Origin of the sequence: Streptosporangium sp. NPDC000396 (assembly GCF_042898655.1) — a bacterium.
GTDB lineage: Bacteria > Actinomycetota > Actinomycetes > Streptosporangiales > Streptosporangiaceae > Streptosporangium.
Map to the genome: position 1 here is coordinate 299,656 of NZ_JBIAZA010000005.1, position 57,206 is coordinate 356,861.

50 protein-coding genes (2 of these 50 only partly in view) are annotated in these 57,206 nt (G+C 69.5%); 25 read left to right on the forward strand and 25 right to left on the reverse strand.

Annotation, left to right across the window (positions count from 1 at the left end):
- Together ACFY2X_RS10780 and ACFY2X_RS10785 are read left to right on the forward strand one after the other, a co-directional pair.
- Positions 1-50, forward strand: partial view of a hypothetical protein gene (locus ACFY2X_RS10780; protein WP_389935601.1) — the 3' portion only. Its footprint begins 199 nt before the window's first position; the window shows 50 of its 249 coding nt (coding positions 200-249); its start codon lies off the left edge, out of view; the stop codon is at positions 48-50.
- Positions 51-418: 368 nt separating this feature from the next.
- Positions 419-1,207: a hypothetical protein gene (locus ACFY2X_RS10785; RefSeq protein ID WP_389935604.1), complete on the forward strand. Its 789-nt coding sequence runs from the start codon at positions 419-421 to the stop codon at positions 1,205-1,207.
- Between the two features lie 41 nt (positions 1,208-1,248).
- Here the strand turns inward: ACFY2X_RS10785 and ACFY2X_RS10790 are convergent, their stop codons facing one another.
- Entirely contained in the window at positions 1,249-2,439 is a 1,191-nt protein-coding gene (locus ACFY2X_RS10790) for an RNA-guided endonuclease InsQ/TnpB family protein (protein WP_389935606.1), read from the reverse strand.
- Positions 2,440-2,638: 199 nt separating this feature from the next.
- On the opposite strand from ACFY2X_RS10790, the gene ACFY2X_RS10795 reads away from it, so the two are divergent.
- Entirely contained in the window at positions 2,639-3,223 is a 585-nt protein-coding gene (locus tag ACFY2X_RS10795; protein WP_389935609.1) for an AAA family ATPase, read from the forward strand.
- Positions 3,224-3,472: 249 nt separating this feature from the next.
- Here ACFY2X_RS10795 and ACFY2X_RS10800 read toward each other — a convergent pair whose 3' ends face one another.
- The gene (locus tag ACFY2X_RS10800; RefSeq protein ID WP_389935612.1) at positions 3,473-5,248 is read right to left on the reverse strand and encodes a trypsin-like peptidase domain-containing protein; all 1,776 of its coding nucleotides are present in this window, start codon (positions 5,246-5,248) and stop codon (positions 3,473-3,475) included.
- A gap of 117 nt (positions 5,249-5,365) precedes the next feature.
- Here ACFY2X_RS10800 and ACFY2X_RS10805 point away from each other — a divergent pair, with 117 nt between their 5' ends.
- A complete protein-coding gene (locus tag ACFY2X_RS10805; RefSeq protein WP_389935615.1) occupies positions 5,366-6,139 on the forward strand; it encodes an SDR family oxidoreductase in 774 nt (257 codons plus the stop codon).
- 155 nt (positions 6,140-6,294) lie between these two features.
- Entirely contained in the window at positions 6,295-6,549 is a 255-nt protein-coding gene (locus ACFY2X_RS10810) for a hypothetical protein (RefSeq protein ID WP_389935618.1), read from the forward strand.
- Positions 6,550-6,753: 204 nt separating this feature from the next.
- On the opposite strand, the gene ACFY2X_RS10815 is transcribed toward ACFY2X_RS10810, so the two are convergent.
- The 4 genes from ACFY2X_RS10815 to ACFY2X_RS10830 form a co-directional block, all read right to left on the reverse strand.
- Entirely contained in the window at positions 6,754-7,224 is a 471-nt protein-coding gene (locus tag ACFY2X_RS10815) for an SSI family serine proteinase inhibitor (protein WP_389935621.1), read from the reverse strand.
- A gap of 393 nt (positions 7,225-7,617) precedes the next feature.
- Positions 7,618-8,367: an ABC transporter ATP-binding protein gene (locus ACFY2X_RS10820; RefSeq protein ID WP_389935624.1), complete on the reverse strand. Its 750-nt coding sequence runs from the start codon at positions 8,365-8,367 to the stop codon at positions 7,618-7,620.
- Positions 8,367-11,222: an ATP-binding cassette domain-containing protein gene (locus ACFY2X_RS10825; RefSeq protein WP_389935627.1), complete on the reverse strand. Its 2,856-nt coding sequence runs from the start codon at positions 11,220-11,222 to the stop codon at positions 8,367-8,369. Before ACFY2X_RS10825 ends, ACFY2X_RS10820 begins: the two co-directional genes overlap by 1 nt.
- Before the next feature lie 277 nt (positions 11,223-11,499).
- Positions 11,500-12,750, reverse strand: a complete 1,251-nt coding sequence (locus tag ACFY2X_RS10830; protein WP_389935630.1) for an ABC transporter substrate-binding protein — start codon at positions 12,748-12,750, stop codon at positions 11,500-11,502.
- A gap of 281 nt (positions 12,751-13,031) precedes the next feature.
- Between ACFY2X_RS10830 and ACFY2X_RS10835 the strand changes: the two genes are divergently transcribed.
- Positions 13,032-14,135, forward strand: a complete 1,104-nt coding sequence (locus ACFY2X_RS10835) for an alcohol dehydrogenase catalytic domain-containing protein (RefSeq protein ID WP_389935633.1) — start codon at positions 13,032-13,034, stop codon at positions 14,133-14,135.
- Between the two features lie 145 nt (positions 14,136-14,280).
- On the opposite strand, the gene ACFY2X_RS10840 is transcribed toward ACFY2X_RS10835, so the two are convergent.
- Complete coding sequence (locus ACFY2X_RS10840; RefSeq protein ID WP_389935636.1) at positions 14,281-16,518, reverse strand: MMPL family transporter; 2,238 nt, start codon at positions 16,516-16,518, stop codon at positions 14,281-14,283.
- A 129-nt stretch (positions 16,519-16,647) separates the two neighbouring features.
- Here ACFY2X_RS10840 and ACFY2X_RS10845 point away from each other — a divergent pair, with 129 nt between their 5' ends.
- The gene (locus tag ACFY2X_RS10845; RefSeq protein ID WP_389935639.1) at positions 16,648-17,196 is read left to right on the forward strand and encodes a TetR/AcrR family transcriptional regulator; all 549 of its coding nucleotides are present in this window, start codon (positions 16,648-16,650) and stop codon (positions 17,194-17,196) included.
- Here the strand turns inward: ACFY2X_RS10845 and ACFY2X_RS10850 are convergent.
- The 3 genes from ACFY2X_RS10850 to ACFY2X_RS10860 all read right to left on the reverse strand — a co-directional run bounded on the left by ACFY2X_RS10850 (position 17,188) and on the right by ACFY2X_RS10860 (position 21,542).
- A complete protein-coding gene (locus tag ACFY2X_RS10850) occupies positions 17,188-19,128 on the reverse strand; it encodes a protein kinase (RefSeq protein ID WP_389935642.1) in 1,941 nt (646 codons plus the stop codon). The genes ACFY2X_RS10845 and ACFY2X_RS10850 overlap by 9 nt on opposite strands.
- 108 nt (positions 19,129-19,236) lie before the next feature.
- Positions 19,237-20,691: a serine/threonine-protein kinase gene (locus ACFY2X_RS10855; RefSeq protein ID WP_389935645.1), complete on the reverse strand. Its 1,455-nt coding sequence runs from the start codon at positions 20,689-20,691 to the stop codon at positions 19,237-19,239.
- A gap of 26 nt (positions 20,692-20,717) precedes the next feature.
- Positions 20,718-21,542, reverse strand: coding sequence for an LLM class F420-dependent oxidoreductase (locus ACFY2X_RS10860; RefSeq protein WP_389935648.1), 825 nt, complete (start codon positions 21,540-21,542; stop codon positions 20,718-20,720).
- Positions 21,543-21,713: 171 nt separating this feature from the next.
- On the opposite strand from ACFY2X_RS10860, the gene ACFY2X_RS10865 reads away from it, so the two are divergent.
- Complete coding sequence (locus ACFY2X_RS10865) at positions 21,714-22,520, forward strand: alpha/beta fold hydrolase (protein ID WP_389935652.1); 807 nt, start codon at positions 21,714-21,716, stop codon at positions 22,518-22,520.
- A gap of 44 nt (positions 22,521-22,564) precedes the next feature.
- On the opposite strand, the gene ACFY2X_RS10870 is transcribed toward ACFY2X_RS10865, so the two are convergent.
- Positions 22,565-23,665: an RNA-guided endonuclease InsQ/TnpB family protein gene (locus ACFY2X_RS10870; protein WP_389935655.1), complete on the reverse strand. Its 1,101-nt coding sequence runs from the start codon at positions 23,663-23,665 to the stop codon at positions 22,565-22,567.
- 104 nt (positions 23,666-23,769) lie between these two features.
- Between ACFY2X_RS10870 and ACFY2X_RS10875 the strand changes: the two genes are divergently transcribed.
- A complete protein-coding gene (locus tag ACFY2X_RS10875) occupies positions 23,770-25,020 on the forward strand; it encodes an LLM class flavin-dependent oxidoreductase (RefSeq protein WP_389935659.1) in 1,251 nt (416 codons plus the stop codon).
- Between the two features lie 198 nt (positions 25,021-25,218).
- Positions 25,219-26,100: a TIGR03619 family F420-dependent LLM class oxidoreductase gene (locus ACFY2X_RS10880; protein WP_389935662.1), complete on the forward strand. Its 882-nt coding sequence runs from the start codon at positions 25,219-25,221 to the stop codon at positions 26,098-26,100.
- 34 nt (positions 26,101-26,134) lie between these two features.
- Here ACFY2X_RS10880 and ACFY2X_RS10885 read toward each other — a convergent pair whose 3' ends face one another.
- Positions 26,135-26,680 (reverse strand): TetR/AcrR family transcriptional regulator, encoded by a 546-nt coding sequence (locus ACFY2X_RS10885; protein ID WP_389935665.1) that lies wholly within the window; start codon positions 26,678-26,680, stop codon positions 26,135-26,137.
- Between the two features lie 62 nt (positions 26,681-26,742).
- On the opposite strand from ACFY2X_RS10885, the gene ACFY2X_RS10890 reads away from it, so the two are divergent.
- From ACFY2X_RS10890 to ACFY2X_RS10920, 7 genes are all read left to right on the forward strand, one after another.
- On the forward strand, positions 26,743-27,162 hold the full coding sequence (locus tag ACFY2X_RS10890) for an SRPBCC family protein (protein WP_389935668.1): 420 nt from the start codon (positions 26,743-26,745) through the stop codon (positions 27,160-27,162).
- Positions 27,146-27,688 (forward strand): hypothetical protein, encoded by a 543-nt coding sequence (locus ACFY2X_RS10895; RefSeq protein ID WP_389935671.1) that lies wholly within the window; start codon positions 27,146-27,148, stop codon positions 27,686-27,688. The genes ACFY2X_RS10890 and ACFY2X_RS10895 overlap by 17 nt, the downstream gene beginning before the upstream one ends.
- Before the next feature lie 9 nt (positions 27,689-27,697).
- On the forward strand, positions 27,698-28,507 hold the full coding sequence (locus tag ACFY2X_RS10900; protein ID WP_389935674.1) for a HipA family kinase: 810 nt from the start codon (positions 27,698-27,700) through the stop codon (positions 28,505-28,507).
- A 56-nt stretch (positions 28,508-28,563) separates the two neighbouring features.
- A complete protein-coding gene (locus ACFY2X_RS10905; protein ID WP_389935800.1) occupies positions 28,564-28,881 on the forward strand; it encodes a DUF3037 domain-containing protein in 318 nt (105 codons plus the stop codon).
- Between the two features lie 92 nt (positions 28,882-28,973).
- The gene (locus ACFY2X_RS10910; RefSeq protein ID WP_389935677.1) at positions 28,974-29,591 is read left to right on the forward strand and encodes a type 1 glutamine amidotransferase family protein; all 618 of its coding nucleotides are present in this window, start codon (positions 28,974-28,976) and stop codon (positions 29,589-29,591) included.
- On the forward strand, positions 29,588-30,031 hold the full coding sequence (locus tag ACFY2X_RS10915; RefSeq protein ID WP_389935680.1) for a MarR family winged helix-turn-helix transcriptional regulator: 444 nt from the start codon (positions 29,588-29,590) through the stop codon (positions 30,029-30,031). Before ACFY2X_RS10910 ends, ACFY2X_RS10915 begins: the two co-directional genes overlap by 4 nt.
- 158 nt (positions 30,032-30,189) lie before the next feature.
- The gene (locus ACFY2X_RS10920) at positions 30,190-31,503 is read left to right on the forward strand and encodes an SMI1/KNR4 family protein (RefSeq protein ID WP_389935683.1); all 1,314 of its coding nucleotides are present in this window, start codon (positions 30,190-30,192) and stop codon (positions 31,501-31,503) included.
- A gap of 74 nt (positions 31,504-31,577) precedes the next feature.
- Here the strand turns inward: ACFY2X_RS10920 and ACFY2X_RS10925 are convergent, their stop codons facing one another.
- The 4 genes from ACFY2X_RS10925 to dxr all read right to left on the reverse strand — a co-directional run bounded on the left by ACFY2X_RS10925 (position 31,578) and on the right by dxr (position 36,772).
- The gene (locus ACFY2X_RS10925; protein WP_389935802.1) at positions 31,578-32,420 is read right to left on the reverse strand and encodes a GNAT family N-acetyltransferase; all 843 of its coding nucleotides are present in this window, start codon (positions 32,418-32,420) and stop codon (positions 31,578-31,580) included.
- Positions 32,421-32,493: 73 nt separating this feature from the next.
- Positions 32,494-34,122 carry an alpha/beta hydrolase gene (locus tag ACFY2X_RS10930; RefSeq protein ID WP_389935686.1) on the reverse strand — a complete coding sequence of 543 codons (1,629 nt, stop codon included), beginning with the start codon at positions 34,120-34,122 and terminating at the stop codon, positions 32,494-32,496.
- A 261-nt stretch (positions 34,123-34,383) separates the two neighbouring features.
- Positions 34,384-35,553, reverse strand: a complete 1,170-nt coding sequence (ispG, locus tag ACFY2X_RS10935) for a flavodoxin-dependent (E)-4-hydroxy-3-methylbut-2-enyl-diphosphate synthase (protein WP_389935689.1) — start codon at positions 35,551-35,553, stop codon at positions 34,384-34,386.
- A 34-nt stretch (positions 35,554-35,587) separates the two neighbouring features.
- Positions 35,588-36,772 (reverse strand): 1-deoxy-D-xylulose-5-phosphate reductoisomerase, encoded by a 1,185-nt coding sequence (gene dxr, locus ACFY2X_RS10940; RefSeq protein ID WP_389935692.1) that lies wholly within the window; start codon positions 36,770-36,772, stop codon positions 35,588-35,590.
- Between the two features lie 372 nt (positions 36,773-37,144).
- Here dxr and ACFY2X_RS10945 point away from each other — a divergent pair, with 372 nt between their 5' ends.
- The 3 genes from ACFY2X_RS10945 to ACFY2X_RS10955 all read left to right on the forward strand — a co-directional run bounded on the left by ACFY2X_RS10945 (position 37,145) and on the right by ACFY2X_RS10955 (position 39,149).
- Positions 37,145-38,275: a trypsin-like serine protease gene (locus ACFY2X_RS10945; RefSeq protein WP_389935695.1), complete on the forward strand. Its 1,131-nt coding sequence runs from the start codon at positions 37,145-37,147 to the stop codon at positions 38,273-38,275.
- Between the two features lie 32 nt (positions 38,276-38,307).
- A complete protein-coding gene (locus ACFY2X_RS10950) occupies positions 38,308-38,601 on the forward strand; it encodes a hypothetical protein (RefSeq protein ID WP_389935698.1) in 294 nt (97 codons plus the stop codon).
- Positions 38,602-38,678: 77 nt separating this feature from the next.
- Positions 38,679-39,149, forward strand: coding sequence for a GNAT family N-acetyltransferase (locus ACFY2X_RS10955; protein ID WP_389935700.1), 471 nt, complete (start codon positions 38,679-38,681; stop codon positions 39,147-39,149).
- Between the two features lie 89 nt (positions 39,150-39,238).
- Here the strand turns inward: ACFY2X_RS10955 and ACFY2X_RS10960 are convergent, their stop codons facing one another.
- Positions 39,239-40,666, reverse strand: coding sequence for an aldehyde dehydrogenase family protein (locus ACFY2X_RS10960; RefSeq protein WP_389935703.1), 1,428 nt, complete (start codon positions 40,664-40,666; stop codon positions 39,239-39,241).
- Positions 40,667-40,883: 217 nt separating this feature from the next.
- Here ACFY2X_RS10960 and ACFY2X_RS10965 point away from each other — a divergent pair, with 217 nt between their 5' ends.
- The gene (locus tag ACFY2X_RS10965; protein WP_389935706.1) at positions 40,884-41,510 is read left to right on the forward strand and encodes a TetR/AcrR family transcriptional regulator; all 627 of its coding nucleotides are present in this window, start codon (positions 40,884-40,886) and stop codon (positions 41,508-41,510) included.
- A 16-nt stretch (positions 41,511-41,526) separates the two neighbouring features.
- Here the strand turns inward: ACFY2X_RS10965 and ACFY2X_RS10970 are convergent, their stop codons facing one another.
- The gene (locus ACFY2X_RS10970; protein WP_389935708.1) at positions 41,527-42,990 is read right to left on the reverse strand and encodes a PucR family transcriptional regulator; all 1,464 of its coding nucleotides are present in this window, start codon (positions 42,988-42,990) and stop codon (positions 41,527-41,529) included.
- Positions 42,991-43,081: 91 nt separating this feature from the next.
- Between ACFY2X_RS10970 and gabT the strand changes: the two genes are divergently transcribed.
- Together gabT and ACFY2X_RS10980 are read left to right on the forward strand one after the other, a co-directional pair.
- Positions 43,082-44,434 (forward strand): 4-aminobutyrate--2-oxoglutarate transaminase, encoded by a 1,353-nt coding sequence (gene gabT, locus ACFY2X_RS10975; RefSeq protein ID WP_389935711.1) that lies wholly within the window; start codon positions 43,082-43,084, stop codon positions 44,432-44,434.
- A gap of 209 nt (positions 44,435-44,643) precedes the next feature.
- Positions 44,644-44,859: a hypothetical protein gene (locus ACFY2X_RS10980; protein ID WP_389935714.1), complete on the forward strand. Its 216-nt coding sequence runs from the start codon at positions 44,644-44,646 to the stop codon at positions 44,857-44,859.
- A 307-nt stretch (positions 44,860-45,166) separates the two neighbouring features.
- Here ACFY2X_RS10980 and ACFY2X_RS10985 read toward each other — a convergent pair whose 3' ends face one another.
- The 5 genes from ACFY2X_RS10985 to ACFY2X_RS11005 all read right to left on the reverse strand — a co-directional run bounded on the left by ACFY2X_RS10985 (position 45,167) and on the right by ACFY2X_RS11005 (position 52,443).
- Entirely contained in the window at positions 45,167-46,873 is a 1,707-nt protein-coding gene (locus tag ACFY2X_RS10985; protein ID WP_389935716.1) for an ABC transporter family substrate-binding protein, read from the reverse strand.
- Between the two features lie 21 nt (positions 46,874-46,894).
- Entirely contained in the window at positions 46,895-48,973 is a 2,079-nt protein-coding gene (locus tag ACFY2X_RS10990) for a dipeptide ABC transporter ATP-binding protein (RefSeq protein WP_389935805.1), read from the reverse strand.
- A 14-nt stretch (positions 48,974-48,987) separates the two neighbouring features.
- On the reverse strand, positions 48,988-49,827 hold the full coding sequence (locus tag ACFY2X_RS10995) for an ABC transporter permease (protein WP_389935719.1): 840 nt from the start codon (positions 49,825-49,827) through the stop codon (positions 48,988-48,990).
- On the reverse strand, positions 49,828-50,805 hold the full coding sequence (locus tag ACFY2X_RS11000) for an ABC transporter permease (protein WP_389935722.1): 978 nt from the start codon (positions 50,803-50,805) through the stop codon (positions 49,828-49,830).
- A 411-nt stretch (positions 50,806-51,216) separates the two neighbouring features.
- Positions 51,217-52,443 (reverse strand): saccharopine dehydrogenase family protein, encoded by a 1,227-nt coding sequence (locus ACFY2X_RS11005; protein ID WP_389935725.1) that lies wholly within the window; start codon positions 52,441-52,443, stop codon positions 51,217-51,219.
- Positions 52,444-52,697: 254 nt separating this feature from the next.
- On the opposite strand from ACFY2X_RS11005, the gene ACFY2X_RS11010 reads away from it, so the two are divergent.
- Together ACFY2X_RS11010 and ACFY2X_RS11015 are read left to right on the forward strand one after the other, a co-directional pair.
- Complete coding sequence (locus tag ACFY2X_RS11010) at positions 52,698-53,588, forward strand: SDR family NAD(P)-dependent oxidoreductase (protein WP_389935728.1); 891 nt, start codon at positions 52,698-52,700, stop codon at positions 53,586-53,588.
- Positions 53,589-53,590: 2 nt separating this feature from the next.
- Positions 53,591-54,229 (forward strand): TetR/AcrR family transcriptional regulator, encoded by a 639-nt coding sequence (locus tag ACFY2X_RS11015; RefSeq protein WP_389935731.1) that lies wholly within the window; start codon positions 53,591-53,593, stop codon positions 54,227-54,229.
- A 197-nt stretch (positions 54,230-54,426) separates the two neighbouring features.
- Here the strand turns inward: ACFY2X_RS11015 and ACFY2X_RS11020 are convergent, their stop codons facing one another.
- Both ACFY2X_RS11020 and ACFY2X_RS11025 read right to left on the reverse strand, forming a co-directional pair.
- Positions 54,427-55,665, reverse strand: a complete 1,239-nt coding sequence (locus ACFY2X_RS11020) for an extracellular solute-binding protein (RefSeq protein WP_389935734.1) — start codon at positions 55,663-55,665, stop codon at positions 54,427-54,429.
- A gap of 170 nt (positions 55,666-55,835) precedes the next feature.
- Positions 55,836-57,206, reverse strand: partial view of a CoA-acylating methylmalonate-semialdehyde dehydrogenase gene (locus ACFY2X_RS11025; RefSeq protein WP_389935737.1) — the 3' portion only. It continues 135 nt past the right edge of the window; only the last 1,371 of its 1,506 coding nucleotides appear in the window; the start codon falls outside the window, past its right edge; its stop codon occupies positions 55,836-55,838.

Sequence of the window (57,206 nt, forward strand, 5' to 3'; positions counted from 1 at the left end):
GTGAGGCTCGGGTGATCTGGACGGCGTTGCTGTCCGGTAGAGCCCGGTAGAACGGGCGTGGCGGCGTGGGTTTTGGAGGGACGGCGTCGCCACGCCTGCCGAGGTGCCAGGGGTCAACCGGGTGCCTCCTGGCCCGCTCCTCCCCCGCCCCGACGACTGCCGATCTCGCGGCCCAATCGAGGAGTCAGCTCTGTCTCGGCGTGTCCCCCGCACGCCATGTCCACCGTTGATCCCACCCAACGTGCACGGACGGAGTTGACGCCGATCGAGGGACGCGAACGTTTCCGGCAACCGGGGCGGGGGAGAAACCGGCGGATCCTGTTGAAGACCCGAAGCCGGGCAGGGTTTGGGTCAGGTTCCGCCGGAGGTCGTCTCCATCGTCGCTCTCCTGGCACCGAGCAGTATTGTTCGGAGTCGAATGCCACTGCCACAGGCCGGACCGGACCTCACCTCGGCCGTCTTGGCAACCTTCGGGATCACGGCACTGATCTCCCGCAGGGCCGGGACCGTCATGCTCGACCGGTTGCCGCCTGGCACCGTGGTGGCCCCGGGACTGGGCGCGACCTGCTTTGCCACTGCGGCGGTAGCGGTGATCTTCCTTTCTCTCCGGAGCCAGGAGCGGAACGTCGTCCAGGACAGTAGGAGACGCTGGCGGCTCCCTGCGGTCCTACTGCGGTTGACGCTGGCTAACACTGCCTTCGCCGCTGGCTATCTCGCGGTGGTGATGTTCATGCCGCTGGTGCTCCTGCAACGGGGCGCACAGGCACGGCTGCCCGGGCTCACTCTCACCGGTGCGGCCACGCTGGCCCCGCTGGCCTTATGGGCGACGCGACGGATGCTGACCCCGCGTCCTCACCACATCGTGCTGGTAGCCGGAACCGTCCTGCTTGCCGTTCTCACCCTGACGATGGCCAGCGTGGACAACCTCCCGCTCACCGTAAGCGCCTATCTCGCCTGGATCGCCGTGAACGGCGTGCTGCTGGGCCGCTGGCAGGCACTCGTGGCCGATCGCGCACCCGAGACCAAACGGCCCCGCTGGTTCGCCTTCCACAGATCGTCATGGGAAGTCGCCCAACCCTCCGTCCCCGGCTTGGCCACACTGGTGGGCAGCGCCGCTGGAACCATCGGACCGGTGGCGTTCCTCATCGCGGGCGTGGCCTTTCTGACCGTGCCCTTCATCCTGAAGGCCCGTGTGATCAGTTGTTGACATCCTCCCCCGCCTGAAGAGCGGAGGATTCCAACCCGCCCCTACCCCGAAAGGAGGACGCGTTGAGGTTCGCGGTGCACCGGCCCGGCAACCCCAGGCCCTTCCCGCGCAGACACGGCATGCCCCGCCGCGTGGTAGATGTTCCTGGCCGCGTTCACATCCGCGTTGGCGGCGTATCCGCAGGACCGGCACCGAAAGTCGGCTTGGCTCTGACGCGACTTCCGATCCACGATCCCGCACGCCGAACACCGCTGGCTCGTGTACGCGGAGTTGACTCTCACGACCCGTCCGGGGGCCTTGTCCTCCAGGCGGGCCACCAGCGCACCCCAGGCGGAGGCGAGGACGCCCCGGTTCAGCCCGGCCTTGGCCGCGACGTTCTTTCCGGGCGCCTCGGCGGTGCCCTTGGCCGAGCGGGTCATGTTCCGGATCTTCAGGTCCTCCACCGCGATCACGTCGAACCGTCTGGCCAGATCGGTGCCGGTCTTCTCCACCCAGTCCTTGCGCCGATCCTTCTCACGGGCCTTCAACCGGGCGATCGCGGCCTTGACCGTGGCGCGCCGAGTGGAGCCGCGCCGGGCGCGGGCGAGCTTGCGCTGCAACCGAACCAGCCGCCGTTGCTCGGTGGCGTTCAGACCGGGGACGGTCAGCGGGTCCCCGGTGGACAGCGCCGCCAACACCGCCACCCCGCGATCCACCCCGACGCGTCGCCCGTTGCCCGGTGCGGGAATCGGTGCGGGCACGGCGGCGAAGGCGATGTGCCGGCGCCCGGCCGCGTCCCGGGTGATCCGGTAGGACTTCACCCCGTCGGGGACGGGCCGCGACCAGCGGAAGGACACCCAGCCGACCTTGGGCACCTTGACCTGGCCGACATGGCGCGAGACGCGGCGCACGTCGCCGGGCTTGACCGCGACGATCCGAAACCCCTCGTGGCGGCCGCGCTTGCGCCAGGTGGGCCGGCCGTGGGTGCCGGCGAAGAAGTTGCTCATGGCCTGGGCGAAGTCCCGCAGCGCCTGCTGCTGGACCGTCTGCGAGCCCGCGGCAAGCCAGGCGAACGCCGCGCGGGCCTGGGTGAGCTGCCGGGACTGTTCGGTGTAGCCGGGTGCCGGTTGTCGCCCCGGTTTCCAGTGTGTGTGCTGCTCGATGGCCAGGTTCCAGACGTAGCGCGCGTGGGCGCAGTGGCCGGCCAGGACCGCCTGCTGGGCGGGGGTGGGCGTCAGCCGGTACCGGGGCACGAGGCGGAATCTAACCGATCCCACCGACAGAAACCGTGCGGCCTTGTGCCGCGTTTCCTCTCCCGCCCGAAGGCGGGAGTCTTCACCCTTCAAGAGATCAGATGAACTCGGCAAGCACAGCGCTTCCATCTGCTCCCGGAATTGTTTAATTCCGATTATCCTGGCCCGTCCGCTTCCGCACTGTTCTGTGAGGTGCCGCTTGGCCGCCCCGGTGTCCGTCGAGACTCTCCACTATCCGGCCGGGTCGCTGGTGATACTCACCGGGCTGCCCGGCGCGGGCAAGAGCACCCTTCTTGACCGGCTGTATCGGCTGCGGGGTGACGAGACCGAGCCCGTGACGATCGGCTCGGTACAGGTGATCGACTCACGGCAGTCCCGCAACCGATGGGCTCACCGTCTCGCCTCGGCGCCGAAGCAGATCCGCACCCCGATCGTGCACGCCACCCACGTATGGCGCATCGCCCGGGCGGTGGCCCGCGGCCACTCCGTCGTCGCCCACAACCGGGGGGCCTGGCCTCACATGCTGTACGGCTTCGCCTGGCTCGCCCGCCGCTCGAGCGGCGGGTTCCACATCATCATGCTCGACGTGGATCCTCAAACCGCCCGGGCGGGCCAGCACGCCCGCGGCAGGGTCGTAGCCGACGCCACCTTCGCCCGCCATTGCCGCCGCTGGCGCATGCTCGTCACCCACGCCCGCACCGGGGTCCTTCCTCCGGCCTCCGGTGTCACCGTGCTGAGCCGAGCCTCCGCGGATCTCCTTCAAGCCATCCACTTCGACAGGTGATCCAGCACTACAGCAGCACCTGGTCTGCTTCTCTAAGGTATTGCCGGTCGTGGTTTTCACCGCCGTAAGGCGGCCTCGTGCCTCGGCTTGCCGGTTGTGACTCGTGAAGGGTCAGTGCCAGGCTCCCTTCCATCCCGCCCCACCTCGACCTCGCAGAGCTTCTTCTTCAAGAGACCTCAGCCGACGTGTACCTGGGGGCGGCGGGCGTTGACTCGGTCTACGACCTTGCCTGCGTGCCGACTTTCAGCGTTACTCGGCCGGGCGCTGCCTCATGTTGCGGCGCAGTTCCTCCAGCTCCGCCTCAAGACCAGCGATGCGCGTGTTGGCCCCGGGGCCGGGCTTGTGCTGTGGCGGCGTGCCGTACGGCGGCTGCGGGCGGACCGCCCGGGTGTCCTCGGGGGCGGCCGGGAGCGGATAGGGCGGCCGCTGCTGGTGGTGCTGGTGCGGCGCGTGCTGCTGGGGCACGCCGTACGGCTGGGCGTGCTGACCGTGCTGGGCGGCGGGCTGGCCGTACTGCCCCGGCGGCAGGTGGGCGGGCTGCGAGCCGTACCGTCCCTGCCCCGACGGCAGGTGACCGGGCTGCGAGCCGTACGGCACCGGCGGGAAGGAGTGCGCCGGGGCCGCCGAACGGCGCTTGCCCCTGAACACCGCGACCAGCGTGCCGACCACGAACAGGGCGATCAGTCCGCCGCCGCCCCACAGGATCCACGGCAGGATCGGCGAGGAGCTCTCGTCCTTGCCCGCGGTGATGGCCTGCTGGGAGTCGGTGATGTACTTGGCGACGTACGGGTGGTTCGGCTGTAGCGCCTGGACCTCACGGAACTTGGGCAGCGCGTCGGAGTAGTGGTTCGCGAAGAACAGGTCGAGCGCCTCGTTGTAGTTCTTCGTCGTCGCCGATTCGGCCGGTTTGATGTTCTTCTCGTTCAGCTTCTCCCTGACGATGCTGACCGGAAGCACGAAGCTCTCGCCCTCGGTGGAACCGCCGTCCTGCTGGATCAGGCCTCCGACCAGGATGCCGATGACGTTGCCGTCCTTGCTGAACACCGGGCCGCCCGAGTTCCCGGGGTAGGACGGGGCCTGGGTCTGGATGTACGGCACGCCCTCGGGTGTCTGGCGGCTGGCGTTGTAGGGCCCCTCGGTGAAGGCCGGGTCGAGCTTGGACTCGATGTTGAAGATCGAGGTCTGCGTCACCGTGCCGGGGAAGCCGCTGATGTAGAGCGTGTCTCCCACGCGCACGTCGGAGTCCTGGCCCAGCGGCACGGTCGGCAGGTTGTTCTGGCCGTTGGCCTTGAGGATCGCGACGTCCTTGCCCGGGTAGACCGTGCCCTTGGCGACCAGTTCGATGGGCACCGCCTTGGCGGTCTTGTCCACGCCGCCGCCCGGCAGGCTCTGCAGCAGCGAGAGCGAGCTCTTGACGTTGCGGATCTTGAGGTTGTCCGCGTTCCAGACCTGGAAGATCTTGGCGGCAGTCCGGAGGATCTCCGTGTCGGAGGCGATGTCACCGAGTTCGGCCACCAGGTCGGTGGCGTCCTTCTCGTTGATCTTCTCAAGCGCCTGGGTCGCGAAGGTCTGCGCCAGCTCGTCCTCTTCCTGGCCGACGCAGTGGGCCGCGGTCACCATGTAGCCGTCCGGCGTGACCCACCAGCCCGTGCACAGTCCGCCCGCGGTCGCCTCCACGACGCGCTCCGGCGCGCTGGGAGAGAAGTAGCGTCCCGGATCCTTGGCCATCTGCTGGACGACCCACCGGTAGATGCTGTTCTCGTCGGCGGAGATCTTGCCCGACTGGACGGCGGCGACCCCTTGCTGGGTCAGGCCCTTGATCGCCTCCAGGTTCGCCACCGGGGTCGGCACGGCCACGTCGGCCGTGTAGGACACCGAGGTCAGCTGGACGGCCGGATGCGTCCTGGCCGCCAGCCATGTTCCCACCGGAACGTCAAGGTCTTTCGGCTTCGCCATGGCGGTGCCAGGCAGCGCCAGCACACCGGCCAGGACGAGCCCGGCCACGGCGCTGAGTCTTCCCCACATCTGCTTGCTCTCCCCAAAACTCGCTTCCCGGGGGTGAGCATGGTTCAGCCGACTTGAGGAGGACTTGGAAGCGACTGGGAGCATAACAAGCTAGCGATCGCTTGGTATCGTTGCCTCGTGCTGCATCAGAAGATCGTCGTCATCACAGGTGCGGGTCCGGGCCTGGGCCGTACGCTGACCCGTCTGATGTCCGGCGAGGGCGCCACCGTCGTGGTCGCGGCCAGGACCGCCGCCACCGTCGAGAAGATCGCCGCCGAGGTCCCCGGCGCCCTCGCGATCCCGGCCGACGTGACCAGGACCGAGGAGGTGGAGGCCTTGGCCGCCACGGTCACCGGCCGGTTCGGCCGGGTGGACGTGCTGGTCAACGCGGCCTTCCCGGGAACCCATCGGAAGAACGTGCTCGACATGTCCGCCGGCGACCTGGCCGCCTGGCGCGAGGCCGTCGACATCGGTTCGTACGGCACGCTCCTCGCCTGCCGCTTCTTCGCCCCGCACATGGTCGCGCAGGGCTCGGGCGCGATCGTGAACGTGACCTCGATGTCGTCCAGGAGGGGCTACGCGGGCCGCAGCGACTTCGCCGTCGGCAAGGCGGGCGCGCACCTGCTCTCGCACTGCCTGGCCGACGAGCTCGGCCCGTACGGCGTGCGGGTCAACTGCGTGGCGCCCGGCTGGATCGCCGGCGAGGCCCTCGACGACTGGATGCGCACCCGGGCCGATGCCGAGGGCGTCACCTACGAGGACATCGTGGCTCGCGACGTGAGCGCGATGGCCCTGCGCCGGATCGCCACCGAGGAGGACGTCGCCCGGGCGATCATCTTCCTCGCCTCCGACCAGGCCAAGGCCATCACCGGCGCCACCCTCGACGTCAACGCCGGACAGCTGTTCACCTGAAGCTCATCCCCCCGGCGGGCCGGACGGGATCGACGGCGGCACGAGGCGCGGCTGTTCACGGAGGAGGGGACGAGAAGAAATCCTCTGGTCATTTTGTAATCACTGAATTACTCTTGGTCACGAAATCCTGCTTCCCCCTAGGTAGGAGCGTGCCCGTGGACAGCTCGGACGGCCGGGTTCTGATCGTCATCGTGATCGCGACAGTCCTGTTCGCCGTCGGGCGGCGTTTCCAGCGGGCGGTGGACGCCTGGCTGGGGTGGGGCAAGGCGATACAGACGGTGGCGGAGGCGGCGGCGAAGGTCCCGGGCGCGAAGTCGGCGGCATGGGCGGCGGTCCGAAACATAATCGTGGTCAGCCTGGGGACGCTGATCCTGGTCGCCGTCCTCGCGAACGCGATCCGGCACGGCTGAGGCCCCGAAGACGGGAACGGCCTGCCCGATCCAGGACACACGACACCGTCGGCCCGCCGGCGATCAGATCACTGGTCACCGGCGGACCGACGGGCATCACAAGACCGTTCGATCTTCTTCTCCCGCCGGCTCAGCGGACTCCCTGGGGCGTCAACCAGGCGGGATCAAACAGGGCAAATAGCCCAGAGATCTGCGGGCCACACCCTAGAAGGCGAAGACCGAGCCGGTCGCGTTGCTCATCAGGCAGGCGTTGCCGAAGGTCCGCTCGAACCGGATGGCCCGACCGTTCCAGAGACCGGTCGCGGTCGCCGTGACGGGGTCGTACTGCTGAGTGCACGCCACCCCCGACAGAGGCCTGATCAGGGCGGGGTCACCCTGCGCCAGGGCCAGCTCGGCGCAGGCCTCGGTCGCGCGGGGGTGCGTGCCGTACGCCGGGTCACAGGTGAGCTGGACACTCTGCTGCGCGGACAGTGCACCCCCTGCCCTCGTGACGGTCAGCACGAGCTGCTTGCCCGTGGACTGCGCGATCGGACCCGGGTAGACCCACTGCGAAGACGGATAAACCGAGTAGAACCACGACGAGAGGGGGTAGTTGTGGTGATAGTAGTGATAGTGGCCATGACCCCACGGCGGGCCCGGGTAGGGTCGCGGCGGGTTGGGGTGCGGCAACGGCATCGGCCGGGGCGGAACCGGTCTGAACGTAGCCAGATCGGCCCCACTGGGCAGAGGATCGGTGGCCGCGGCAGCCGTGCCTCCGAGAAGGAAGAGTCCGGCGGTGGTTAGACACAAGAGACGTCGCATGGAAATCCCCCAATGAATGTGGGTTGTCCGATTTAGCCGAAAAGGAAAATTCCGGCTTTTAGGGGGATGATGTATGCCCTGAACTGCGAAAATGCTACATCGGCTCATGGCAGGATGCCTTACAGCGACTCGCCATGAAACACCGTCAATTTGCTGGTTATATCCGCAGGAACGGCGCCCCGGCAGGCTGGGGTGACAAGCCTCCGATGCGGCGTCTTTGTGAAGTTCCCTTCCTGGGCCGGTGGAGAATCCGCCCCGTCCTCACGCTCAGCCGAGATAGGCGGCGCGGACGACGGGGTCGTCGCGGATCTCGGCGGGAGTGCCCACGGCGATGACCTTGCCGAGGTCGAGGACGACCATCCGGTCGCAGACGTCCATCACGAAGCCCATGTCGTGTTCGACGAGCAGGATCGTCGTGTCCAGCGCCCTGACGATCTCCCCGAGCCGGGCGGTCTGGTCGGCGTCGAGGCCCGAGGTGGGCTCGTCGAGCAGGAGCAGCGAAGGATCGTCGGCGAGGGCCCGGGCCAGCTCGACGAGGCGGCGTCCGCCGACGGGCAGCGCCGCCGCGTAGGCGTCGCGCAGCTCGGTCAGCCCGCACAACTCCAGCACCTCGTCCACGCGTTGCCTTCGTTCCAGCTCCAGGTTCCGGCGCGCTCGCCAGCCGGTCAGGTCGGCCAGGAGGCCTCCGCCCCCACCCCGCCACTCGATCGCGGCCAGCACGTTGTCCGCCACGGTCAGCCGGCCGAACACCTGGGTCCGCTGGAAGGTACGGCGCAGCCCGTCGCGTGCCCGCCGTACCGCCGCGACGCCCGTGACGTCGCGGCCCGCGACCGAGACGGAACCCGAGGTCGGCCGGCGAAGCCCGGAGATCACGTCGAACAGCGTGGTCTTGCCCGCGCCGTTGGGCCCGATCACCGCGCAGACCTGCCCCCGCGGCACCTCGAACGAGACGTCGGCGAGCGCGTGGACGCCGCCGAAGGACACCGACACGGCCTCGACGGCCAACGCCGTACTCATCAGGAGACCCCCAGGTAGGCGACGGTGAGCCTGGCTTGGTCCACCTCTGCCCGAGGGCCGGTCCAGACGACCTGGCCCAGGCGCATGAAGGCGACCGTGTCGGCGAGTTCCAGGGCCGAGGTGGCCTTCTCCTCCACCAGGAGCAGTGCGACGCCGCGCTCCCGGAGTTCGGCGAAGACGTCGAAGACCTGCTCCACGACGAGCGGCGCCAGGCCGAGCGACGGCTCGTCGGCGATCAGCACCCGGGGTGGCCTTATCAGCGCGGGAGCGAGGGTGAGCAGTTGCTGCTCGCCGCCCGACAGCGCCCCGGCCGCTATGCCGGCGCGCCGGGCGAGCTGGGGCAGCCGTTCGTAGACGGGACCGGGGTCGGCGAGCCAGGTCCGCAGGTTCTCGTCCACGGTCAGGCCTGGGAACACCCCGCGTCCCTCCGGGGCGAGCAGCACGCCCTCCCTGGCACGACGATGTGCGGGCCAGGAGGTGACGTCCACCCCGTCCAGGAGCACCCGCCCGGCCGTCACCAGCAGGTCCCCGGCGGCGACCGCGCAGGTCGTGGACTTGCCCGCACCGTTCGCCCCGAGCAGTGCCACCACCTCGCCTGGCCGTACGGCCAGGTCCACACCTCGCAGCACCGTGACGTCGCCGTACCCGGCGACCACGTTCTCCAGCCGGAACAGGGCGTCCGGTACGGCGCGGGCCGCCCGCGGGCGAGGATCCTCCAGGGTCCCGGTCTCCCCCGAACGAAGATCCGGCACGGCCCCGCCCCCTCCAGACCGAGGATCCAGCACGCTTCCGGCCTTCCCGGAGCGAAGGTCCGGCATGATCCCGGTCTTCTCCGGGCGAAGATCCGGCGCGGTCCCGGTCTCCTCCGGGCGAGGGCCGCCTCCGGCCACCGGGGGCTCGACGCCCTTCGCCTCGTGCTGGACGGCGGCCGCGTGCTCGCGTCGCAGCCTGCGCCTGCGGCGGCGGTAGCGGCTCTCGGCCATCTGGGCGAGCACTCCGTCGGGGTGCTTGGCCAGAATCATGCCGCCCGCGCCGAACAGGATCGCGCCGACGTGGGCGGAGACGTGCCACCCGGCCAGCAGCTCGGGAAAGATCGCGGCGATCAGCCCGCCGAGCACGGCACCGCCGATTCGCCGGACACCCTGCAAGACCACTGCGGCGAGCCAGACGAAACCGGCGAAGGCCGGCAGATCGGTGGCGGTGATCGAGCCCTTGGAGGTGGCGAACAGCACGCCGCCCAGCCCGGCGATTCCGGAGGCCAGCGCGAACAGCATGATCTTGGTGCGGGGGGCCGAGATGCCCGAGGTGGTCGCGGCGGCGGGAGCGGAGCGGACGGCCAGGATGGCCCGGCCGGAGGCCGAGCGTTCCAGGTTCCGCACCAGCAGGCCGACCAGCGCGATCAGGACCAGCAGCAGCACGACCCGGACCCGGGGATCGGTGGTGTCGGTGAGGCCCAGGCCGATCGCGGGCAGCGGCCAGCCGATCGTGCCGTTGCTGAACCCGTCGATCTGGAACAGCACCTGGTCGGCGAGGAGTGCCAGAGCCAGTGTGGCCAGGGTCAGGATCCGCCCGCCCAGCCGCAGCGCGGGCAGCGCGACGAGCATGCCCACCGCGGTCGCCCCCAGGACACCGAGCAGGACCGCCACCGGGAACGGCCATCCAGAGGAGAACGCCCAGCCGCAGGTGAGGGCGGCCATCGAGGCGAAGGACGCCTGTGCCAGGTTGACCATGCCGCCGATGCCGGTGACGACCACGAACGAACAGAAGATCAACGCGAGCACCAGCCCCTGAGCCACCACGCTCACGTAGAAGTCGTCGGCGGGCCTGGTGAGGGTCCAGGCGAGCAGGATCGCCAGGCCGAGCGCCCAGGGCAGGCGGCGCCTCCACGGCGGCAGGTCGCCCAGATAGTCGGGCGGCGGCGCGTCCTCGGCGGCGGATCCGGCGACCCGGTCCCTGGACCGGTTCAGCAGGACCAGCCCCACGAACAGCAGGATCACCGGCACCGCCGTGCGCAGCCCGGTGACGTCCTCGGCGAAGTCGGCGTATCCGGCGACCAGGTTCTGCACCACGCCGAGCCCGAGACCCGCCGCGAACGTCCACGGGATCGACCGCAGCCTGCCGAACACCGCGGCCGTCGCCGAGACGAACAGCATCACGGTGAACGCCGTGGAGTCCAGGCCCAGGGTCGAGACCGCCAGCACCCCGGCGAGCCCGGCGAGCGCCGAGCCGAGCATCCACGCCATGGCGGAAGAGGCGTCGGCGTCGATCCCGCGCAGGGTGGCCAGCCTGCGGCGGTCCACCGACGCGCGCATCCGCAGGCCGTACGGCGTGTGCCGCATGAAGGCCCACAGCCCGGCGGCGGCCAGGAGCGCGAAGGCGAAGGTGATGAGCTGGTCGGAGTCGAGATGGATGCCGCCGAGGGAGAAACCGACCGCCGGATAGGGGCCGAGGCCGTGCGGCATCGCGGTGACGTCGGCGCGCGGCAGCCCCAGCGGGTCGGCGATCAGGTCCACGATCCACAGTCCGAGCGCGGGCAGCGCGATGGTCAGGCCGATGGTCCCGACGATCTGCGCGGTCTCCCCCGCCTGCGCCAGGCCCCGGAACATGGCCCTGTGCAGCACGTATCCGAGCAGTGGGGAGAACAGCGCCACCGCGGCCAGTCCGGCCAGCCAGGCGGGTAGCCCGAGCCCGATGTCGAGCTCGAAGAAGACCAGCGCGGACAGGAAGCCGACGGCGCCGTGCGCGAAGTTGAACACGCCCGTCGCCGAGTAGGACAGGGTCAGTCCCGAGGCCATGACCGCGAAGACGGCACCGGTGACGAGGCCGCTGACGATATAACCGACAAGCTCCGACATATGGGCCTTCACCCCGAGATTTCGCGCCTGATTTCTGCTTTTCCTGGCGAGGGCCGGTGTCTCCCCCGCCGGGACCCGCCGGGACCGGTCTCCGCCTTCGGTGAGGGCCGGCGTCTTCCCCGGCAGGGCCGGTCTCCGCCTTCGGTGAGGGCCGGCGTCCCCGCCTTCCGCGCGGTAAGGGCCGACCTGGGCGCCGGGATGCCCGTCGGGCACCCCGGCCACCCATGCCCCGCCGCCCGCGTGACCCGCCAGACTCGCGAGCGGCAAGTCCGGACCGCTATTTCAGCGGCACGTTGTCGAAGCACTTCATGTTCTTGGCGACCTTGAAGGCGCCGCCCTCCAGCCTGACCAGGGCGCCGCAGCCGTTGGGCTCGGTGTGGTTCTTGGGATACTGGATCCTGCCGAACCCGGGATTCTCGTAGGTGAACGAGCCGTTGGCGGCGGCCAGGAACTTCTCCCGGGTCAGGTCCTTGCCCGTCTGCTCCAGGACCTTGAGAAAGATGTCGGCGGCCCAGTAGCCGATGGCCACGTGCTGGGTCAGCGCGGTGCCCGGGGCGGTCTTCTCCACGTCCGCCTTGAGCTGGGCGATCTGCGGGGCGTCGGACTCGAAGGGCTCGAACATCGGGGCCGCGATCACGCCTTCGAGCGCCTGCGCGGTGGCCGGGTCCTTGAGGATGGCCGCGTCGTAGCTGGTCGCGTCCGACAGCAGGCCCTTGTAGCCGGCCTTCTTCAGCGCGCTGTACAGGCCGGTGTTGAACTTGGTCCCGGCGATGATCGAGACCACCAGGTCCGGAGCCTTGCCCCCGTTCGAGGTCATGATCTTGTTGACGTAGGGCAGCCAGTCCGGCGGCGGGGCGGCGGCGGGCAGCCCCGAGTTGAAGCCTGCCAGCTTGAAGCCGGCGGCCTGGAAAGACTGGGAGATGGTCTTGCCGCCATATTTGCTGCCGCTGGAGTCGGTCGTCTGGATGTAGACGGACTTGCCCGCCGACCCGCCGATCAGCTCGGCCATCTGGTTGCCCCACCAGGTCTGCGAGCCCGCGCCCGGTTGGGGGGCCAGGCAGCCGTTGTAGCCGAACCCGGTCTTCGTGCCGCACCACTGCGGACCCGTCGCCCAGCCGAACCATGGCACGCCCTGCTGCTCCAGGAAGGTCGCGCCACCGAAGTTCGGCGCGTGCACCGGCACCAGCGCGAAGACCCTGTCCTTCTGGACCAGCTTCTTGGCCGCCGCGTCGCCCTTGGCGGCGTCCTGGTTGTCGTCCTCGGCCCCGACGAACTCGATCTTCCGGCCGTGCACGCCGCCTGCCTCGTTCGCCCGCTGGAAGCGGGCTCTGGCCCCGATCTCGGCGTCCTTGGTCGAATAGCCGCTCGCACTGGTCTTGGTGAGGATGCCGCCGACCCTGATCGTGGTGTCGGTCACCCCGGCCACCGCACCGGAGCCACCGCCGGTGGCCTTCTGCTCGGCCGCACATCCGGCGGCGAGCGCCGCCGCGGCCACCAGTCCGATGAGTCGCACTGCCTGCCGTCTCATGGGTCACCCCTCACCGTGACTTACGGCTCGCGCCGAACCTTGATTTGGCCTAGCGCTCGCTTGGTTTGGTCAGCGTAGTTTTGGCACTTCGAGAGTGTCAATGGAGCGCCGCCAAGCGCCGCCCAAGCGCCGCCCAAGCGCCGCCCCGGCGTCGCACGGACGCCGCACGGACGCCGCGCGGGCATCGCCCGCCATTGCATACCAAGCAACTGCTTGCTTATGATCGTGATCCCGGGTTAGCGTGCGGAGCGCATGGAGTCTTCGGCGACGGGAGCAGACCGATGTTGACGCGTGCGGCCGTACTCACCGAGTTCAGCGCGCCACTGGAGGTCCGGGAGGTCGAGATCGCCGACCCCGGGCCGGGCGAGGTCCGCGTCAAGATCAAGGCATCCGGGGTGTGCGGCTCGGACATCAAGGCACTCGACGGCAAGAGCCCCGTCGTACGGCAACTGCCCTTCATTCTCGGCCACGAGAGCGCGGGGATCGTGGAGAGCGTCGGCACGGGCGTGACCGGCGTCCGGCCGGGCGACCACGTGATCATCGCGATGAACGGCGCCTGCGGGCGCTGCCGCAACTGCGGCGGCGGCCGGTTCCACCTGTGCAGCGGCCCCTCCCGGACCGCCGCGATCATGGGCACGATGCGCGACGGCACCACTCGGACCAAGGTGGACGGCGTCGACGCCAGAACGATGATCGGCATCGGCTCGTTCGCCGAGTACGCCGTGGTCAACGAGCCGATGTGCGTGAAAATCGCAAAGGACGCGCCGTTCGACACCATGTGCCTTCTGGCCTGCGGGGTCATCACCGGGGTCGGCGCGGTGCTGAACGTGGCAAGGGTGACGCCCGGCTCCAGCGTGCTGGTGGTCGGTTGCGGCGGCGTGGGGCTGAACGTGATCCAGGGCGCCGCGCTGGCCGGAGCCACGACCATCATCGCCGCCGACGTGGCCGAGCCGAAGCTGAAGCTGGCCGAGGAGTTCGGCGCCACCCACACGATCCTCTCCGCCGACCTGCCCGCGCAGGTGGGCGAGATCGTCCGGGGAGGCGTGGACTACGCCTTCGACGTCACCGGCGTGCCGAGCGTGCTCGGCAACGCCTTCGCCGCCACCCAGCCCGGGGGAACGACCGTGATGGTCGGCAGCCCGCCGCAGGGCCAGCCGCTCACTATCGAACCCGGCCTGCTGTTCGCCTCCCGGCGGCTGATGGGCACCCAGGGCGGCGACGCCGCCCCCGTCCGGGACCTGCCCATGCTCGCCGAGCAGTACCTACGCGGCCGCCTGGATCTGGACCGCCTGGTCAGCGAGCGCGTTCCCCTGGAGGACGTCAACGAGGCGATCCGCCACGTCCGTGAGGGCGCGGTCGCTCGCAGTGTGATCGTCTTCGATTGACGGCCGGACCGATCACCGGCGGTCACACCACGGTTGAGGAGCGAGCCACATGCCGACGGCCGGACCACAGACCCGCGGTCATGCCGCGGGCCCGCGGTACGACCGCGGGCCCGGGGACATGTCGCGGGGGACGCCCGTCCTCGTTTCAGCCGTGGCCGGCGCCGACGAGTTCCTTGCGGGGCTCCTCGGCGGGGGACTCCTCGTCGTGGCCCTCGACGGAGAGGTTCGGCAGCACCCGGTCCAGCCATCTGGGGCACCACCAGTTGAGCCTGCCCAGCAGGGCCATGGTCGCCGGGACCAGGAGGCCGCGGATGACGGTGGCGTCCACCGCGATGGCCACGGCCAGGCCGACACCGAAGATCTTCACCACGGGGTCGGGGTAGGCGATGAAGGCGACGAAGACGGCGACCATGATCAGAGCCGCGGAGGTGATGACCCGCCCGGTCGAGCCCAGGCCTTCGGACACCGCCCTGCGGTTGTCACCGTGCTTGAGGTATGCCTGCCGTACGGCGGTGAGCAGGAAGACCTCGTAGTCCATCGACAGGCCGAACAGCACCGCGAACAGCATCAGCGGGATGTAGCTGTCGATCGGCACCGAGAAGAACAGCGTGGCCAGGTAGGAGTCGTCCATGCCGACCGGCGGGTCCATGCCGACCAGGCCGCTGCCCAGGCCGAGGGAGAAGACCAGCGCGAGCGCGCCGAACGCGGCGCCGAGCGAGACCAGGTTCATCAGCGCGGCCTTGATCGCGACCACCGGCGACCGGAAGGCCAGAAGCAGCAGCAACGCGCTGAGCAGCACCACGACGCCGACGACCACCGGGGTGCGGTCGGCGACCCTGGCACTCGCGTCGGACATGGCGGCCACCTCGCCGCCCACGTGGATCTGCGCCCCCTCGACGTGAATCGCGCGCACGTCCTTCACCACGTCGAGCGCCTGCGGATCGCTGGGGGCGTATTCGGTGACGGCCTGGACCAGCGCGGCGGTGCCGGCGGTGTTGAGCACGGGGTCGCCGACGTGGGCCACGCCGTCGACCGCGGCCACCTTGTCCTTGAGGGACGCCAGTACGGCGGGCTCCGGTTCGCGGTCGACGACCTTCTCGTCGAGGGAGGCGACCACGACCAGCGGCCCGTTGATGCCCGGACCGAATCCGGCCTGCATGAGCTCGTAGGAGCGGCGGGCGGCGGTGCCCTTGTCGCCGTAGCCGTCGTCGAGCGGGCCGAGCTTGAGCCCGATGGCGGGCGCGGCCAGCGCGGCGAGAACCGCGACGCTGAGCGCGAGCACGCGCCAGGGACGCTTGGCGACCCAGGTGCCCAGAGCCGCCCAGCCGGAGGGGCCGTCCCCGTTCCTGCGACGGCCCATGAAGGGCAGGCGCAGCGCGTTGATCCGGTGACCGAGCAGGCCGAGCAGCGCGGGGACCAGGGTGATCGAGGTGAGCACCGCGCAGACGACCGAGATGCCGGTGATCCAGCCAAGCGTCTGCAGCAGCGGGAAGCCGCCGAGCATCAGCGCGCTGAGCGCGATGATCACCGTGCCGCCGGCGAACACCACCGCGCCGCCCGAGCTGGCGCCCACCCGGCGCACCGACTCGTAGACGGGCACGCCGTCGGCCAGCAGCTTACGGTGCCTGCTGAGCAGGAAGAGCGCGTAGTCGATGCCGACGCCAAGGCCGATCATCGTCGCCATGATCGAGGCCTGCTTGGGCACGTCGACGACATGGCCGAGCAGGCTGATCACACCCAGGCCGGTCGCGATGCTGACCAGTGCCGTGAAGATCGGGACCATGGCGGCGACCAGCGTGCCGAACGCGAGCAGCAGCACCAGCAGCGCGCACACCACGCCGATGATCTCGCTGGTCCCGGTCTTGATCTCCTTGTTCGCCGGGGTGGAGGTGTCGGAGGGCACCGCCTCCAGACCCAGCGCGCGCACCGGTGCGGCCGCCTCGGACAGCTGCTTGGTGATCTCGGCCAGCTTGTTGCTGTCGTGACCCTTGAGCTTGACCGTGATGAGGCCGATCTCCAGGTTCGGCGCCAGGCCGCCGATCCGGTAGGGGGTCTGCACCTCCGCGACGTGCGGGACCTTGTGGATCTCGTTCATCGCCCGGTGCACCGCGCGCACCCGGCGCTGGGAGGTGAGGGGGCCGTCTTTGGAGTAGAGCACGATCTGGACCGTGCCGCCCACGTCGTAGCCGGGGCCGAAGCCGTCGCGCATCAGGTCGTGGGCTCGTTGGGCATCCGTGCCGGGTATGGTCACGTTGTTGTTCACCGGACCGGGGAACAAGATCGAGCCCGCGGTCAGCAGCACCGCTGTCGTCACCCAGAGCGCCAGCACGATCCTGCCGTGCCGCGCGCACCAACTTCCCAGTCGTCCCAGTAAGCCAGACATCGGTGACCGCCCTATTAAGGTTAAAAGCTCGGAATGCGCCTGTAACACCGCCCTGTACGGCCGTACAGAACCTACGATGAAAGCCTAGGCGCGAATTTTCCGGAATGCTCTAGAACCCGTGGGAATGAGATGATGACCACACTCGAGCACGGCTACGACACGCGCAGCCGGATTCTCGACGCCGCCCGCCAGCTGTTCGCCGAGCGCGGCTACGCCGCGACCTCGCTGGCCGACATCGCCTCGGCCGTCGGGCTGACGAAGACCGCCGTCGCCTACCATTTCAACCCCAAGGATCGGCTGGCCACCGAGCTGATCGCGCCCGCGGCCGAGGACGTCGTCGCCCTGCTCGAAACCGGCTTCGGCAGCGAGCGGCAGTTCGTCGAGGCGCTGACGGCCTTCGTGGTCCGGCACCGGGCGATCATCCGGTTGATCATGGAGGACATCAGCTGCGCCGACGACGCCCCGCCCGGCTCCCCCGGCGAGGTCATCCGCGCCTTCCGGGACGAGATCTACAACCGGCTGGCCGGGCCGGACCCGGATCCCGCCCGGCGGGTCCGCGTCTGGGCGTTCATGGGCTCGCTGCAGTGCGCCGTGGTCAAGACGATCGACCTGCCCGAGGAGGTCGTCCGGGATTCCCTGATCTCCGGCGCCCTCGCCATGCTGGAACCGTCACCCTGACGGCGGATCCTCGGCGGGGCCCGGCTGGTCCGGCCCCGCCGGATCCGGCTGCACGGTGGGCTCGCCGGGACCGGGGTCGCTCTGCCTCTCGACGCCGACCGCGATCACGACCACGGCGTTCGGCCGGGCGCACCCGCCGAACGCGCCCCTCTGCGCCAGTACCACGCCGACCTGTGACGGATCGCCGACGAGCCGGGGGCGCGTCCGCACGGCGAAGCCCGCCTCCTCCAGCACCCTTCGCGCCTCCGCCTCCCTCCGCCCGACGACCGAGGGCACCGGCGCCCCGCGCCTGGAGACGACGAGCGCCACCGCGCTGCCCGCCGAGACGTGTTCGGCCACGCCGGGGGTGCTGGCGAGCACCCGTCCCGCCGACCGCCCGGAGCAACGCGTGGTGACCTCGCCCAGGGTCAGCCCCGCCTGGGCCAGCGCGGCCTCGGCAAGCCTCCTGTGGAGACCGGCCAGCACCGGCACCCGCACCCCCGCCGAGATCTCAAGGTCGACCGTGCTTCCCTTGGCCACCGCGGTCCGCGCCTGCGGCCGGCTTTTGAGCACCTGGCCGATCGGCCGGACCGAATCGACCGGGGTGAGGGCCCCGACGACCAACCCCGCGTGCTTGATCAGCCGCAACGCCTCCGGGCGATCCAGCCCGACGAGCGCCGGCACCTGGACCTGACCGGCGGCCGGTGGCGAAGACGGAGGAGACGGAGGAGACGGAGGAGACGTGGTCGTGACACCGGTGCCCGGAGTGGGCCTGTCGGCGGCGTGGATCACCTTGCCCGGCCGCGGCGTGGAATCGGCTCGCGCGCCGGACGCGGGCCGTGTGCCGGGCTCGGCCGTCGGCACGGCGGCCCGCTCTCCCCCGGACCGGCCGCCGGCGCCGCTCAGCGCCGGTACCAGCACCCCCACCAGTACGGCTGTGCTCACCAGCAGCGCCCCCGACACCGCGACCGACGCCCGGGTGGCCGCCCGTCCCTGGTGGGTCCACGGCTCGGTGGACTCACCGGCGGTGCCGCGGCCGGAGATCGGCGGAGGAGATCTGAGCGACACCGGCGGGGCCGGAGGCCGCGAGGAGCTGATCCGCACCGGCAGGGCCGGACCCGACGTGGATTCGAGCACCGCCCGCCGCCCGTCGTCGCCGAGCAGCGCGAGCAGCAGTTCCTGGCTGGTAGGGCGGTTGCGCTGGTCCTTGTCGAGACAGTCGGCGACCAGCGCGCCGAGCCACCCGTCGAGATGTCCCAGTTCCGGGAGCGCGGTGAGGATGCGGTGCAGCACGGCCGCGATCGAGTCCTGTCCGAACGGGGCCTGGGCGTTGGCGGCGAAGCACATCGTGGCGCCCCAGGAGAAGACGTCCGCCGCCGGGCCGATCTCCGCCCCCTCCACCTGCTCGGGCGCCATGTAGGCGGGGGTTCCCGCACCGCGCCCGCTCTGCGTGGCCCCGGGCTCCAGCGCCCTCGCCAGCCCGAAGTCGATCACCCTCGGCCCGTCGGGGCCGATCAGCACGTTCTGTGGTTTGAAGTCACGGTGCACGATCCCGGCGCGGTGGATGGCCGCCAGCGCGGTGGCCGTGCCGATGGCCAGGCGCTCCAGCCCGCCTCCCTCGCGCGGGCCGCCGACCGCGACCTCGCGGTGGAGCGAGGGGCCGTCGACATATTCGCTGACGATGTAGGGCCGGTCGCCCTCCAGCCCCGCGTCGATCACCTGGGCGATGCAGAACCGGGCGACCTGCTTGGCGAGCTCGACCTCGCGCAGGAAGCCCTCCTGGTCGTCCCCCAGAGGGTCGTGCAGCAGCTTGACCGCGTAGGGTTCGGAGCCGGTCGCGCAGTGCACTCCGAGGTAGACCACACCCTGGCCGCCGTCGCCCAGACGGCCGACGATCTCGTATTCGCCGAGCCATCCGGGATCCCCCGGTTTGAGCGGCTGCGCATACGGCATGCGAGCCTCACCTCCCCGCCACCCTTCCACTCAAGAAGAGGTATCCCCGGCAGTCAACGGTGCTGAAGCGCTCGTGCCCCCGACCGTGACACTCATGTGATGCTCAAGTCACGGAGAGCGGAAAACATCGCCCGAATAGCGGGCTTTGCTCTCCCCCGGCCTGGTCACCTGGAAGCCCAGCTTGTCGGCGGCGCGCCGGGTGAACACCACCGTGCCCGGGTAGCACTGGCTGCCCGTGACCTGTTCCAGCCGGTAGGTGGCTTCAGCGGAGGTCCGAGTGAGCCGCGCGGCACAGTGCAGGTCGGCCCCCCACTTCATGCTCGCGCTCTCATCCGCGAAACGGATCTCCACGGGGAAGACCCGTTCGGCGGTGGAGTGACTGGCGACACCGGTCCACGTACCCGTGAAGAAATCGTCACGCGACCGGGTGTCCATGAGGGAAGAGTCTCCACGGAACCAGAGGGCGAACGCCCCGGCCGCGACGGCCACCGCCACCGCCGCCGCCGCCGCGATCAGAAGCCGCCGGCTCCGCCTCGGCGGCGATCCCCCCTCCGCGGGCACGATCGTCTCCGCCCCGTCGGCCACGGGCTCCCCCGTGACCGGGAACTCCGCCGCCCCCGCCCCACCGGCCAACTCCCCCATGACCGGGAACTCCGCCGTCCCCGCCCCCTCGGCCGCGAACTCCTCGGTGACCGGAAACTCCGCCGTCTCCACCCCACCGGCCACGGACGCGCCGACCGGTCCGGTGATGACCGCGCCGTTGCCGTACAGCTGGTGCAGCACCTCCTCCGCGACGGGCCGGTCTCCGGGCTCGGCGGCCAGGCAGGCGACCACGATCCTCCGGAGCCGGCCGGTCAGCGGCCCCAGGTCCGGCCTGCCGTACAGGACCCTGGCCAGCACCTCGTGATAGGAGTCCGCGGAGAAGGCGTGACGGCCGGTGGCGGCGAAGGCGACGGTGAGCGCCCAGCTGAACATGTCGGCCGGAGGTCCGGCGGGCTCGCCCTTGATCTGCTCGGGGGACATGTAGGCCGGGGTGCCGAACGGGATCTTGCCGGTGGTGAGCGTGGCGTCCATCATCCGGGAGATGCCGAAGTCGATCACTCTCGGGCCGTCCATGCCGAGCAGGACGTTGGCCGGCTTGAAGTCACGGTGGACCACCCCGGCACGGTGGATGGCGGCCAGCGCGGTGGCCGTGCCGACCGCGATCCGGTCCAGCGAGCCGTCGGCCCGGGGCCCCTCGGCCGTGATGTGCTCCTGAAGCGAGACCCCGTCGACGAACTCGCTCACGATGTAGGGACGCTCTCCGTCGAGGTCGGCGTCCAGCACCTGGGCCGTGCAGAACGGGGCGACCCGCCGGACGGCCTCGATCTCGCCGATGAGACGGCGGCGGACCTTCTCGTCGCCCAGCAACCGCGCGTGCAGCGCCTTCACCGCGACACGCGGACGGTCGGGAGACTCGGCGACGAAGACGACCCCCTGCCCTCCCTCGCCGAGACGGCCGATCAGCCGGTAGCGGCCGAGTCGCCGGGGATCGCCGGGCCTGAGGGGAGCCGGTCGCGACATGGCATCCGACTATAACGAGCCCCCCGTCACCGCAGGAAACCCGTATAACCGTCGAGCACCGCGAGCACCTGGCCGGCGGGAGCGCTGGGGAGGCTGAGCACGACTTCCTCGATGCCCATCTCCGCGTAGTAGTCGAGTTTCTCCTCGCTGGGCAGCGTCCCGAACGGGATCACCCTGGCCATCTCCCGCTCCGCCTTCTCGCAGGCCTCGCGCAGGGCGGGGAGCGCGGTTCTGACGCCCCTGCCGCCGATCGGCATCCAGCCGTCGGCGTACTCGGCGATGTGGGCGAAGAGCTTGGGGCCCGCCGCGCCGCCGACGTAGACGGGCGGCCCCGAGACGGGTTTGGGCCAGGACCAGGACGGTTCGAAGCTCACGTGACGGCCCTCGAAACCCGCCTCGTCCCGGCTCCAGAGCGCCTTCATCGCGAGCATGTGCTCGCGGGCGACGTCGCGGCGGGAGCCGTACGCGACGCCGTGGTTCTCGATCTCCTCGACGTTCCAGCCGAACCCGACGCCGAGCACCACCCGGCCGCCGGACAGGTGGTCGAGTGTGGCGACGGCCTTGGCGGTCACGAGAGGCTCGCGCTGGGCGAGGAGCATGATGCCGGTGCCGAGGGTGATCCGGCCGGTCACGGCCGCGGCGTGGGAGAGCGCGACCAGCGGATCGAGCGTGCGCCTGTACTCCTCGGGGAGCACGGCCTGCCCCGCGGCGGGAGCCGTACGGCGCGAGGCCGGGATGTGGGTGTGCTCGGGCAGGTAGAGGGAGGCGAACCCGCGCTCCTCGGCCGCCCTGGCCAGCTCGGCGACCGGCATCGACCGGTCGGTGGCGAACATCGTGACGCCCAGCCGCATGACAGCCTCCGGTTCCAACTCACCAAGCGGATCCGTTTGGTAAACCAAGCGATTGCTCGGTTATCATTCCTAGGGTAGCTTGCTCACGTCGCGCATGACGAGGACGAAGCATCCGCGACGTGCCCTGCGGACCGACACGACCGGCATGGCAATCCTCATGGAAGGACGCTCATGGCCTTCATGGACTTAGGCGACGTGCGGCTGTTCCACACCGACGACGGCTCGGGAGACACCACTCTGCTGCTCGTCCACGGCCTGGGGTCGGACTCCCACGAGTGGGTCCACCACATCCCCTCACTCGCCAAGCGGTACCGGGTGATCGCGGCGGACATGCGCGGGCACGGCTACTCGTCCGCGCCGGAGTCCGGCAACACCCCGCGGCAGATGGCCGAGGACCTGGCCCTGCTCTGCGCCGCGCTCGGCGTGGAGTCGTGCGTGGCGATCGGTCACTCCATGGGCGGCCAGATCGTCTCCCACCTGGCCGTGGAACACCCGTCGCTGGTCAAGGCGCTGGTCGTGATCGATCCGGGGTACGGCTTCGCGGGCGCGATCGCCGACGCCTTCCCCGCGATGATCACGCAGATGCGCGAGGACACCCTGGCCGTCTGCCTGCGCAACGACCAGTGGACCGCCACCAGGGCGACCCCGGAGTGGCTGCGCGAATGGCACCGGCGGCGGATCCTCGCCACACCCCCGCACGTGCTGCTTGAGGCCTTCGAGGCGATGTTCGGCGGACCGGACGCGCTCGGCATCCGATCCAACTCCGACGAATACCTGTCGCGCCGGACCTGCCCGGTGCTGACCTTCTGGTTCGATCCGGCCCAGGCCGAGTGGGAGGCGGGTCTGCTGAAGGACCCGCGCTCCAAGGCGGTCACATGGGAGGGCAGTAGCCACCGGCTGCATGAGGAACGCCCCGCGGAGTTCCTCCTCGTCGTCACCAACTGGCTAAGGAGCCTGCAGTCAACTACCCCGGCCTAAAGAGCCGGAGCTTGCAGCTCATCGTTCTGACTGGAGGTCAGATGTCAGGCCGCGTTACCGGAGGACACCCCGGCGTTCGGCTGGTTGACGGCAGCCCGGCGACCGATATTGATCGCCGCGATGTGGTCGGCGGGGCCGGCGAGCCCGCACCTGGTGCAGCGGAAGGCGTCCCGGCTGGGGCGATTCCGTTTGCAGATGTGCCCGCACCGCGCATCAGGGCAGGTGCGGGAGGTGTTGCGCGGATCCACCAACCGCAGCGACACCCCGGCCAGGACGGCCTTGTAGGTCACGAACCGGCGCAGCTGACCGAAGCTCCACAAGTGCAGGTCGGCACGCCGGGCCTTGGAAACCGTTACCCGGTCGCGGATGCCCTGAAGGTCTTCGAGGGCGATGCCGCGGCCGGTGTCTTTGGCCTTGCCGACCAGCTGCTTGCTGATGACGTGGTTGACGTCCCGGGCGAACCGGGACTCCTTGCGGCGGCGATTCTTGAGCAGCCGCTTGGCCGATTTGGTGCCCTTGGCCTGAAGCTTGGCTCGCAGGCGGGCGTTGCGCCGCCGTACGGCCCGCACCTTCTTGCCACAGTGGCCCTGCCCGTCGGCGTCGGTGGCCAGGTTCACGATGCCCAGGTCCACGCCCAGCCAGCCCTCCGGATCGGGTCCGACCGGAGGTTCGGGGACGTCGATGACCACGGCGAGGAAGAACATCCCGTCCCGGCAGATCAGGTCCGCCTGACCGCGCACACTCGCCCCGGCGGCTGTGAGCCAGCGGCCCCGGTAAACCACGGGAACGACGATCCGCCCGGTCAGGGTGAGCAGACTGATGCGGTCGCGGCTCTTCCAGGACAGGATCCGCTGGTCATAGGCGACCGCGCCGAGTTCCCGGAAGATGGGTTTGATCGTCTTGTCCCGCTTGTAGGCCTCGCACACCTTGGCGATGACGCGGATGGCCATCTGCGCCGACAGCCCGAACTCGGCGCGGAGCACACCATAGACGAGCTTCTGCACGGCGATCTTGTTCGCGGTGCGGTGCTCGAACGCGACCTCGGCGGCCCGGTCGGCGGCGGCGTTGCAGGCCCGCATCGTCGCCAGCAGGGCGTGCGCCTGCTCGGGCGAAGGCGCGAGTTTCAGCATCTCCGTCACCAACACGCACCGAGCGTAACGCTCCGTATTGGAAAGGATCAAGCTGTGCGGGATCGTTCCATGTCTCATTCCCACCCCGAAGGACGGGGCCTCCACACTGTAGGTGCCTGGTGAAGTTCTCAATATTCCTCAACCCACAGATCCCCGGCTCCGGATACTCCAACGAGGAGAACGCGGTCGCCAAACGGCCGATCGGGCGAGATGTCGAGTCCTATCAGGCATTGCTCCACGAGGTCCGCGAGATCGCAATTCACGCCGACCAGATCGGCTTCGACGCGCTCATGATGACCGAGCATCACTTCCACTCCGAGGGTTTCGAGTTCTCGGTCAACCCGCTGATGTTCCTCACCGACCTGGCGGCCAGGACTGAGCGCATTCTGTTGGCCCCGCTGGGCATCGTGCTGCCCGCGTGGGACCCGATACGCGCGGCCGAGGACGTGGCGCTGCTGGACCACTTCAGCAAGGGGCGGCTCCGCCTGGGCGTGGCCCGCGGCTACCAGAACCGGTGGATGAACGTCCTGGGCCAACGCTGGCACGCCGCCGCCGCTCGATCCGATGGCTCCACATCTGACACCCGCAACTTCGATGTCTTCGGCGAGGTCCTGAAGATCATGAAGATGGCGTGGACTCAGGACACGCTGCGCTACAAGTCCGACGTGCTGGACTACGAGGTGCCCGCGCCGTTCGACGGCATCGAGGGCTGGCCTGCGCTGGAGTGGACCCGGAAGTTCGGCGCGCCGGGCGAGGTGGACGACCAAGACAGGATTCATGCCGTCTCGGTCGGGCCCAAGCCGTACCAGAACCCCTATCCGGAGCTGTGGCAGCCGTTCACCATCTCCGACCGCTCGGTGATCCGGGCCGCGCAGGAGGACATCCTGCCGTGGATGTTCACCCCCAACCCGGACGAGCACGCCGCCAAGGCCAGGCTCTACCAGGAGGAGTCGGCCAAGTGCGGGCGTGACTACAAACTGGGCGAGCACACCGGCATCCTCAAGATCGTCGGCATGGCCGACACGCGCGAGGAGGCCATCGCCACCTACGGCGCGAGCATGCAGAAGGACTTCGCCGCCTTCTTCGGCCCGTTCGGCTATCTGGAGGTCCTCCGCAAGAAGGAGGATGACAGGCACCAGCCGATCAGCCCGGAGAAGGGCGACTACAAGCGCATGAACGAGGTCGAGATGGCCCTGCTCGGCGGCCCCGACGACGTCAAGCGCGGCATCCAGCGCATGCTCGACCGGATGCCCGACCTGGAGTGGTTCGGCCTGTTCATGCAGGGCCAGCAGGGCGTCCTCCCGCTCGACACCGTCAAGCGCAATCTCGAACTCTTCGCCACCAAGGTCATCCCCGAGTTCTCCGACTGACCCTCACCCCTGGAGACCCCGTCTCCATCCGAAGATCTCATCTCCAGCCCCCGCCCTCGGAGACCCGCCTTCAGCGCACTCGGAGATCCCGGCTTCCGGCTCCGAAGAACCCCGTCTCCAGGGACTCGGATATGTCCCCCGGCACAGCCGGGGGACATATCCGGAAATTTCAACATCTGAGCAGCTCGGGGAGGATCCGTGCAGTTCTGGCTAGGCGCGTCGTTCGTCGAGACCGACCAGTTCGTCGAGCTGGCCAGGGTGTCGGAGCGATGTGGCATCCACACGCTCACCCTGTCGGACCACATCTTCTACGCCGACTTCGAGTCCCCCTACCCCTACTCCAGGACCGGCGCGCCCCGGTGGAACGCCGAGACGCACTGGCCCGACGTGTGGGTGACGATCGGCGCGATGGCCGCGGTCACCTCGACCCTGCGCTTCGCCCCGAACGTCTACATCGCCCCGGCCCGTGACCTGTTCACCGTCGCCAAGCAGGTCTCCACGGCGGCGGTGATCTCCAAGGACAGGGTGACGTTCGGCGTCGGGGTCGGCTGGTGCAAGGAGGAGTTCGTCCAGACCGGCCAGGACTTCCACACCCGGGGCCGCCGGCTGGACGAGATGATCCCGGCGCTGCGCGAGCTGTGGGCTGGCGGCACCGTCGAGCACCACGGCACCCATTTCGACTACGGCCCGCTGTCGATCTCCCCCGTCCCGGCCCGGCCGGTGCCGTTCTTCATCGGCGGCGACAGCGAGGCGGCCCTGCGCCGCGCGGCCAGGATCGGCGACGGCTGGATGGGCAACCGTGTCTACACGGAGGAACAGCTCGACGAGATCCTCACGGCGCTCAGGCGCTATCTGAAGGAGTACGGCAGGCCGGAAGACGCCCTGAAGATCATCGCCCCCCTCGCGGTCATGCCCGACGCGAGCACCTACCGGCGCTTCGCCGACAAGGGCGTCACCGGCACCATGGCCGCCCCCTGGTGGCTGGCCACCCCCGAGGAGAAGGCCGAGCACGGCGACGGCATCGAGCTGAAGGTCGCCACCATCGAACGCTTCGCCGAAGAGGTCATCTCAAAAATGTGATCGCGGCGGAGCCCGCGACCCGGCACCCCGGTTCTCAGCCGGTGCTCACGCCCATCTCGGCGAGGGCCATCTCCGCGGAGTGGCCGAAGGACTCGTCGACGGCGCCCACCCGTCTCAGGGCCGCCATTCCCAGATAGACGCCGTAGCCGGCGACGACACGCCGGCGGGCGAGCTCGGCCGGCTGGCCCAGCTCCTCCAGTATGGCCTGCATGAACTCCAGGCGGCGCGTGCTCACCCGGCGCGCCACTTCGGCGGCGAGCGGGTCGTCGGCGGCGCTGACCAGTTGGAAGGCGACCGCCGCGTCCGCCGTGTCGTCGAAGGCCCCCTCCAGCAGGGTGCGCATGCGCGCGGCCGGGTCGGCGATCTCCAGCAGCTCCGTGATGATCTCTTCGGTTCTGGCCTCCCAGAGCGCGAGCGCCGCCTCGATCAACGCCTTCCTGTTGGCGAAGTGCCAGTAGAAGCTGCCTTTCGTGGTGCCGAGCCGTACCGCCACCGGCTCTACCGCCACCGCGGCCAGGCCGCCTTCGGCCAGGGCCTCCAGCGCTGCCCTTGCCCAGTCTCCCGCATTCAGTCGCCCCACTCCGACAGTCTTCCATACGGAGGCGTATAGTCATTCCATACGCAACCGTATGGAGGCAGCTCGTGGTCTACAACATGCACGAACGCGTCATCCCCGCGTCCCCCGAGCGCGTCTGGGATCTACTCGTCACGATCGGCAGTGACCAGGACCGGCTCTGGCCCAAGGACCTGAGCTCCTTCCGCACCCCCGAGGGCGTGGCCCCGGGCGCGCCGGTGGTGCACAGCTCGGCGCGTTACCGGGTGAGCATCGTCGAACCCGGCCGCCGGCTCTGGTTCGACCTCGGCAAGTCGCTCAGCGGCGGCCACGGCTTCACGCTCCACCCCGTCGAAGGCGGCACGCTCGTACGGCACGAGCTGAAGGGCCGCACCGGGGGCATGTTCCGGCTGCTGTGGCCCCTGGTGATCCGCCGCAAGCACGACGTCGTGGTGGAGAAGATCCTCGACAACCTGGCAAGGGAGATCAGCCGTGCCCACGCTGATTGACCAGATCATGGCCGACTCCGATTTCAGCGAGCGGCACGAGATCACCATTCCCGCCTCACGGGAACGGGTCTGGGACGCGGTCAACACGCTGGACCTGTCCGACGTCAAGCTGGTCCGCCCGCTTTTCGCCGCGCGCAACCTGGTCGCGCGACTCCGTCACGGCCACGAGCAACAGGACATACCCAACTTCTCCGCGCCCCCGATGGCCACCGACCCCGGCCGTGAGCTGGTCCATGGGCTGGCCGGTCAGTGGTGGCGGCTGGGCGCGTCCGACAACCTGCCGCCCTTCGAGGACCTCGCGGCCTTCCAGGCGTTCGACGAGCCCGGATACGCGAAGTCGGCGTTCGGCTTCGTCCTGCTCGACGACCGGCCAGGCCGGATCCGCCTGGTGACCGAGACCAGGGTCCTGGCCACCAGTCCGGACGCCCGGAGGATCATGGGCCGCTATTGGCGGGTCATCCGGCCGGGCAGCGGGCTGGTCCGGCGGATGATGCTGAGCGCCATCCGAGAGAAAGCCACCCGGTAGCCTGGCGAGGTGCTGGAACAGATCGCGGCGACCCGCTACGTGACGCCCCTGCGTGAGGGCGGGTCGCTCCCCGGAGTGGTCGAGGCGGATGACCTCGGCACCTATGTCGTGAAATTCCGAGGCGCCGGGCAGGGCCGCCGGGTGCTCGTCGCGGAGATCATCTGCGCCGAGCTGGCCAGGCGGCTCGGCTTCCGCACCCCCGAGCTGAAGGTGATCGACGTCGATCCGCAACTCGGCGCCCGGGAGCCCGACGAGGAGATCCAGGACCTGCTCAAGGCCAGCGAGGGTCACAACCTGGCGGTCGACTTCCTGCCCGGCGCGCTCGGTTTCGAGCCGCTCGCATGGTCTCCGGATCCCGACTTCGCCTCCCGGCTGCTCTGGTTCGACGCCCTGATCCACAATGTGGACCGGAGCTGGCGCAACCCGAACCTGCTCCTGTGGCACGGTGACATCTGGCTGATCGACCACGGCGCCGCCCTCTGGTTCCACCACAACTGGCCCACCGCGGATCCGCAGCGCTCCTTCAGCGCGGACGACCACGTGATGGCCCCCTTCGCCACCCAGGTGGCGGAGGCCGACGCCGAGCTCGGCCAGAAGATCACCAGGGACTTCCTCGACGGGGTGGTGGACGAGGTTCCCGACGAGTGGCTGGAGGACGAGCCCGGGTTCGACGGAGCGCAGGCCGTACGGCAGGCATATGTCGAGCACCTGCTGGCCCGCGCGCAGGGCCCGCGCGCATGGCTGCCCGAGCCCTCGAACGCTCCCAGGCAGGAGAAGAAGTCCGGCTCGGTGGGCGCCTTCTGGAAGGACAACCGGTGAAAGACGTCTACGAGTACGCCGTGATCCGGGTGATCCCCCGCGTGGAGCGAGGCGAGATGATCAACGCGGGGGTGCTGCTCTACTGCCAGCCCCGCGATTACCTGTGCGCGCGGGTGGAGCTGGACGAGGCGCGGCTGCACGCGCTGGACGCCCACGCGGACGTCGACGGGGTACGGCACGCGCTCGACGCCTACCAGCGCTCCTGCAGCGCCGAGGCGGGACCGCTGACCAAGGAGTCGCTCGGCAGCCGGTTCCGGTGGCTGACCGCTCCGCGCAGCACGATCGTGCAGACCGGCCCGGTCCACGCCGGTCTCACCGCCGACCCCGAAGCCGAGCTTGAGCGCCTGATGAACCGGCTGGTGCGCAGCCTCTGATCTTGCCCTTCAATCCGCGCGCCGGCGCTGCGGTGACCGCCTGTCACGCCATCGAAATTGACAGCATATTGTCCTAATGACAAGATGTTGTCATGAACAAGATCTATCACGCGGTATACGAGACCATGGCCGATTGGGAGACCGGGCACACCACCGCCCACATCAGAAATGGTGAGTACCACAAGGAGCCCGGCCGCTACGAGCTCGTCACCGTCGGCCTCACGACCGACCCGATCACCACCATGGGCGGCCTGCGCGTCACCCCCGACGTCTCGATCGGCTCGATCGAGGACGCGGCGATGCTCATCCTGCCCGGCGCCGCGCTCTGGGACGAAGGTGACGATCTCGCTCCCTTCGCCCGCAAGGCCCGCGAGCTGCTGGAAGCAGGCGTGCCGGTCGCGGCCATCTGCGGCGCGACGGCCGGGCTGGCTCGCGAAGGGGTCTTCGACACCCGTGGCCACACCAGCGCCGCACTGCCGTACCTGCAGATGCAGCAGGGGTACGGCGGCGCGGAGCACTACGTCGAAGCACTCGCCGTGACCGACGGAGACCTCATCACGGGCACGCCCACCGCACCGGTCGACTTCGCCCGCGAGATTTTCGCCAAGCTGGAGCTGTACACCCCGGAGGTGCTGAACGCCTGGTACCAGCTGTTCGCGCACAGCGACGCCTCGGCCTTCGAGGCGCTGATGGCACCATCGGGTACATGAGCAAAACGGGAGATCTACTGTCGGAGGCCGCGCTCACCGTCTACCGCCTCAACGGGCAGTTCCTCGGCGCCGGCGACATGCTCGCCAGGCCGGCGGGGATGACCGTCGCCTGGTGGCAGGTGCTGAGCGCGGTCCTCGACAGGCCCATGTCCGTGGCCGAGATCGCCCGGCTGCGCGGGCTGACCAGGCAGGGCGTGCAGCGAGTCGCCGATCTGCTGGTGGACCAGGAGCTGGCCGAGTACGAACCCAATCCCGCCCATCGCAGGGCCAAGCTGCTGCGGCCCACCGCGAAGGGCCTGGCCGCGATAGAGCGGATCGACCCCGATCTGGAGGCACTGGCGAACCGGGTGGTGGACGAGCTCGGCCTCGACGGCCTGAAACAGGTCATCGAGGCGCTCAAACGGCTCTCCGCCGCCCTCGACCAGGTCACCCGCCAGTAAGCGTCACCTCGGGAAACCGCACCGGCAGGACTTGGTGATCGAGTGATCTGTGTTCCCTGCCGGCGCACCGTGACAGGCATCCTCGAACCCCGGGCGATCGGCACGCGGACCGCGTCCGTCCCTTGAATGTCAGCCACTCCTGATGGGATGAGCTCGACATGATCGAGATGGAGGAGTTCCGCGTGAACCGTGAGGCCTGGAAACCGTTCTTGAAGCGCTGGAGCGAGGAGTGGATCGCCGTTCACGGCGCGGAGCCGCAGTCGGCGGCCGAAGAACCGGCCGCGGAGCCACGCTCGGCGGTGGAGGAACCGGTCACCGAGCCACCTTCGGCGGTCGGGGAGCCGGCCGCCGACGGCTGGCTGGGTTTCCCGCCCGCCTCCGCCGAGCAGGTGGAGGCGGCAGAGGCGCGGCTGGGGTGCGCGCTGCCGCCGTCCTTCCGGGAGTTCCTCCTGGCGACCGACGGCTGGCGATGGGCGGGTAAGTTCGTCGACCAGCTCCGCGGCACAGGTGACATCGGCTGGATGCGCGACGTGGACCCGATGTGGATCGAGATCTACGAGGAGATCAACGAGGACGCCGACGAGGACGCCGACGAGGAAGACGAGGAGGAGGACGAGGAGGACACTGACGAGGAAGACGAGGAGGACGAGGTGGCCGTCCTCCGGCGGGCGCTGCTGATCTCGCTGGAGGCGGACGCGGGCGTGCTGTTCCTCGACCCGGGAGACGTCGACGAGAACGGAGAATGGGCCGCGTACGAGCTGTTCAGCTGGAGGGGCGCGGGCCCGGAACGGCACGGCTCCTTCTACGAGCTGATGTACGACCTCTATGCCGGTTTCCACGCCCTCGACCGCCCGCAGTGCGAGACCCAGCGTGAGTGGGACACGAAGATCGAGCAGGCCCGCCTGGCGAGCCTGGCGGGCGAGGTCGACGGGCCGCTGGCGGTGTTCGAGGAGGCCGCGCGCTTCGGTCGCGACCGCGCCAGGATCTTGCTGTTCCAGATGCGGGCCATGCTGGGCTTCAGCGACGCGAGCCAGCTGGTCCGGTCGATGCTGATGCGCGGCGGCAAGCTCACCTGGTCTCTCGACGCCGCCTTCCTGACGGCCGAGGTCCTGCCCGTCCTGCTCGCCGAGCACGAGTCCACCGCTCACTGGGCCGCCCACTCCACACTCGCCAGCCTGGCGGAGTACGGTTCCGAACCGGTCCAGCGGCTGGTCGCCGACTACCGGGCGCGGGCGGGCGAGCCCGGGTTCCAGGCCCGGTACGGCGATCCGGAGTTCGACGCCGCCGTGCGCGCCGCGATCGCCGGCCCCGCCGATGGCGACCCCTGGCCGCTCCTGCGCGGCGCCCTGTCGACGTGGCGCCCGCTGAGCGACGACCACCTCGCGCCGATCGTCCTGCTGGCCGACCCCCGGATCGCTCAGCTGATCACACCGGAGCGTGGACGCGAGATCCTCGCCATGCGACGCGGCTGATCATCCTCGATCGGTCGCTCCGGCCCCCGCCCGGTCCGTGTCCAGCCGTCATCGCGCCGCCGAGGCCGGCGTCTCTAGAAGAGCACCGACATGAAAGTGCCGACCTCTTTGAACCCGACCTTGCGGTAGGCGGCCCGGGCCGGGGCGTTGTAGTCGTTGACGTACAGCGAGACCACGGGCGCGAAGCAGTCGAGCGCGTGCTTGACCACCGCGGCCATCCCGGCCACCGCGTGCCCTCGGCCGCGCAGTTCCGGGTGCACCCAGACACCCTGGATCTGACAGGCCAGCGGTGTCACGGCGCCGATCTCGGCCTTGAAGACGACCTGGCCGTTCTCGATCCGCGCGTAGGACCGGCCGATCCGGATCAGCTCGGCGACCCGGGATCGGTAGAGGGCGCCGCCGTCCCCGGCCTCCGGAGAGACGCCCACCTCCTCGGTGAACATCGCCACGCAGGCCGGGAGCAGGATCTCGAACTCCTCCGGCCGGACCCTTCTGACCAGAGGGTCGATCGGCACCGGAGCCGGCTCGGTGGCCGCCATCAGCGGCTGGGACCAGCGGATGGCACGGGCGGCACCCCAGTAGGGTTGCAGCCGCTCCCACATCAGCTCGACGGCGTCCGCGGGGCCGACGATCGAGGAACAGCGGCGGCCCTGCTTGCGCGCGCGGTCGGCGAAGGCATGAACGGCATCCGTTCCGGCGTTCACCGGGACCAGGTTGGCCCCCGCGTAGCAGAGAGAGATCAAGCCTCCGCGCGGCCCGAACCCCCACATCTGACCGCCGAGCCTGGCCGGATTCAGCCCGACGGAACGGACTCTGGAGGCGACGAAGACATTGGCGACGGGATCGGCGTCCAGGAGCGCCAGCACCTCGTCACGGTCAGTGTCGTCGAGCACACGCGACGCCGTTGTGCGCAGCATCACGGCCTCAGCCTACGCGACCCCCTCGATTTTGGCAGGAACCAACGCAGAGGCTCTCATCTACCTCCGCGGATCAGTCAGCCCTCACCTTGGCCGGATCAGCCTTCGCCGCCGCGCGGGCGGCGGGCACGGGCGTGGGGCCGGCCTCGCAGCGGGCGTCCGAGACGGCCGTCGTGTGGCCTGTCTCAGCGGGCAGGGTGCCGTCCTTGAGGTAGGCGGCCAGATACCGGTCCGCGCAGCGGTTCCCGCCGAGCACGACCCCGTGGTTGCCGCCGGGCACCGTCAGCAGCCGGGCGCCGCTGAACAGCTTTCGCATCTGCAGGGCCCCCGCGTACGGTGTGGCGGCGTCGTGCTCGGCCTGGGCGATCATGATGGGTGGCAGCTTCGGGCTGTCCTGGATCTTCACCGGAGTGCCGCCCGGCTCGGACCAGAACGCGCACGGCGCGTTGTACCAGGCGTTCAGCCAGGTGAGGAAGGGCGCCCTGGCGTGCATCTTGACCATGTCGGTCCGCCAGTCGGCCCAGCTACGCGGCCAGGCGGCGTCACGGCACTGCACCGCGAGGTAGACGGCGTAGTTGTTCTCGGCCTTGGCGTCGGCCTCGACGTGCCGGCGGTAGGCGCCGACCAGGGGCGCCGTGTCGCCCTTCTTCACGTAGGCGGAGAACGCCCTGGCCAGTTGCGGCCAGACCATGTCGGAGTAGCCCGCGACGCTGTAGATGTCGTCGAGCTCGCTCGGGCCGACCACCCCGCCGGCCGGGCGGGTGCCCAGTCGCTCACGCATGGCGTACCACGCGAAGGAGACCGACCTGCCGGTCGCGCCCAGCTTGTAGACGTCGTTGTGGCGGGCGGTCCACTTCAGGAAGTCCTGGTGCCGCCGGTCGAAGGTGAGGTCCTGGGAGAGGTTGGAGGCGTACCAGACCTTGCGGGGGTCCACCACGCTGTCCAGGACGAGCCTCTTGACCCTGTCGGGAAAGAGTGTCGCGTAGACCGCGCCAAGGTAGCTTCCGTAGGAATAGCCCAGGTAGCTGATCTTGGGCTCGCCCAGCGCCTCCCTGATCGCGTCCATGTCCCTGGCGGAGTTCTCGGTGCTCATGTGGGGCAGCACCCAGCTCCACCGGTTCCCGCACGCTTCGGCGTACTCGCGAGCCCTGGCGACCAGCACGGCCTCCTCGCGCTCGTTGCCCGGCACGTAGTCGGGACGGGGCGGGGCGTAGTACTTCGCGGGGTCGACACAGCGGAGCGCGGGCTCGCTGTCGCCCACCCCCCTCGGGTCGAAGCCGATGATGTCGAACCGGTCGGCCAGACCGGCGGGTAGCTGGGCGGCGACGTGCCGGGCCAGGGAACGTCCGGACGCCCCGGGACCCCCGGGGTTGACCAGAAGCACGCCCAGGTGGTTGTGGTCCCGCGAGACCTTCCCCCTGATCCGGTTCAGGGCCAGGCTGATCGTCTGGTACGGGTTGCTGTAGTCGAGCGGCACCCTCAACGTGGCGCACTCCACTTCACCGGCTCGGGCCTCGGCCGGAGGAGGTTCCAGAACGTTTCCGAGCACCGCGCTCTTGCGCGGCTCGCCGCAGGGCCCCCAGACCAGGCCGTCCCGCTCCGGCGCCGCCGCTCCCCCCGGTTGCGCCGCCGCGCCTCCTGGCGCCCCGACCGCGATGGCCAGCATTCCGACAGCCGTGGCAATCCCGACAACCCTTTTCACGAATCCCCCTACTCATACGGCAGAGGCGATGATCTCCCGGGCTGCGGCATGATCACCGAGCACACGGCAACTTGCTTACCATTCTGTATCCGATTCATTGCTCTGTGTAATCGAGCGCGGCGGTTCGATGGCCGCCCGCCGCGCCCGGGAAGCCGCCGGGGCTCGGGCCGGGCCATGACCTCGGCGGGAAACCACCGGAACGCCGAACGGCCCGCGCCAGGCCTGGCACGGACCGTGTGAGAACGCGGCGCGGACGCGGTTCTAGCGGACGACGACCTCGGGGCCGGGAGCGTTCTCGTCGTCGAGGTCGACCTTCACGCCCATCTCCTCGGCCAGGCGCAGAGCCTCTTCGATGAGGGTCTCCACTATCTGGGACTCGGGGACGGTCTTGATGACCTCGCCCTTGACGAAGATCTGGCCCTTGCCGTTGCCGGAGGCGACACCGAGATCGGCCTCGCGGGCCTCGCCGGGGCCGTTGACGACGCAGCCCATCACCGCGACGCGGAGCGGGACCTTCAGCCCCGTGAGGCCGGCCTGGACCTGCTCGGCCAGGGTGTAGACGTCGACCTGGGCGCGCCCGCAGGAGGGGCAGGAGACGATCTCCAGGCCGCGCTCGCGCAGGTTCAGCGACTCCAGGATGCCGATGCCGACCTTGATCTCCTCGACCGGAGGGGCCGACAGCGACACGCGGATGGTGTCGCCGATGCCCTCGGAGAGCAGCGCGCCGAACGCGACGGCGGACTTGATCGTGCCCTGGAAGGCCGGGCCCGCCTCGGTGACGCCGAGGTGGAGCGGATAGTCGCACTGGGCGGCCAGCTGGCGGTAGGCCTGGACCATCACGACCGGGTCGTTGTGCTTGACCGAGATCTTGATGTCGCGGAAGCCGTGCTCCTCGAAGAGCGAGCACTCCCACAGGGCCGACTCCACCAGCGCCTCGGGGGTCGCCTTGCCGTACTTCTGCAGCAGGCGCGGGTCGAGCGAGCCCGCGTTGACGCCGATCCGGATCGGCACGCCGTGGTCGGAGGCGGCGCGGGCGATCTCGCTGATCTTGTCGTCGAACTTCTTGATGTTGCCGGGGTTGACCCGGACCGCCGCGCAGCCCGCCTCGATCGCGGCGAAGACGTATTTCGGCTGGAAGTGGATGTCCGCGATCACCGGGATCTGTGACTTCTTCGCGATGATCGGCAGCGCGTCGGCGTCATCTTGGGAGGGCACGGCCACCCGGACGATCTGGCAGCCCGACGCGGTCAGCTCGGCGATCTGCTGAAGCGTCGCGTTGATGTCGGCGGTGACCGTGGTGGTCATCGACTGCACCGAGACCGGCGCGTCCCCGCCCACCGGGACGGAACCGACCATGATCTGGCGGGATTTGCGTCGCTCGGCGATCGGCCTGGTCCGTACCGAAGGGATCCCGAGAGCAACAGAAGTCATTTTCAGCCCTTGTAGAGTCGACGACGCACCCAGTCTAGGCAGTCGCCGTGAGCTCCCGGGCCCGAGCCCGCGCCCACTTGTCGGCGTCGAGCACCTCGGCGACCGAGCCGGCTTCGGTGACGGCGTGTTCGGAGACCACCGCCGCCACGGTGTCCACGATGGCCGGGAACGACAGCCGCCCGGCCAGGAACGCCTCCACGCAGACCTCGTTGGCGGCGTTGTAGACGGCCGGGGCCGTGCCTCCCGCGGAGCCGACGTGACGCGCCAGCGCGACGGCGGGGAAAGCCTCGTCGTCGAGCGGATCGAAGGTCCAGGTATGGGCCCTGGTCCAGTCGACCGCGGGGGCGGCGCCGTCGACCCGCTCCGGCCAGCCGAGCGCGAGCGCGATGGGCAGCCGCATGTCGGGCGGGCTGGCCTGGGCGATGATCGAGCCGTCCACGAACTCCACCATCGAATGGATGACCGACTGCGGGTGGACCACGACGTCGATCCGGTCGAAGCCGATGTCGAAGAGCAGGTGCGCCTCGATGACCTCCAGGCCCTTGTTGACGAGCGTGGCGGAGTTCACCGTGATGACCGGGCCCATCGACCAGGTCGGGTGGGCCAGGGCCTGCTCGGGGGTCACGTCCGCGAGCTCCGCGCGCGGCCTGCCGCGGAAGGGGCCGCCGCTCGCGGTGACGATCAGGCGGCGCACGGCCGACGCGTCGGGGCCGGTCGGACCGGCGGCCCACAGGCACTGGGCGAGCGCGGCGTGCTCGGAGTCGACCGGGATCAGCTGGCCCGGCTTGGCCAGGCGCTTCACCAGCGGCCCGCCGATGATCAGGGACTCCTTGTTGGCGAGGGCGAGCATCCTGCCCGCCTCCAGCGCGGCCAGCGTCGAGGTCAGCCCCAGCGCGCCGGTGATGCCGTTGAGCACCATGTCGGACGGCCACGCCGCGACCTCGGCGACCCCCTCGGGACCGGCGAGCACCTTGGCGGTCACCCCGTGAGCCGCCAGGGCCTCCCGCAGTGCCGGTGCGGCCGAGGCGTCGGCGACGGCCACCGCGTCGGGCCGGAACTCGGCCGCTTGGCGGGCCAGCAGGTCGACCCGGCCGCCTCCGGCGGCAAGCGCCGCCACCCGGAACCGGCCGGGGTTTCGCGCGATGACATCGAGGGACTGGGTCCCGATGGAGCCGGTCGAACCGAGCAGGACAACGGAGCGGATGGTGTCTGACTGCACCGCCCCATTCTCCCGGCTCCCGCCTACCTGTCGAACCGGGGCTGGAATCAGCGATCTATGAAACACACGATAAAAGCATTATTTATGTCCAAATTTCGCTATATCAATACTTGCAAATCTTGAGAGACACGAAGACGCGGCGCACTGGTTTCCCGGCTCGGCATCAGGTCCCGGGAGGTACAAATGCGCCGTACGGCACGCCTGGGTCCCCCCTCTGGGTCCCCCCTTGCCCTCGTCACCGGCTGAATGTTCGGCCCGTGCTCCGGAGCCGACGCGCGGGCCGGTCTACGAGGCCGCGCAGATCACCGGCACCCCCCGAGATTTACCGAAAGTAGTCACAAGAACACATCACGTAGTGCAAACTCGGGTCCCATGACCTCGAGCCTCCCCCTGCTTGCGGGTGCCGCGCTCATCGCCGGGTTGATGAGCCCCCCTCTGATCGGCACGACGACCACCGAGCACGAGCGGCAGGCCGTGAACGCCACCGCCCAGCCGGCCCGCTCGACCCGGTTGACCCGGCCGGTCCGCAGGGCCATAAACCCCGGGAGCCCGGCGAGCCCGGCGAGCCCGGCGAGCCCGAACAGGCCCGTGAGTCCGAACAGGCCCGTGAGCCCGGAAAGGCCCGTGAGCCCGGAAAGGACAGACGTCGTCGAGCACGTGGCCGCCCGCGACACGTCGGACCAGCGTCGCGTGCTCGACTACTGGACCCCGCGCCGGATGGCGGAAGCCCTCCCGATCGGCCTGCTCGACACGGTGACCGGGGTGACCGGGGTGACCGGGGCGCTCGGCAAACCTCCCGCGCCGACCCACCACCGCGCCCGCACCAACGGGGCGCTGTGGAACGCGGGCGGATTGGTGACGCGCACCACCGGCCGGGTGTTCCTCACCCTCCGGGGGATCGACTTCGTGTGCTCGGCGAGTTCGGTCAAGAGCGCCAACAAGGACCTCGTGGTGACCGCCGGGCACTGCGTCAAGGACGGAACCGGCGCGTGGGCGGACAACTGGACCTTCGTCCCCGGCTATGACCAGGGCCATCAGCCTTACGGGCAGTTCACCGCCCGCCGCATGTTCGTCGCGGGCCCGTGGTCGCGCAGCGCGGACGACAGCTACGACGTCGCCATGGTGGCGCTCAACCGGAGGGCCGACGGGCATCTCACCGAGATCGTCGGAGCCCAGGACATCGCCTTCGGCACCGCGAGGGGACGCCTGACCCATGGTTTCGGCTTCCCCGCCGACACGCCCTATGACGGCGAGCACCTGGTTTACTGCTCGGGCCCGGTCCACGACGACCCGCACGGCCAGACGGCCGACCAGGGCCTGCGCTGCGACATGACCGCCGGATCCAGTGGCGGCCCCTGGCTGAGCGACTTCGACTCGGCCACCGGGCACGGCGCGATCATCTCGGTGAGCAGCTTCAAATACAGCGACGACCGCAGCACCATGTACGGCCCCTACTTCGGCGACACGGCCAGGGAGCTCTACACCACGGCCGAGAGGTCATGACCGCCGTGAGCGCCCATGCCTACACTCAAGTCATGACTGAGAACGCCCGTGAAGTGCCGATGAGCGAGTTCGACGACCGTCTCGGCGACGTCATCGGCCGGGCGTCGATGCTTGAGGAAGTCATCTATCTGACCGTGGACGGTGTCCGCGTCGCGAAAATCATCCCTCATGAGGATGCCTGGTTCTGGAGTCCCAAGTGGCAGGCCATGGACCGCGAGGCGGAGGAGAATCTCGCAGCGGGCAATCACCGGACCTTCGATTCGGCCGATGAATTCATGGCGCATCTCGAAGAACTCCAGAAGGATCGGGAACCACTCGATCTATGATCGACCTCTACTGATACGGCTCACGGTTAAAAGCCGGTAACACCGGCGAAATCCGGGTGTGAGTAACGTCGCCAGGCATGGAGAGCACCCTCACCCGCGAACCGGCCGACTCCCCCGTCGTCCTCGAACTCTGCGTCGCCCAGCAGGCCGAGCTGGCCTACCGGCAGCGCCACGTCGTGGACAACACGCCCAAGCACCTCGACCCGCGCATCTCCTTCGTCGTCGCGTGGTCGTCCGGCCAGGCCGTCGGCTGCGCCGGGCTCCAGCCGCTGGAGCCCGGCGTCGGCGAGGTCAAGCGCATGTACGTCCGTCCCGAGGCCCGCGGGCAGGGCCTGTCCCGCGTGCTGCTGGCCGAGATCGAAGCCCTCGCCCGCGCCTGCGGCATGCGCGCCCTCCGCCTGGAGACCGGCCGTCTTTTCCACGAGGCCATCGGCCTCTACACCGCCACCGGGTACGAACCCGTTCCCCGCTTCGGCGCCTATGCCGAGTGCGAGGAGAGCGTCTGCTTCGAGAAGACCCTCTCGCTCGCGATCAGCCCGTGTCCATGATGCGGCCTTCGCCCGGGGACCATCGGAACGGCGTACGGCCCGCATCCCGGGGCGACGGGGTGCGGGCCGTACGCGGCCTCCTGCGAGGACTACAGGGACAGTCCGGTGAGGACCATGACCTTCTCGTAGGTGTAGTCGGCGATCGCCGAGCGGATGCCCTCGCGGCCGACGCCCGAGTCCTTGATGCCGCCGTAGGGCATCTGGTCGGCGCGGTAGGACGGGACATCTCCGATGATCACACCGCCGACCTCCAGCTCCCGGTTCGCACGGAAGGCGTTGTCCAGGTTGCGGGTGAACACCCCGGCCTGCAGGCCGTACTTGGAGTCGTTGACCGCGGCGAAGGCCTCGTCGACGCCGGGCACGGACTGGATGATCATCACGGGGCCGAAGACCTCCTCGCAGGAGACCTTGGCGTCGTGCGGCACATCGGCGAGGACGGTCGGCGCGATGGTGGCGCCCTCGCGGGTGCCGCCGGTCAGGAGGCGGGCACCGGCCGCGACGGCCTCCTTGACCCACTGCTCGACGCGCTCGGCGGCCTCGACCGAGACGAGCGGCCCGACCTGGGTCTTCTCGTCGGCGGGGTCGCCGGTGACCAGAGCCTCGACGGCCGGGACCAGCTTGGCCTCGAAGCCCTCGCGCACGGATTCCTCGACGATCACCCGCTGGACCGCGATGCAGCTCTGCCCGGCCTGGTAGTTGGAGAACAGCGCCACTCGCGAGGCGGCCCAGTCGAGGTCGGCGTCGGCGAGCACGACCGCGGCGGCGTTGCCGCCGAGCTCCAGGGTGACGTGCTTGCGCGGAACCTGGTCCATGATCGCGTAACCGACCGGGCCGGAGCCGGTGAAGGAGACGACCGGCAGGCGAGGGTCGTCGACCAGGGCGGCGGCGCGGTCGTTGGGCACCGGGAGCACGGAGAACATGCCCTCGGGCAGCGCGGTCTCGGCCAGGATCTCGCCCAGGACCAGGGAGGAGAGCGGCGTCGCCGGGGCCGGCTTGACGATGACCGGGGCGCCGACCGCGATGGCCGGGGCGACCTTGTGCGCCACCAGGTTGAGCGGGAAGTTGAACGGCGTGATCGCCAGGACCGGGCCGTGCGGGACACGCGAGACGTAGGCGAGGCGACCGGCGGAGGCGGGTTCGGTGTCCAGGCGGATGGTCTCTCCACCGAGCCGGCGGGTCTCCTCGGCCGCGAACCTGAAGGTGGAGATCGCGCGGTTCACCTCGCCGCGGGCCCAGAAGATCGGCTTGCCGTTCTCCTCCATGATCAGCTGGGCGATCTCCTCGGCCCGCTCGGCCAGACGGCGCGAGACGTGGGCGAGGGCCTCGGCCCGCACATGGATGGGGAGCGCGGCGGCCTGCTTCTGTACGGCGGCCGCCGCGGCGACGGCCTCTTCGACCTGATCAGCGGTCGGCACGGAGCAGACACCGACAACGCGGCCGTCATGCGAGTTGGTCACGGTGAGCTCGGCGTCCCCGGTGGCGGGGCGGCCGGCGAGCCAGAAGGGGCGCACGTCCATGACTTCGACGGTATGTCACCCGCACGGGCACGGTATTACTCCACTACGCACAAGACCCTTGCGCGGGTACACCGTTACGCATAAAAATATCTCCCTCTTTGCTTGTAACGAAAACGACCCCAATTAGGGATATTTCTTAGATGGCAACGGTTTGAAGGATCGTCGCCCTGGCTAAGTCACCGAATGCAACTCTCCGAAAGCGGAAGGGCGTGGCCGCATGACCTCTCCTGCGCCGCGCGGGCTGCAGGGGGCCTATCTGCTCGGCGAACGGGCCGGCCACGACGAGCTCCGTGGCAAGCTGCTGGACGTGGCCAGCCAGCTTCTGGTCACCGTCGGTCCCGAGAGCCTGTCGATGCGCCGCATCGCCACCGAGGCGGGGTGCTCGACGACCGTCATCTACACCATGTTCGGCAGCAAGGAAGGCCTGGCCGAGGCACTGTACCTGGAGGGGTTCGAGCGGTTCCGGCGGCGACTGGAGGCCGTGCCCGCACGCAAGAACGCGCTGGAGCACCTCACCGCGCTCGGCCCCGCCTATCGGGAGGCCGCGCTGGCCGAGCCCGGCTACTACGCCCTGATGTTCGAGCGGGCGATCCCCGGATTCGCGCCGAGCGAGCGGGCGAGGACCCTGGCTCGGGCCGCGCTCAACATCCTCGACCGGGTGATCGCCGACTGCATCTCGGCGGGATACATCATCCCGGCCCAGCCCAGGAAGATCGCCGACGCGCTCTGGGCCGCCGCCCAGGGCGCCATCAGCCTGGAACGTGCCGGTCACCTGCGCGACGGCCACACCTACGAGGCGGTCACCTACGCCACCATCTCCCGCTACCTGGTCGACAGGCCCTGATTTCCGGAAGGGCCGCTCATCTCGCCACGGCCAGCGCGACCCACAGCTCCGCGCGGGCCGCCGGGTCGTCGAGGTCGCGGCCGAGCAGGTCGGCGACACGGCGCATGCGGTAACGCAGGGTGTGCCGGTGCACGCCGAGCCGCTGCGCCGCCGCGTCCCAGTGGCCGTTGCACTCCAGGTAGGCGCGCAGGGATTCCAGCAGGTCGGCGCGCGAGCCGTACTCGCGGAGCGGGGCGAGCAGCGCCGCGGAGAACGCCGCGGCCACCTCGGGGTCCAGCAGGGACAGCAGGCCCTGGCCCGCGAGGTCGGCGAAGCGCATCACCCGCTCGGAGCAGCGCCGGGCCGAGGCGAGCGCCCGGTCGGCCTGGTCGAGTCCGGTTCGCAGGTCGCCCAGGCCGACCGGGGCGCCGACCCCGACCGGACCGTGCTCCTGCAGGAGCGCGGCCATGTCTTCGGCCCGCTCCGCCGGGACGACCACCACCACCCGGTCCTCGGCGAACGCCGCGAACTCCCCTCCCGCGGCCTCCAGAACCTCCTCCTGCTCGCCGTCCACGGCGAGCACCACCAGCGGCCCGTCGGGGAACTCGTCTCCCAGCCGCCTCAGCGTCTCCCGCCCGGCCTCCACCTGCCCGGCCAGCAGCAGGTGAAGCACCGCGGAACAGATCTGGCGTTCGGCCGCCAGGTGTTCCCGGCCGTGCTCCAGCGCGAGCGTCAGCAATGACCTGGCGGCGTTGACGACGGTGTGCGTGACCGGCGTGAAGGGCCTGTCGAGGCCGACCGCGAAGAACCCCCTGATCCGGCGGGCGCCGAGCGGCTGCACGATGACGTGCTCCCGCGGCGTGGAGAGCGCCAGGCTGGCGGGCACTCCCCCGCCGGCGGGCTTCCTCAGGCGCTCCAGCTCGGGGCGGAGTGCGTCGATGTCGACCCTGTCCGTTCCCGCCGCGTGCCGTACGTCTCCCGCCTCGTCAAGTAGGACGGCCCAGCCGCCGAGCTCCCGGGCCAGGCGGTCGATCACCGCGCGGGCGCCCTCGGGGCGGAGGGCGGCGCGGGTGAGACGGCCCTGGGCGGCGAAGGCGCGGCTGATCTCGTCATACTGCTCGGCGGCGATCAGGTCGCTGACCAGCTTGCTGATCGCGACGAACGGGGTCTCGCGCGGCACCTCGATCAGCGGCAGCCCGGCCCTCGCCGCCGCGTCCACCAGTTCCGCCGGAATCACCTCGTGCCCCAGGCCGATGCCGAACCCGAGTCCGGTGACCCCCTTGCCGACCAGCCGGTCGACGTACGGCCCGGCGTTTCCGGCATCGAGGCGCATGCCCGTGGTGAGGACCAGTTCGCCACCCTCCAGGAACGGGGTCGGGTCCTCCAGCTCGCTGACCGCCACCCAGCGCACCGGCCGATCGAGGGCGTCCTGTCCGGCCAGCACGCCGAGCTTGAGCGGCAGGCGTCGCACGACGGTGCGGAGCGTCGGCGCCACGACCACCCCCGGTTTATACGTCGCGTCTAGAGCGCTACCCGTAATTTTGCCATAGTGCATCATCCATCCACGGACATGTGCGGCATACCTTCGCATTATGAGCACCGTCACCCACGGCGGCCCCTCGCTTCCGCAGGAGCGCCGGGTCGTCACCGAGATCCCCGGCCCGAAGTCTCGCGAGATGTTCGCCCGCAAGCAGGCCGCCGTCCCGCCCGGCATCGGCACCACGCTGCCGGTCTTCGTGACGCACGCCGGCGGCGGTGTCGTCGTTGACGCCGATGGCAACTCGCTGATCGACTTCGGTTCCGGCATCGCCGTGACCAGCGTCGGCAACTCCGCCCCGCGCGTGGTCGAGCGAGTGCGCGAGCAGGTCGCGAACTTCACCCACACCTGCTTCATGGTCACGCCGTACGAGTCCTACGTGCAGGTCTGCGAGAAGCTCAACCAGCTCACGCCCGGAGACCACGAAAAGCGCACCTTCCTGCTCAACAGCGGCGCCGAGGCCGTGGAGAACGCGGTCAAGGTCGCCCGTCACGCCACCGGACGTCAGGCGGTCGTCGTGTTCGACCACGGCTACCACGGCCGGACCCTGCTGACGATGACGCTGACGGCCAAGAACATGCCCTACAAGCACAGGTTCGGCCCGTTCGCCCCCGAGGTCTACCGGGTGCCGCTGGCCTACCCCTTCCGCTGGCCCACGGGTCCGGAGAACTGTGCCGAGGAGGCCGCGGCGCAGGCGATCGACCAGATCACCAAGCAGATCGGCGCGGAGAACGTGGCCGCCGTGGTGATCGAGCCGATCGCGGGCGAGGGCGGTTTCATCGAGCCCGCCAAGGGCTTCCTGCCCAGGATCCTGGAGTTCTGCCGCCAGAACGGCATCGTCTTCATCGCCGACGAGGTCCAGACCGGATTCGCCCGCACCGGCAACCTGTTCGCCTGTGAGGACGAGGGCATCGTCCCCGACATCATCGTCACCGCCAAGGGCATCGCGGGCGGCCTGCCGCTGGCGGCCGTCACCGGCCGCGCGGACATCCTCGACAAGGTCCACGTCGGCGGCCTGGGCGGCACCTACGGCGGCAACCCGCTCGCCTGTGAGGCGGCACTGGGCGTCATCGAGACCATCGAGGCCGAGGACCTGACCGGCCAGGCCCGCCGCATCGGCGAGACCATGCTTCCCAGGCTGCGCGCCATCGCCGAGAAGAACCCGGTGATCGGTGACGTGCGCGGCCGAGGCGCCATGATCGCCATCGAGCTGGTCGTCCCCGGCACCAAGGACCCGCACCCCACCGCGGCGGGTGAGATCGCCAAGAGGTGCCACGCCGAGGGCCTGCTCGTGCTGACCGCCGGAACCTACGGAAACGTTCTGCGTTTCCTGCCGCCGCTGGTCATGCCCGACCACCTGCTGGAAGAGGGTCTGACCATCCTGGAGAAGATCATCAGCGAGATCTGACGGTTTAGATCACCCTAAAAGGGGCACCCGGCTTGACGCCGGGTGCCCCTTTTGCCGCTATATGGCGCGTACGCAGGGAGTGATTTAACCACCGCTTGACATCCAGCAAGGCGATCACGGGCGGTAGCGGCGTTATAACGGTTCGGGTATGGGACTACGCGATCAAGATGGGAGGCGCGATGAACTGGAGGCCTGCCAGAACGGCGCGGATGACGATGACGTTTGACCCTGATGGCCTGACCTGCACCCAGCGCGACGGCGACGCCTGCGTGGCCTGCCACAAGAAGTGGCCCCGGCCACGGATCAAGATCGGCCGCCTGCCCGACGGCAGGGCCCTGTTCGCCTGCCCGGAATGCGCGGACGCGCTGATCCCCGACCCCGAGGAGAACGCCTATCCTCGTCCTCGCCGCGCGGCCTTCTTCTGAGCCGCCCATGCGGACCCCGAACGGACAACGCCCTCCCCCACCGGAGCGGGGAAGGGCGTCAGGGGTTTCCGGCGGCTACTTGGTTTGACGTGCTCTCCGACATGAATGCCGAAGATTCAGTCCGTGCCGCAGATGTGGCACCTCTGCGGCTTCCAGCTTCACCGACCTGTGCCACCGAGGTGGTCTTACCGGGTCTCCACAGGCTTGTGAGCCTTCCGGCTCCGTTCCCGCCCATCCGGCGGGACCTGACACGAGCAACCTACCCGGCGCCATTCCACCTCGACAGCGAAACGGCCGTTCCGCCCCACTACTTGGTGTAGCCGATGGTCGTCCAGTTCTTGTCGGAGTAGCCGAAAGCACCGTAGTTGGCCAGGTTCTTCTTGGCCGCGTAGATGTCGGGGCGCTGGTACATCGGGATGGTGTGCACCTCGTCCCAGATCAGCTTGTCGGCCGCGTTGCCCAGCTCGATCGCCTTGGCCGGGTCCATCTCACCGGCCGCCTGGTCGATCAGCTTGTCCAGCTCGGGGGTGCCGATGCGCGGGAAGTTGCTGGTGTTGTCGCTCACCGGCGTCTTGTAGATCTGCGGCAGGGCGCCGTTGGGGAACGGCGTGCCCAGCCACGAGAACGGCACGATGTCGAAGTTGCCGGGGATGATGTAGTCGTCGAAGAACTTGTCGCTCGGAACCGGCTCGACGGTGACCTTGATGCCGATCTCCTTCAGCATCGCCTGGGTGAGCTCGCCCTCCTGCTTGGAGGTGGCCAGGTCGGCCGGGACGGTGAAGCGGATCGCGAACTCCTTGCCGTCCTTCTTGCGATACTCGCCCTCCTGCTTCCAGCCCGCGGCGTCCAGGAGCTGCTTGGCCTTCTCCGGGTTGTACTTGCCCAGCTCACCGGAGTTGTCCACGTAACCCTTGTGGGTGTTCATGTACAGGTGGTTGTTGAGCACCTGGATCGGCCAGTCCATGTCCTTGAGGTCGGACGCGGCGATCGTCTCGCGGTTGATGCCGAGCAGGATGGCCTGGCGGACCGACTTGTCCTTCAGCAGCGCCGCGGAGCCGTTGACGGTGAAGTGGCGCCAGTTCGGGGCCGCCGCCTTGCGGATGTCGGCGTTCTGCACCTCCTTGGCCCGCTTGAGGTCGGCGGCGTTCGCCGGGATCTCGACCGCGTCGAGCTCGCCGTTGGCGAAGGCGTTCAGCTTGGCGGTGTCGTCGATGGCCCGGAAGATGATCTTGTCGAGCTTGGCCTTCTGGCCCCACCACTTGTCGTCACGGACGAGGGTGACGGTCTTGGTGGTCTCGTTCAGGGACTCGACTTTGAACGGGCCCGCGGTGACGGGGATCTTGCCGAGCCAGTCCTTGTTGAACGCCTCGGGCGTCTCGTTCGCCGAGACGGGGTAGAGCGGCGAGAACATGCCGGGCCAGTCCGGGTAGTTCTTGGCGAAGGTGACGATAACGTCCTTGTCGGTGGCGCCCTTCTCCACCGACGCGACCCGGTCGTAACCGTCGGTCGAGGTGGCCTGGAACTTCTTGTTGGTCCCGTTCAGGGCCTTCCACTGGGCCTGGAAGTCCTTGTAGGTGATCGGCTTGCCGTCCGACCACGTGGCCTTCTCGTTGATCTTGTAGGTGACGACCTGCTTGCCCCCCGAGAGGTCCATCTTCCACTCGGTGACGTAGTCCGGGTTGTTGACGACCTCGGCCTTGTCGTTGGCGATGCTGACGAGCGGCAGGAGAGGCTCGATCACCTGGTCGGTGTTGTCGTGGGTGCCGTTGACCTGGTTGTAGTTCCACTGGGCCTGCCAGGAACTGGTGGCCAGCTTCACGACACCGCCGTCGGCGACCTGGTCGTAGGCGACCGGGTTGATCGTGCTTCCGGCCAGCCCGGCGGCCTGCTGCTGGGCCTCCTTGGCGGCCTCGCTCGACCCGGCCTTCGGCTTGTCGCCGCCGCCACCGGCGCAGGCGGTGAGGGCCATGGCCAGGAGTGCGGCCCCGGCGACGGCCTTGTAACCAACCTTCACGTTTTCCTCCAACAGGGATTCTCAGGGACGCGAGGTCGCGACGACCTCGGTCTCCTCGGGGTAGTGGCAGGCGGCGCCGTGATCGGCGGCGGGCGCGAGCCGTACGACAGTGGGCTCTTCCTCGGCGCACCTGCGCGCCTGCGCCTCGCCCAGCAGGGCGCGCTTGGGGCAGCGGGTGCGGAAGCGGCAGCCCGACGGAGGGTCGGCCGGGCTGGGCAGGTCGCCTTCGAGCAGGATCCGCTCGCGCGAGCGCTCCAGCTCGGGGTCCGGCAGCGGGATCGCCGACAGCAGCGCCCGCGTGTAGGGGTGAGCGGGCCTGCCGTACACCTCGTCGACCGTGCCGATCTCGGCGATCTTGCCGAGATACATGACGGCGATGCGGTCGGCGAGATGCCGGACCACCGACAGGTCGTGGGCGACGAACAGATAGGACAGGCCGAGCCTGGCCTTCAGGTCCTCCAGCAGGTTGATCACACCCGCCTGGATGGACACGTCCAGCGCCGAGACGGGCTCGTCCAGCACGATCAGCTTGGGCTCCAGGGCCAGGGCCCGGGCGATGCCGATGCGCTGGCGCTGGCCGCCGGAGAAGTGCTGCGGGTAGCGCTCGGCGTGGCTGGGGTCCAGCCCCACCAGGCTGAGCAGCTCGGCGACCCGGGCCTGGACGTTCTTGTGGCCGTGCGCGCGGAGCGGTTCGGCGAGGATGTCGCCGACCGGCATGCGCGGGTCGAGCGCGGCCATCGGGTCCTGGAAGACGATCTGCAGGTCCCGCCGGAGCGCCTTGCGCTCGCTCTTGGCCAGCTTGGCGCTGTCCTTGCCGAGCACGACCACCGTGCCGCCCTGCGGCGCCTCCAGCTGCATGATCTGCTGAAGCGTGGTGGTCTTGCCGCAGCCCGACTCACCGACCAGGGCCAGTGTCTCGCCCTCGGCGATGTCGAAGCTGATGCCGTCCACCGCGTACACGGTGCCGACCCGGCGCTTGAGCACCGAGCCCTTCATCAGCGGGTAGTGCCGGATCAGCTTGTCGACCTGGAGCACGGTGGCCCGCTCGGCGCGCGGCGCGCGTTCCGCGGTCTCGGCGGGCGCCTCGGGCGCGGGGTAGATCGTGGCGCCGTCGAGGCCCTTGAGCTCGATCTCGTGGGACCGGATGCAGGCCGACATGCGGGCTCCGGGACCGATCCGCTCCAGGTCGGGCTCGGCCTCGTCGCAGGCGCTGACCTTCATCGGGCAGCGCGGCGCGAACGGGCAGCCCGGCGGCAGCGCGGCGGGCGAGGGCGGGTTGCCCTCGATCGGGATCAGCCGCTCGGACGGGCGGTCCATGCGCGGGATCGAGGCGAGCAGGCCCATCGTGTACGGCTGGCGCGGGCGGTAGTAGATCTCGTCCACGGTGCCGAGCTCGACCGGCTTGCCGGCGTACATCACCAGCACCCGGTCGGCGAGGCCTGCGACGACCCCCAGGTCATGGGTGATCATCACGATGCCGGCGCCGGTCTCCCGCTGCGCGGTCTTGAGCACCTCCAGGACCTGAGCCTGGATGGTGACGTCGAGCGCGGTGGTCGGCTCGTCGCAGATCAGCACGTCGGGGTCGTTGGCGATGGCCATGGCGATCATGGCGCGCTGGCGCATGCCGCCGGAGAACTCGTGCGGGAACGCCTTGGCCCGCACGTCCGGGTGCGGGATGCCGACCAGGTCCAGCAGCTCGACGGCCCGCTTGGCAGCCTTGTCCTTGCCGACCTTCTGGTGGATCCGCACGGCCTCGGCGATCTGGTCGCCGATGGTGTAGACGGGGGTGAAGGCCGACAGCGGATCCTGGAAGATCATGCCGATGCTCTTGCCGCGGAGGCGGATGAGCTCATCCTCCGGCATGCCGAGCAGTTCCTTGCCGTGCAGCCTGACCGAGCCGCTGACCTCCGCGCCCGCCGGGAGCAGGCCCATCACCGCCAGGGAGGTCACCGACTTGCCGGAGCCCGATTCGCCGACGATGCCGAGAATCTCGCCCCGCCGCAGCTGGTAGCTCACGCCCCGGACGGCCTTGATGCCGCCGCGGAAGGTGACGTTGAGGTCGTTCACCTCAAGGATGGGCGTGGTGTAGTCGCCGGTCATCCCGCTTCGCTCGTTCACTGGTTGCTCCCCGGGTCGAGCGCGTCGCGCAGGCCGTCGCCGATGAGATTGACGCTGAGCACGAACAGCACGAGCAGACCGGCCGGGAACAGGAACAGCCACGGGTAGCCGGTGACCTTGTCGCTGCCCGCCGCGATCAGCGTGCCGAGCGAGACGTCGGGCGGCTGGATGCCGAACCCGAAGAACGACAGTCCCGCCTCACCCAGGACCGCGCCGCTGACGTTGAGCGTGGCGTCGATGATCAGCAGGGAGGAGAGGTTCGGCATCACGTGCCGCAGGATGATCTTCCAGTCGGGGATGCCCATGTACCGGGCGGCCAGGACGTACTCCCGCTCACGCAGCGACAGGGTCATGCTCCGGACCACCCGCGAGGTGATCATCCAGGAGAAGGCCGCGAGCAGGGCCACGAACCACAGCCAGGTTCCGTCCTTGAACTGGGGCGAGACAATGGCGATGATCAGGAAGCTGGGCAGCACGAGCAGCAGGTCTGCGCCCCACATCAGGGCTTTGTCCACCCAGCCGCCGAAATAGCCGGCCGCGGCCCCGACCACGGCGGCGACACCGGTCGAGAAGAGGGCGACGAGGAAGCCGATGAGGATCGACTTCTGCATGCCGCGCAGCGTCACCGCGTAGACGTCCTGGCCGATCTGGGTGGTCCCCCACCAGTGCTCGGCGGAGGGCGGCTCCATGAAGGCCAGGAAATCCTTGTCGGTCCAGTCGTGCGGGCCGACGAGCGGCCCGACGTAGGCGAGCAGCAGGAGCAGGAGCAGGGCCAGCAGACCGTAACGGGTCTGCGAGTTGCGCATCATGCGGGCGAGAACGACCTTGGATCGCATCTAGCTCACCCGGACCCGGGGGTCGAGGGCCGCGACGATCAGGTCCGAGAGCAGTCCTGCGACCAGAACGCAGGCGGCCGTGAAGAAGCTCACCGCGGCGACGGAGTTGGTGTCGTTCTGCTGGATCGACTCCACCAGCCAGGCCCCCATGCCGTGCCAGCCGAAGATCTTCTCCGTGAAGGTGGCGCCGACCATCATCGTGCCGAAGGCAAAGGCGAAGTAGGTCGCCGCCGGGACCAGCGCGGTGCGGAGCGCGTGCTTGAACAGCGCCGTCCTGCGGCTGAGCCCCTTGGCCATCGCGGTCCGGACGAAGTCCTGGCCCAGCACGTCCAGCATCATGTTGCGCTGGATCCGGCTGTAGAAGGCGATCTGCCCGAGGCTGAGGGAGATCGTCGGCAGGATCAGGTGGTTGAGCCGGTTGGTGAACTGGTCCCATCCGGTCAGCGCCGGGTTGTACTCGCCGGTGTACTCCAGGAGCGTGAACCCCAGCAGGTTGTTGATGCCGACCGCCACGATGGTGAGCATCGTGGCCAATACGAAGACCGGGATCGCCATGACGACGAACGAGCTGACCCCGATCACCCGGTCGCTGATCCTGTACTGCCTGACCGCGGCGTACGCGCCGACGGCCACGCCGACGGCCGAGCCGAGGAGCGTGCCGATGAGCAGCAGCCGCAGGCTGACGCCGATGCGCCGGCCCATCTCGTCGTTGACCGACTTGCCCTCCCAGGTCTTGCCGAAGTCGCCCTGCGCGACCCCTGAGACCCAGGTGACGTAACGCTCGAAGATCGGCGTCTTGTCGTTGAGGTTGTAGTCGCTCAGCGTCGCGTCGGCGACGGCCTCCGCCACCGGCGGTTGGCGACCTTCGTACTTGGCCCGTGGGTTGAGACTGGTCGCGGCGAGGAAGTAGGCCATGCTCGCGGCGATCGCCACGAGTAGGACATTGCTGACCAGCCGCTTCAGCAGGTAGGCGCCCATCGTCCTCCCCTCGTGTATCGCCCGGAACGCGAAGGGGCAGCGTCAGGTGCCTACAGGGCGGCCGCGCACGAATCCCCCACTATGCGTGTTTCATCCCGTTAAGACTTTTTTAATGCGGGATGAGCGAAACCATACCTGTGAGTAAAGAGAACCCGCAGCCATCTGGGATAACGAAGAGGATTCGAACTGTCAGGATCCTGTGACACACACGTGTCGCAACCCATACAATCCCCGATCCGCTGGGGGTAATGGTCGTCACAAAACTTCACTCCTGGCACGCGGAGGGGGGGGGGGCCCGGGGGGGGGGGGCCCCCCCCCCCCCGGCGCCCCCCCCCTCCGCGTGCCGAAACCCGCCGCGCGAGCGGCCGTCGGCGACGGCCGGGCCGCGCCGGTGAGAAACCGGAATCGCGGTCAGACTGAGAGGAGAGCCTCCCGCGTCTGGTCGCGCATGCCCCACGGCGATCCGTAGGCGTTGAGCAGTTCCAGGAACGGCACCGCGTCGAACGCCTCCGGCCCCAGCACACCCGTTCCCGACCAGCCGCCCGTGGCCAGCAGCTCCAGCGCGACCACCGGATGCACGGCGGTCTGCCAGACCACGGCCTGGCAGCCGTACTCCCGCATCGACCACTCGTTGTCGACCACGTGATACAGGTAGACCTCACGTGGTCTCCCGTCCTTGCCGACGCCCTTCACCCAGGTGCCCGCGCAGGTCTTGCCGCGCATCCGGTCACCGAGCGTGGCCGGGTCGGGCAGGCTGGCCGCGACCACGTCGCGAGGGGCGGTCTCGACGCCGCCGACCCGGATCTTGCCCGTCCTGTCCAGTCCGAGCTTGTGCAGGGTCTTCAGCACGCCGATGAACTCCTCACCGAGGCCGTACTTGAACGTCACCCGCTTGGCGTCGATCCAGCGCGGCACGAGCAGCACCTCCTCGTGCTCGACGTTCACGCACTCGACCGGGCCGATTCCCTCCGGGAAGTCGAACGTCTCCGGCTCACTGAACGGCTCGGTGGTGTGCCAGTCGCCGTTCTCCCAGATCACCGGCGGGTTGAGGCACTCTTCGATGGTCGTCCAGATCGAGAAGGTCGGCGCGAAGTCGTAGCCCTCGACCACCAGGTTCGACCCGTCACGAATGCCGATCTCCTCGATGCTCTCGAAGAGGTGCTCGGCCGCGTACCGCGCGAACACGTCGGCCAGCCCGGGCTCCACACCCATGCCGACCAGGGCCAGCGCGCCCCTGTCCCGCCAGGCGTCGCCGAGCGCGAACTGCTCGTCGCCCAGTTTCACCCCGGTCAGCTCGTACGGCCTGCTGGGATGGGGCCGCGACAGCGACATGGCCATGTCGAGGTAGTGCGCCCCGGCGTTGAGCGCCGCCCGGAACAGGGGCATGGTGAAGCGCGGATCCACGGCGTTGAAGAGCACGTCACAACGGTGCTCGGCGAGGGCCGCCTCCACCGCGGCCTGGTCGGAGGCGTCCAGCGCGATGGCGCTGAACCGCGGATCGCCGATCTTGGCCACGACGTCGGCGGCGCGGCTCTGTTTAGAGTCCGCCACCACGATGTGTTCGAAGAAATCTCGGCGTGCGGCGATCGGAACCACGGCGGAGCCAACCCCGCCCGCTCCCACAAGAAGGATTCTCATGGCGAGAGCCTATCCACTGACTGGTCAACCAGCCAACTAAAAATATAGAGTTTTACCACCGAATCCATTGTTGATGTTGGAAGTCACAACGGAAATCGTTGCGATCCGAGGAGCCACCAGGGAGCATGCCGCAAGCCTCCGGGCGGCGGCGCCTTCGCGGACCAGGCGGAACTCCCCCTCACGCCGGGGCCCTGACACTCAGAATCCAGAGACTCTCTCTAGAGAGGGTCTCTGGATTCCTTTAGACTCCGGCCATGGACAACGCGGAGAGACACCGCTCGGCCCCCACCCGGACGGCCGTGGTGACAGGCGGCAACCGTGGCATCGGATACGCCGTCGCCGCGCGGTTGCTCCAGGACGGGTGCAGCGTGGTGCTGGTCGCTCGTGACAGAGAGCGGGGGGAGGCCGCGCGGGCGTCGCTCGCCGGGCTCGGCGGGGCCCGTGTGCGCCTCGTCGTCGGCGACCTGTCCAGCGTCCGGAAGGCGCGCGCGGTCGCCGAGGCGCTCGGTGAGACCTGCCCCCGCATCGATGTGCTGGTCCACAACGCCGGTCTGTGGCCGAGCCGGCGGGTGCTGGACGAGGACGGGCTGGAGCAGGCCTTCGTCACCAACCATCTCGCGCCGTTCCTGCTCAACCACGAGCTGGAACCGTTGCTGGCCGCCTCCGGGGCACGGGTCGTGCAGGTCAGTGCCGGGCTGTACGTCAACGGGCGGGCCGATCCGGAACGCACCCCCACCGGCCTGGACTTTCACCCGATGCGGACCTACGCCGACACCAAGCTGTGCAACCTGCTGCTGGTGCCGCGCTTCGCCGAACGCTGGAAGAATGCCGGAGTGACCATCAACGCCGTTCACCCCGGAGTGATCCGCACCGGGCTGGGAGACCGCGGCGGGCTCCCGGGCCACCTGCTCAAGGCGGTGAAACTGCTGTGGAAGAGCCCGGACGCGGGCGCCCGGCCCGTCGCCAGGCTCGCGCTGGCCGAGGAGGTGGCCGGGCAGACCGGCCGCTACTTCCACATCGAGACCGAGCAGCCGCCGGCCCCGGTCGCCGCCGACGCCGCGCTCGCGGAACGGCTCTGGACGCAGGCGCTGGAGCTCACCGGCCTCCGGCGGACCCCGCCGCCGGCCCCGCACGATGCCACCTGACGATGTCGCCCAAGCAGCAGCGAGGTGAGGCGACCGCCGACAGGGTCGTGGCGGCGGCACTCGACCTCTACGCGGCCAAGGGGCCCGGCGGGCTGACCATGACCGCGCTGATCGCCGAGACCGGCGTCAGCAGCGGCAGCCTCTACCACCACTTCGGCAGCGCCGACGGACTCGCCGCGGCCCTCTACAGCCACTGCATGTCCGAACTGCTCGACACGCTCATCGCCGCGCTCGGACGCTCCAGGACGGCCCGCACCGGCGTACGCGCCTTCGTCGAGGCGTATCTGCGGTTCGCCCAGGACAACCGGCCGGCGGCGCACTTCATCCACGCCTCGTCCTATGCCGCCTTCCTGCCGGCCCACGCGGAGCGCGTCGCGGAGGCGAAGGCTCCCAGAATGCGCCGGATCGCCGACTGGCTCCGCCCCTACGTGGAGGCCGGGCATGTCATCGCCCTGCCCGACCCTCTCACCGAGATGCTCGTGATCGGTCCCGTGGCGGAGACCACCCGCCGCTGGCTCGCCGGGGCACCCGACGTCGACCTGACGATCGCGGCGCGCCTGCTGCCCGAACGCATCTGGCAGTCGGTCCGCGGCGAGCACGCACCGCCCTCTGACACACACCCCTCTGACACACACCGGTGACACGCCGCAGGGCACAGTGCGGGCGCAGTGCGGGAACGGTGGCGATCGGCACCCCGATGCCGAGGGCGGGCATCTCCGGAAAGAAGAAGGGGCGCTCCGAGGGTCGGGGGAGCACTCGGAGCGCCCCTGGCAGGTCACGCCCAGCGGGGGGATGGGCGTACCTGCGGTCCGTCAAGCTCGAGTCACGGAACTCCCGCCTACTTCACCAGCTGCTTCCAGCGCTCTTCCCATTCGGTGTAATCGGTACATTCCCCGCCTTGGCCACCGCAATCCTTCGATGGGCGAACGGCAAAATGGATGCTCCGGAGCCGGCCGGCGTCCCGAGCGTGATAGGCCTCGCAAACGCGGCGGGCGCGCCCGTCGCACGCCTTCAGGTTGGCCGGGGCGAGCCATGTCCAGTCGGAGGCCTGCCCCTGCGCCTCCGGCGAGCTCACCCAGTTGAGCCACTTGTAGGCGCAGTTCGGGCTCGCGTTCCCGGCCACGACCATCCACGAGTCGACCCACCCCGTCATCGGCGCCTCCAGTGCCTTCACCGGCCGGCCCGCGCGCTTGAAGACATCCAGGTCGTACGGCAGGGCCTGGGCGATCCGGACCCCCTCCGCGGCGAAGGCCCGGATCACGTCGAGGGAGGACTCCTTCCAGTAGACCCGCTCGGGACCGTCCCGCTCGGCGAGCAGTTTCTCGGCGGCGTCGAGCTGGGCGGGGGTGAGCTGGAACGGATCATCGATCTTCAGTTCGGGTCTGAATCCCTTGAGCGCGAGCGCGGCGTCGGCGATGCTCATCGGGTTGTCCCTGATCGCCGACCGGGAGGCCGTGTAGAGGGCCTCCGGCCCACGGGGCCTCTCCCCCTCGTACATGATCTCGTTGATCCCCCAGAGATAGGGGACGCCGTAGACCCTGTCCCCCCGCCGCACGGCGGGCAGTTCCCGCAACCGCTTGGGAATGTCCTTGTAGGCCTCGATCAGCCCGGTGTCGATCGTCGCGACCTTGCCCTCCGCCATCAGCCGCCCGGCCAGATCAGGCGAGGGCGAGACGACGTCGTAGGGGGTGCGGGAGAACTGCTCGGCCATCTCGACGCTCGTCTCGACCCGATCCAGCCTCACTCGGCAGCCGGTCTGCCTCTCGAAGGGTGTGAGCCAGTCGACTTTGGAGCTGGCCGCGCCGTACTCGACATGGTCCTGGAACGTGAGCATACGGAGCGTGCCCTCGCTCTCGCCGATGGAGGCCGAGGGGCTCGGGCTGGGACTCGGAGCGGAGCTGGAGCTGGGACCGGGGCTCAGGCTGGGCGACACGGTCGCGGAAACGCCTGAGGCCGTAGGCGTGCGCGCCACCCGGACGGCGTTCCCGGCTCCCGTCGCGGCGCAGGCGGACAGTGCCAGGGCACCCACTCCCGCCAGTGCTCCCAGACGTGCGCGGCGAAGCCTGTCCTTGCTCACGAAGTCCCCTCACGACGGCCGTTGCCAATCAGTTCGGAGCCTATCGGCCAGGCGGCGCCCGAGCCTCTTCCGTATCCGGTGTCCGGCTCCCGGTTCGGCCCCGCGATCCACGGTCACACGACGGAGCCCCGCGAGAGGAACTCTCGCGGGGCTCCGATCGTGGAGAAGACCTACTTGTTGGTCGGGAACCCGAGGTTGACCCCGCCGTGGCTCGGGTCGAGCCAGCGTGAGGTGACGACCTTGCCACGGGTGTAGAAGTGCACGCCTTCGGTTCCGTGGACGTGGGTGTCGCCGAACAGCGACGCCTTCCAGCCACCGAAGCTGTAGAAGGCCATCGGCACCGGAATCGGCACGTTGATGCCGATCATGCCGACCTCCACCTCGTTCTGGAAGCGCCGGGCGGCGCCGCCGTCGTTGGTGAAGAGAGCAGTGCCGTTGCCGAACTCGCCGTCGTTGATCAGCTTCACGCCCTCCTCGTAGGAGGACACGCGCACGATCGACAGGACCGGCCCGAAGATCTCCTCCCGGTGGACGCGGGAACCGGCCGGGACGTGGTCGAGGACCGTGGGGCCGAGCCAGAAGCCAGGGGTGCCGGCGGCGGTGGAGCCACCGAGGACCGGGGTCTCGCGACCGTCCACGACGAGCTTGGCACCCTCGGAGACGCCCAGGTCGAGATAGGAGGCCACCTTGTCGCGGTGGACCTCGGTGACGAGGGGACCCATCTCGGAGGCGGGGTTGTCCCCGGGGCCGATGGTCAGCGCGGAGACACGGGAAACGATCTTGTCGACCAGCTCGTCGCCGATCGGGTCCACCGCGAGCACGACGGAGATCGCCATGCAGCGCTCGCCGGCCGAGCCGAAGCCCGCCGACACCGCGGCGTCGGCGACCAGATCGAGGTCGGCGTCGGGGAGCACGAGCATGTGGTTCTTGGCTCCGCCCAGCGCCTGAACCCGCTTGCCGTGGGAGGTCCCGGTCTCGTAGACGTATTTGGCGATCGGCGTGGACCCGACGAACGAGATCGCGCGCACCTCCGGGTGCTCCAGCAGCCGGTCCACCGCCACCTTGTCGCCCTGGACGACGTTGAAGACGCCGTCCGGCAGCCCGGCTTCCTTCCAGAGCGCGGCGATCAGCAGCGACGCCGACGGATCCCTCTCGGACGGCTTGAGGACGAAGGTGTTGCCCGAGGCGATCGCGATCGGGAACATCCACATCGGCACCATGGCCGGGAAGTTGAACGGGGTGATCCCGGCGACGACGCCCAGCGGCTGGCGGATCGAGTAGGAGTCGACCCGGGTGGAGACCCCCTCGGAGAAGCCGCCCTTGAGCAGGTGCGGGATGCCGCAGGCGAACTCCACGACCTCCAGGCCGCGGGCCACCTCGCCCAGCGCGTCGGAGTGGACCTTGCCGTGCTCCTCCGAGATGAGCCGGGCGAGCTCGTCACGGTTGGCGTACATCAGCTCACGGAAGCGGAACAGCACCTGCGACCGCTTGACCAGCGAGGAGTCACGCCAGGCCGGATATGCCGCCGCCGCGGCGGCCAC

Bases quoted from the DNA above. Each gene is read 5' to 3' on its own strand.
- ACFY2X_RS10915 (WP_389935680.1), top strand. From the start codon at position 29,588: ATGAGCAAAACGGGAGATCTACTGTCGGAGGCCGCGCTCACCGTCTAC.
- ACFY2X_RS10955 (WP_389935700.1), top strand. From the start codon at position 38,679: ATGGAGAGCACCCTCACCCGCGAACCGGCCGACTCCCCCGTCGTCCTC.
- ACFY2X_RS11005 (WP_389935725.1), bottom strand. From the start codon at position 52,443: ATGAGAATCCTTCTTGTGGGAGCGGGCGGGGTTGGCTCCGCCGTGGTT.
- ACFY2X_RS10820 (WP_389935624.1), bottom strand. From the start codon at position 8,367: ATGAGTACGGCGTTGGCCGTCGAGGCCGTGTCGGTGTCCTTCGGCGGC.
- ACFY2X_RS10925 (WP_389935802.1), bottom strand. From the start codon at position 32,420: ATGCTGCGCACAACGGCGTCGCGTGTGCTCGACGACACTGACCGTGAC.
- ACFY2X_RS10960 (WP_389935703.1), bottom strand. From the start codon at position 40,666: ATGGACGTGCGCCCCTTCTGGCTCGCCGGCCGCCCCGCCACCGGGGAC.
- ACFY2X_RS10990 (WP_389935805.1), bottom strand. From the start codon at position 48,973: ATGACCGGCGACTACACCACGCCCATCCTTGAGGTGAACGACCTCAAC.
- ACFY2X_RS10850 (WP_389935642.1), bottom strand. From the start codon at position 19,128: ATGCCGTATGCGCAGCCGCTCAAACCGGGGGATCCCGGATGGCTCGGC.
- ACFY2X_RS10860 (WP_389935648.1), bottom strand. From the start codon at position 21,542: ATGCGGCTGGGCGTCACGATGTTCGCCACCGACCGGTCGATGCCGGTC.
- ACFY2X_RS10840 (WP_389935636.1), bottom strand. From the start codon at position 16,518: ATGTCTGGCTTACTGGGACGACTGGGAAGTTGGTGCGCGCGGCACGGC.
- ACFY2X_RS10800 (WP_389935612.1), bottom strand. From the start codon at position 5,248: ATGTGGGGAAGACTCAGCGCCGTGGCCGGGCTCGTCCTGGCCGGTGTG.
- ACFY2X_RS10920 (WP_389935683.1), top strand. From the start codon at position 30,190: ATGATCGAGATGGAGGAGTTCCGCGTGAACCGTGAGGCCTGGAAACCG.
- ACFY2X_RS10825 (WP_389935627.1), bottom strand. From the start codon at position 11,222: ATGTCGGAGCTTGTCGGTTATATCGTCAGCGGCCTCGTCACCGGTGCC.
- ACFY2X_RS11000 (WP_389935722.1), bottom strand. From the start codon at position 50,805: ATGGGCGCCTACCTGCTGAAGCGGCTGGTCAGCAATGTCCTACTCGTG.
- ACFY2X_RS10845 (WP_389935639.1), top strand. From the start codon at position 16,648: ATGATGACCACACTCGAGCACGGCTACGACACGCGCAGCCGGATTCTC.
- ACFY2X_RS10980 (WP_389935714.1), top strand. From the start codon at position 44,644: ATGACGATGACGTTTGACCCTGATGGCCTGACCTGCACCCAGCGCGAC.
- ACFY2X_RS10950 (WP_389935698.1), top strand. From the start codon at position 38,308: ATGACTGAGAACGCCCGTGAAGTGCCGATGAGCGAGTTCGACGACCGT.
- ACFY2X_RS10835 (WP_389935633.1), top strand. From the start codon at position 13,032: ATGTTGACGCGTGCGGCCGTACTCACCGAGTTCAGCGCGCCACTGGAG.
- ACFY2X_RS10905 (WP_389935800.1), top strand. From the start codon at position 28,564: ATGATCAACGCGGGGGTGCTGCTCTACTGCCAGCCCCGCGATTACCTG.
- ACFY2X_RS10830 (WP_389935630.1), bottom strand. From the start codon at position 12,750: ATGAGACGGCAGGCAGTGCGACTCATCGGACTGGTGGCCGCGGCGGCG.
- ACFY2X_RS11015 (WP_389935731.1), top strand. From the start codon at position 53,591: ATGTCGCCCAAGCAGCAGCGAGGTGAGGCGACCGCCGACAGGGTCGTG.
- ACFY2X_RS10855 (WP_389935645.1), bottom strand. From the start codon at position 20,691: ATGTCGCGACCGGCTCCCCTCAGGCCCGGCGATCCCCGGCGACTCGGC.
- ACFY2X_RS10865 (WP_389935652.1), top strand. From the start codon at position 21,714: ATGGCCTTCATGGACTTAGGCGACGTGCGGCTGTTCCACACCGACGAC.
- ACFY2X_RS10910 (WP_389935677.1), top strand. From the start codon at position 28,974: ATGAACAAGATCTATCACGCGGTATACGAGACCATGGCCGATTGGGAG.
- ACFY2X_RS10815 (WP_389935621.1), bottom strand. From the start codon at position 7,224: ATGCCGTTGCCGCACCCCAACCCGCCGCGACCCTACCCGGGCCCGCCG.
- ispG (WP_389935689.1), bottom strand. From the start codon at position 35,553: ATGACTTCTGTTGCTCTCGGGATCCCTTCGGTACGGACCAGGCCGATC.
- ACFY2X_RS10965 (WP_389935706.1), top strand. From the start codon at position 40,884: ATGACCTCTCCTGCGCCGCGCGGGCTGCAGGGGGCCTATCTGCTCGGC.
- ACFY2X_RS10785 (WP_389935604.1), top strand. From the start codon at position 419: ATGCCACTGCCACAGGCCGGACCGGACCTCACCTCGGCCGTCTTGGCA.
- ACFY2X_RS10995 (WP_389935719.1), bottom strand. From the start codon at position 49,827: ATGCGATCCAAGGTCGTTCTCGCCCGCATGATGCGCAACTCGCAGACC.
- ACFY2X_RS11010 (WP_389935728.1), top strand. From the start codon at position 52,698: ATGGACAACGCGGAGAGACACCGCTCGGCCCCCACCCGGACGGCCGTG.
- ACFY2X_RS10945 (WP_389935695.1), top strand. From the start codon at position 37,145: ATGACCTCGAGCCTCCCCCTGCTTGCGGGTGCCGCGCTCATCGCCGGG.
- gabT (WP_389935711.1), top strand. From the start codon at position 43,082: ATGAGCACCGTCACCCACGGCGGCCCCTCGCTTCCGCAGGAGCGCCGG.